Annotated in this window: 56 protein-coding genes (2 of these 56 only partly in view); 28 read left to right on the top strand and 28 right to left on the bottom strand. The window is 71.4% G+C overall.

What is annotated here, in order from left to right; translation table 11 throughout:
- Both ACH4OW_RS06725 and ACH4OW_RS06720 read right to left on the bottom strand, forming a co-directional pair.
- Nucleotides 1-13: the 5' portion of a pyridoxamine 5'-phosphate oxidase family protein gene (locus ACH4OW_RS06725; protein WP_360125497.1), read on the bottom strand. The gene continues 404 nt to the left of window position 1, outside the view; only the first 13 of its 417 coding nucleotides appear in the window; the start codon lies at nt 11-13; its stop codon lies off the left edge, out of view.
- A gap of 207 nt (nt 14-220) precedes the next feature.
- Nucleotides 221-880, bottom strand: coding sequence for a response regulator transcription factor (locus ACH4OW_RS06720; protein WP_360125499.1), 660 nt, complete (start codon nt 878-880; stop codon nt 221-223).
- Nucleotides 881-1232: 352 nt separating this feature from the next.
- Between ACH4OW_RS06720 and pdhA the strand changes: the two genes are divergently transcribed.
- Genes pdhA through ACH4OW_RS06705 form a run of 3 tightly spaced genes read left to right on the top strand, consistent with a single transcriptional unit; the run spans nt 1233 to nt 4855 of the window.
- Complete coding sequence (pdhA, locus tag ACH4OW_RS06715) at nt 1233-2426, top strand: pyruvate dehydrogenase (acetyl-transferring) E1 component subunit alpha (RefSeq protein WP_360125501.1); 1194 nt, start codon at nt 1233-1235, stop codon at nt 2424-2426.
- Nucleotides 2427-2428: 2 nt separating this feature from the next.
- Nucleotides 2429-3412, top strand: a complete 984-nt coding sequence (locus tag ACH4OW_RS06710) for an alpha-ketoacid dehydrogenase subunit beta (RefSeq protein ID WP_360125503.1) — start codon at nt 2429-2431, stop codon at nt 3410-3412.
- 21 nt (nt 3413-3433) lie between these two features.
- Nucleotides 3434-4855, top strand: a complete 1422-nt coding sequence (locus tag ACH4OW_RS06705) for a dihydrolipoamide acetyltransferase family protein (protein ID WP_398025512.1) — start codon at nt 3434-3436, stop codon at nt 4853-4855.
- 60 nt (nt 4856-4915) lie between these two features.
- On the opposite strand, the gene ACH4OW_RS06700 is transcribed toward ACH4OW_RS06705, so the two are convergent.
- Complete coding sequence (locus tag ACH4OW_RS06700; protein ID WP_360125507.1) at nt 4916-5092, bottom strand: hypothetical protein; 177 nt, start codon at nt 5090-5092, stop codon at nt 4916-4918.
- A 231-nt stretch (nt 5093-5323) separates the two neighbouring features.
- Between ACH4OW_RS06700 and ACH4OW_RS06695 the strand changes: the two genes are divergently transcribed.
- On the top strand, nt 5324-5764 hold the full coding sequence (locus tag ACH4OW_RS06695; RefSeq protein ID WP_398025510.1) for an NUDIX domain-containing protein: 441 nt from the start codon (nt 5324-5326) through the stop codon (nt 5762-5764).
- Here the strand turns inward: ACH4OW_RS06695 and ACH4OW_RS06690 are convergent.
- A complete protein-coding gene (locus ACH4OW_RS06690) occupies nt 5727-6170 on the bottom strand; it encodes an ATP-binding protein (RefSeq protein WP_398025508.1) in 444 nt (147 codons plus the stop codon). The two genes, ACH4OW_RS06695 and ACH4OW_RS06690, sit on opposite strands and share 38 nt — an antisense overlap.
- A gap of 161 nt (nt 6171-6331) precedes the next feature.
- Between ACH4OW_RS06690 and ACH4OW_RS06685 the strand changes: the two genes are divergently transcribed.
- Nucleotides 6332-7207, top strand: a complete 876-nt coding sequence (locus ACH4OW_RS06685; RefSeq protein ID WP_398025506.1) for a helix-turn-helix domain-containing protein — start codon at nt 6332-6334, stop codon at nt 7205-7207.
- A gap of 4 nt (nt 7208-7211) precedes the next feature.
- Complete coding sequence (locus tag ACH4OW_RS06680; protein WP_398025504.1) at nt 7212-7424, top strand: DUF397 domain-containing protein; 213 nt, start codon at nt 7212-7214, stop codon at nt 7422-7424.
- Between the two features lie 23 nt (nt 7425-7447).
- On the opposite strand, the gene ACH4OW_RS06675 is transcribed toward ACH4OW_RS06680, so the two are convergent.
- Together ACH4OW_RS06675 and ACH4OW_RS06670 are read right to left on the bottom strand one after the other, a co-directional pair.
- Nucleotides 7448-7711: a hypothetical protein gene (locus tag ACH4OW_RS06675; protein ID WP_398025502.1), complete on the bottom strand. Its 264-nt coding sequence runs from the start codon at nt 7709-7711 to the stop codon at nt 7448-7450.
- Complete coding sequence (locus tag ACH4OW_RS06670; RefSeq protein WP_398025500.1) at nt 7704-8063, bottom strand: hypothetical protein; 360 nt, start codon at nt 8061-8063, stop codon at nt 7704-7706. Before ACH4OW_RS06670 ends, ACH4OW_RS06675 begins: the two co-directional genes overlap by 8 nt.
- A gap of 188 nt (nt 8064-8251) precedes the next feature.
- Between ACH4OW_RS06670 and ACH4OW_RS06665 the strand changes: the two genes are divergently transcribed.
- Nucleotides 8252-8548, top strand: coding sequence for a hypothetical protein (locus ACH4OW_RS06665; RefSeq protein ID WP_360136875.1), 297 nt, complete (start codon nt 8252-8254; stop codon nt 8546-8548).
- A gap of 64 nt (nt 8549-8612) precedes the next feature.
- On the opposite strand, the gene ACH4OW_RS06660 is transcribed toward ACH4OW_RS06665, so the two are convergent.
- Nucleotides 8613-9344: a TetR/AcrR family transcriptional regulator gene (locus ACH4OW_RS06660; protein WP_398025497.1), complete on the bottom strand. Its 732-nt coding sequence runs from the start codon at nt 9342-9344 to the stop codon at nt 8613-8615.
- Nucleotides 9345-9498: 154 nt separating this feature from the next.
- Between ACH4OW_RS06660 and ACH4OW_RS06655 the strand changes: the two genes are divergently transcribed.
- A complete protein-coding gene (locus ACH4OW_RS06655) occupies nt 9499-10473 on the top strand; it encodes an NAD-dependent epimerase/dehydratase family protein (RefSeq protein ID WP_398025495.1) in 975 nt (324 codons plus the stop codon).
- A 3-nt stretch (nt 10474-10476) separates the two neighbouring features.
- Here ACH4OW_RS06655 and ACH4OW_RS06650 read toward each other — a convergent pair whose 3' ends face one another.
- Both ACH4OW_RS06650 and ACH4OW_RS06645 read right to left on the bottom strand, forming a co-directional pair.
- Nucleotides 10477-11862 carry an MFS transporter gene (locus tag ACH4OW_RS06650; protein ID WP_398025493.1) on the bottom strand — a complete coding sequence of 462 codons (1386 nt, stop codon included), beginning with the start codon at nt 11860-11862 and terminating at the stop codon, nt 10477-10479.
- Entirely contained in the window at nt 11859-12458 is a 600-nt protein-coding gene (locus ACH4OW_RS06645; protein WP_398025490.1) for a TetR/AcrR family transcriptional regulator, read from the bottom strand. The genes ACH4OW_RS06650 and ACH4OW_RS06645 overlap by 4 nt, the downstream gene beginning before the upstream one ends.
- A gap of 209 nt (nt 12459-12667) precedes the next feature.
- On the opposite strand from ACH4OW_RS06645, the gene ACH4OW_RS06640 reads away from it, so the two are divergent.
- The 4 genes from ACH4OW_RS06640 (at nt 12668) to ACH4OW_RS06625 (ending at nt 18168) form a co-directional block, all read left to right on the top strand.
- A complete protein-coding gene (locus tag ACH4OW_RS06640; protein ID WP_398025488.1) occupies nt 12668-14053 on the top strand; it encodes a UDP-glucose dehydrogenase family protein in 1386 nt (461 codons plus the stop codon).
- A 166-nt stretch (nt 14054-14219) separates the two neighbouring features.
- Nucleotides 14220-15896, top strand: coding sequence for an MFS transporter (locus ACH4OW_RS06635; protein ID WP_398025486.1), 1677 nt, complete (start codon nt 14220-14222; stop codon nt 15894-15896).
- 176 nt (nt 15897-16072) lie between these two features.
- Nucleotides 16073-16798, top strand: a complete 726-nt coding sequence (locus ACH4OW_RS06630) for a GntR family transcriptional regulator (protein ID WP_398025484.1) — start codon at nt 16073-16075, stop codon at nt 16796-16798.
- 116 nt (nt 16799-16914) lie between these two features.
- Entirely contained in the window at nt 16915-18168 is a 1254-nt protein-coding gene (locus ACH4OW_RS06625; RefSeq protein WP_360136999.1) for an MFS transporter, read from the top strand.
- A 44-nt stretch (nt 18169-18212) separates the two neighbouring features.
- On the opposite strand, the gene ACH4OW_RS06620 is transcribed toward ACH4OW_RS06625, so the two are convergent.
- Complete coding sequence (locus tag ACH4OW_RS06620; protein ID WP_360136883.1) at nt 18213-19037, bottom strand: maleylpyruvate isomerase family mycothiol-dependent enzyme; 825 nt, start codon at nt 19035-19037, stop codon at nt 18213-18215.
- A 144-nt stretch (nt 19038-19181) separates the two neighbouring features.
- On the opposite strand from ACH4OW_RS06620, the gene ACH4OW_RS06615 reads away from it, so the two are divergent.
- Nucleotides 19182-19970 (top strand): carbon-nitrogen family hydrolase, encoded by a 789-nt coding sequence (locus ACH4OW_RS06615; RefSeq protein ID WP_398025482.1) that lies wholly within the window; start codon nt 19182-19184, stop codon nt 19968-19970.
- Nucleotides 19971-19990: 20 nt separating this feature from the next.
- Here the strand turns inward: ACH4OW_RS06615 and ACH4OW_RS06610 are convergent, their stop codons facing one another.
- Complete coding sequence (locus tag ACH4OW_RS06610) at nt 19991-20485, bottom strand: LURP-one-related family protein (protein WP_360136885.1); 495 nt, start codon at nt 20483-20485, stop codon at nt 19991-19993.
- Between the two features lie 134 nt (nt 20486-20619).
- On the opposite strand from ACH4OW_RS06610, the gene ACH4OW_RS06605 reads away from it, so the two are divergent.
- Together ACH4OW_RS06605 and ACH4OW_RS06600 are read left to right on the top strand one after the other, a co-directional pair.
- Complete coding sequence (locus ACH4OW_RS06605) at nt 20620-20808, top strand: hypothetical protein (protein ID WP_360136886.1); 189 nt, start codon at nt 20620-20622, stop codon at nt 20806-20808.
- 107 nt (nt 20809-20915) lie between these two features.
- Nucleotides 20916-22763 carry an NHL domain-containing thioredoxin family protein gene (locus tag ACH4OW_RS06600; protein ID WP_398025479.1) on the top strand — a complete coding sequence of 616 codons (1848 nt, stop codon included), beginning with the start codon at nt 20916-20918 and terminating at the stop codon, nt 22761-22763.
- 59 nt (nt 22764-22822) lie between these two features.
- On the opposite strand, the gene ACH4OW_RS06595 is transcribed toward ACH4OW_RS06600, so the two are convergent.
- The 8 genes from ACH4OW_RS06595 to ACH4OW_RS06560 form a co-directional block, all read right to left on the bottom strand.
- Nucleotides 22823-23485: a DUF4232 domain-containing protein gene (locus ACH4OW_RS06595; protein WP_360136888.1), complete on the bottom strand. Its 663-nt coding sequence runs from the start codon at nt 23483-23485 to the stop codon at nt 22823-22825.
- 154 nt (nt 23486-23639) lie between these two features.
- Nucleotides 23640-24149, bottom strand: a complete 510-nt coding sequence (locus ACH4OW_RS06590; protein WP_398025477.1) for a Scr1 family TA system antitoxin-like transcriptional regulator — start codon at nt 24147-24149, stop codon at nt 23640-23642.
- An 84-nt stretch (nt 24150-24233) separates the two neighbouring features.
- The gene (locus ACH4OW_RS06585) at nt 24234-24983 is read right to left on the bottom strand and encodes a class I SAM-dependent DNA methyltransferase (protein ID WP_398025475.1); all 750 of its coding nucleotides are present in this window, start codon (nt 24981-24983) and stop codon (nt 24234-24236) included.
- A gap of 76 nt (nt 24984-25059) precedes the next feature.
- Entirely contained in the window at nt 25060-25290 is a 231-nt protein-coding gene (locus ACH4OW_RS06580; protein WP_360136891.1) for a DUF6458 family protein, read from the bottom strand.
- Between the two features lie 117 nt (nt 25291-25407).
- The gene (locus tag ACH4OW_RS06575; protein WP_398025472.1) at nt 25408-26115 is read right to left on the bottom strand and encodes a DUF4232 domain-containing protein; all 708 of its coding nucleotides are present in this window, start codon (nt 26113-26115) and stop codon (nt 25408-25410) included.
- A gap of 83 nt (nt 26116-26198) precedes the next feature.
- Nucleotides 26199-27125 (bottom strand): hypothetical protein, encoded by a 927-nt coding sequence (locus ACH4OW_RS06570; RefSeq protein ID WP_398025470.1) that lies wholly within the window; start codon nt 27123-27125, stop codon nt 26199-26201.
- 182 nt (nt 27126-27307) lie between these two features.
- Nucleotides 27308-29248, bottom strand: coding sequence for a BTAD domain-containing putative transcriptional regulator (locus ACH4OW_RS06565; RefSeq protein WP_398025468.1), 1941 nt, complete (start codon nt 29246-29248; stop codon nt 27308-27310).
- A gap of 1 nt (nt 29249) precedes the next feature.
- The gene (locus ACH4OW_RS06560) at nt 29250-30545 is read right to left on the bottom strand and encodes a M18 family aminopeptidase (RefSeq protein WP_360136895.1); all 1296 of its coding nucleotides are present in this window, start codon (nt 30543-30545) and stop codon (nt 29250-29252) included.
- A 161-nt stretch (nt 30546-30706) separates the two neighbouring features.
- Here ACH4OW_RS06560 and ACH4OW_RS06555 point away from each other — a divergent pair, with 161 nt between their 5' ends.
- Complete coding sequence (locus ACH4OW_RS06555; protein WP_360136896.1) at nt 30707-31027, top strand: helix-turn-helix domain-containing protein; 321 nt, start codon at nt 30707-30709, stop codon at nt 31025-31027.
- Nucleotides 31028-31222: 195 nt separating this feature from the next.
- Here the strand turns inward: ACH4OW_RS06555 and ACH4OW_RS06550 are convergent, their stop codons facing one another.
- A complete protein-coding gene (locus ACH4OW_RS06550) occupies nt 31223-33049 on the bottom strand; it encodes an acyl-CoA dehydrogenase (protein ID WP_360136897.1) in 1827 nt (608 codons plus the stop codon).
- 175 nt (nt 33050-33224) lie between these two features.
- The gene (locus tag ACH4OW_RS06545; RefSeq protein WP_398025465.1) at nt 33225-33683 is read right to left on the bottom strand and encodes a hypothetical protein; all 459 of its coding nucleotides are present in this window, start codon (nt 33681-33683) and stop codon (nt 33225-33227) included.
- Nucleotides 33684-33769: 86 nt separating this feature from the next.
- On the opposite strand from ACH4OW_RS06545, the gene ACH4OW_RS06540 reads away from it, so the two are divergent.
- The 3 genes from ACH4OW_RS06540 (at nt 33770) to ACH4OW_RS06530 (ending at nt 36633) form a co-directional block, all read left to right on the top strand.
- Nucleotides 33770-34240: an SseB family protein gene (locus tag ACH4OW_RS06540; RefSeq protein WP_003980379.1), complete on the top strand. Its 471-nt coding sequence runs from the start codon at nt 33770-33772 to the stop codon at nt 34238-34240.
- A gap of 192 nt (nt 34241-34432) precedes the next feature.
- On the top strand, nt 34433-35389 hold the full coding sequence (locus tag ACH4OW_RS06535) for a pirin family protein (RefSeq protein ID WP_360136900.1): 957 nt from the start codon (nt 34433-34435) through the stop codon (nt 35387-35389).
- A 107-nt stretch (nt 35390-35496) separates the two neighbouring features.
- A complete protein-coding gene (locus tag ACH4OW_RS06530; protein WP_360136901.1) occupies nt 35497-36633 on the top strand; it encodes an AI-2E family transporter in 1137 nt (378 codons plus the stop codon).
- Here ACH4OW_RS06530 and ACH4OW_RS06525 read toward each other — a convergent pair.
- Nucleotides 36546-38846 (bottom strand): SpoIIE family protein phosphatase, encoded by a 2301-nt coding sequence (locus tag ACH4OW_RS06525; RefSeq protein ID WP_398025462.1) that lies wholly within the window; start codon nt 38844-38846, stop codon nt 36546-36548. The two genes, ACH4OW_RS06530 and ACH4OW_RS06525, sit on opposite strands and share 88 nt — an antisense overlap.
- Nucleotides 38847-39013: 167 nt before the next feature.
- Between ACH4OW_RS06525 and aspS the strand changes: the two genes are divergently transcribed.
- The 4 genes from aspS (at nt 39014) to ACH4OW_RS06505 (ending at nt 42243) form a co-directional block, all read left to right on the top strand.
- Nucleotides 39014-40777: an aspartate--tRNA ligase gene (gene aspS / locus ACH4OW_RS06520; protein WP_398025460.1), complete on the top strand. Its 1764-nt coding sequence runs from the start codon at nt 39014-39016 to the stop codon at nt 40775-40777.
- 152 nt (nt 40778-40929) lie between these two features.
- Entirely contained in the window at nt 40930-41517 is a 588-nt protein-coding gene (locus ACH4OW_RS06515; protein WP_398025458.1) for a Uma2 family endonuclease, read from the top strand.
- Nucleotides 41518-41520: 3 nt separating this feature from the next.
- Nucleotides 41521-41730: a type II toxin-antitoxin system VapB family antitoxin gene (locus ACH4OW_RS06510; RefSeq protein WP_398025455.1), complete on the top strand. Its 210-nt coding sequence runs from the start codon at nt 41521-41523 to the stop codon at nt 41728-41730.
- 54 nt (nt 41731-41784) lie between these two features.
- Nucleotides 41785-42243: a Uma2 family endonuclease gene (locus ACH4OW_RS06505; protein WP_398025453.1), complete on the top strand. Its 459-nt coding sequence runs from the start codon at nt 41785-41787 to the stop codon at nt 42241-42243.
- A gap of 73 nt (nt 42244-42316) precedes the next feature.
- Here ACH4OW_RS06505 and metG read toward each other — a convergent pair whose 3' ends face one another.
- The 5 genes from metG to ACH4OW_RS06480 all read right to left on the bottom strand — a co-directional run bounded on the left by metG (nt 42317) and on the right by ACH4OW_RS06480 (nt 49094).
- Nucleotides 42317-44026 (bottom strand): methionine--tRNA ligase, encoded by a 1710-nt coding sequence (metG, locus tag ACH4OW_RS06500; protein WP_398025451.1) that lies wholly within the window; start codon nt 44024-44026, stop codon nt 42317-42319.
- A 52-nt stretch (nt 44027-44078) separates the two neighbouring features.
- Complete coding sequence (locus tag ACH4OW_RS06495) at nt 44079-44960, bottom strand: class I SAM-dependent methyltransferase (protein ID WP_398025449.1); 882 nt, start codon at nt 44958-44960, stop codon at nt 44079-44081.
- 75 nt (nt 44961-45035) lie between these two features.
- Nucleotides 45036-46634, bottom strand: coding sequence for an MFS transporter (locus tag ACH4OW_RS06490; RefSeq protein WP_398025447.1), 1599 nt, complete (start codon nt 46632-46634; stop codon nt 45036-45038).
- Between the two features lie 71 nt (nt 46635-46705).
- Nucleotides 46706-47605, bottom strand: coding sequence for a hypothetical protein (locus tag ACH4OW_RS06485; RefSeq protein WP_398025446.1), 900 nt, complete (start codon nt 47603-47605; stop codon nt 46706-46708).
- Between the two features lie 193 nt (nt 47606-47798).
- Nucleotides 47799-49094 (bottom strand): VWA domain-containing protein, encoded by a 1296-nt coding sequence (locus ACH4OW_RS06480; protein WP_398025444.1) that lies wholly within the window; start codon nt 49092-49094, stop codon nt 47799-47801.
- Between the two features lie 531 nt (nt 49095-49625).
- On the opposite strand from ACH4OW_RS06480, the gene ACH4OW_RS06475 reads away from it, so the two are divergent.
- From ACH4OW_RS06475 to ACH4OW_RS06455, 5 genes are all read left to right on the top strand, one after another.
- On the top strand, nt 49626-50912 hold the full coding sequence (locus ACH4OW_RS06475) for an alpha/beta hydrolase (protein ID WP_398025442.1): 1287 nt from the start codon (nt 49626-49628) through the stop codon (nt 50910-50912).
- A 120-nt stretch (nt 50913-51032) separates the two neighbouring features.
- Nucleotides 51033-51704, top strand: coding sequence for an ABC transporter permease (locus ACH4OW_RS06470; protein ID WP_398025440.1), 672 nt, complete (start codon nt 51033-51035; stop codon nt 51702-51704).
- Nucleotides 51701-52375: an ABC transporter permease subunit gene (locus ACH4OW_RS06465; RefSeq protein WP_360136931.1), complete on the top strand. Its 675-nt coding sequence runs from the start codon at nt 51701-51703 to the stop codon at nt 52373-52375. Before ACH4OW_RS06470 ends, ACH4OW_RS06465 begins: the two co-directional genes overlap by 4 nt.
- On the top strand, nt 52372-53370 hold the full coding sequence (locus ACH4OW_RS06460) for an ABC transporter substrate-binding protein (RefSeq protein ID WP_398025438.1): 999 nt from the start codon (nt 52372-52374) through the stop codon (nt 53368-53370). The genes ACH4OW_RS06465 and ACH4OW_RS06460 overlap by 4 nt, the downstream gene beginning before the upstream one ends.
- Nucleotides 53371-53572: 202 nt before the next feature.
- The gene (locus tag ACH4OW_RS06455) at nt 53573-54211 is read left to right on the top strand and encodes a hypothetical protein (RefSeq protein WP_398025436.1); all 639 of its coding nucleotides are present in this window, start codon (nt 53573-53575) and stop codon (nt 54209-54211) included.
- A gap of 72 nt (nt 54212-54283) precedes the next feature.
- Here the strand turns inward: ACH4OW_RS06455 and ACH4OW_RS06450 are convergent, their stop codons facing one another.
- Nucleotides 54284-55117 carry the 3' portion of a betaine/proline/choline family ABC transporter ATP-binding protein gene (locus ACH4OW_RS06450; RefSeq protein ID WP_360136937.1) on the bottom strand. The gene runs 324 nt beyond the window's last position, so 834 of the gene's 1158 nt are visible here — the last part of the coding sequence; the start codon falls outside the window, past its right edge; it ends in the stop codon at nt 54284-54286.

The raw sequence follows: 55117 nt of genomic DNA, 5'->3' as shown, positions 1-55117 counted from the left end.
CGTCGGTGGGCATGCGTACACCCTGCCGTGCCTGCGGGCGGGAAAGTAGGGGCCCCCGCCCTACCGGAAACGGGACGTTGGTCCTGAAAAGGGCAGGGTTTTTCCTGGTAAGAGGCTTTTTGTGAGGTCAGGGCCGGATTCGGGCGCCGGAATTTTTTACATTCCTTGAACTTTCGCCCAATCGGGAGTTCCGCGCACGGCCGGGCCCGTGCGCGCCGTGCTAGTGCCGCTCGGCCTGCATGCGTGCCACGTAGGCGGCCGCCTGGGAGCGGCGTTCCATGCCCAGCTTCGACAGCAGGCTGGAGACGTAATTCTTGATCGTCTTTTCCGCGAGGTGCAGCCGCTCGCCGATCGCCCGGTTGGTCAGGCCCTCGCCGATCAGGTCCAGGATCTTGCGCTCCTGGTCGGTCAGGCCGGCCAGCCGGTCGTCGCCGCGCGGGTTTTTGCCGTCCCGCAGCCGCTCCAGTACGCGGGCGGTGGCCACCGGGTCCAGCAGGGACTTGCCGGCCGCCACGTCCCGTACGGCGCTCAGCAGCTCGTTGCCGCGGATCGCCTTGAGGACGTAGCCCGACGCGCCCGCCATGATGGCGTCGAAAAGGGCCTCGTCGTCGGCGAAGGAGGTGAGCATCAGGCATGCGATGCTGTCGTCCTGGGAACGGATCTCGCGGCAGACCTCCACCCCGCTGCCGTCGGGGAGGCGGACGTCCAGGACGGCCACGTCCGGGCGCGTCGCAAGGATCCTGACCAGGGCATCTGCGGCAGTGCCGGCCTCGCCGACCACCTCGATGTCCGGTTCCACGGAGAGCATTTCGTGGACGCCGCGGCGCACCACCTCGTGGTCGTCGAGCAGGAATACCGTGATTTTTCCTTCTTCGCGCACCTGCTCAGTCTCACACACCAACTCTTCCCGTGCTCCTGGTCACCGATATAACGTGCCGTTGTCCCGGCGGACTGCAACGCTGTGAACAGGGGATTGCCGACTGATCGGCGCGATGCTCGGAAATCCAAGCAAAATACTTGGAACCCCAAGCAAAGTCGCAGGTCAGGGCCCCTTTCGCCTAGGCTCCGAAAGGAGGGCACAACGCCCCCTTCCGGCAGGCCGTGGCCGGGGCACCTTGTTCCACCCGGGCCGCGCCGTGCCGCACACACCCCGTGCGCCGTAACGGATACCGGGTGAGCCGCAATACGGCCACCGGCGGACCCCGGGGGCCGGACAGACGGAGGAGCAGCACGTGACCGTGGAGAGCACTGCCGCGCGGAAGAACACCCGCGGTGGCGGCAAGCGCACCACCGCCAAAAAGGCGACGCCCGCCAAGGCGAAGGCCCCGGCCCCCGGCCAGGCACCGGCCGAGGAGCAGGACCAGCTCGTACAGCTGCTGACCCCCGAGGGCAAGCGCGTCGAGCACCCCGAGTACGCGATCGACCTGACGCCCGAGGAACTGCGCGGGCTGTACCGGGACATGGTCCTCACGCGGCGCTTCGACGCCGAGGCGACCACCCTCCAGCGCCAGGGCGAGCTGGGCCTGTGGGCCTCGCTGCTGGGCCAGGAGGCGGCGCAGATCGGCTCGGGACGGGCGCTGCGCGACGACGACTACGTCTTCCCGACCTACCGGGAGCACGGCGTCGCCTGGTGCCGCGGTGTGGACCCGACGAACCTGCTGGGCATGTTCCGCGGCGTCAACCACGGCGGCTGGGACCCCAACAGCAACAACTTCCACCTGTACACCATCGTCATCGGCTCGCAGACGCTGCACGCGACCGGCTACGCGATGGGTGTCCAGAAGGACGGCGCCGACTCGGCGGTGATCGCCTACTTCGGTGACGGCGCCTCCAGCCAGGGCGACGTCGCCGAGTCCTTCACCTTCTCCGCGGTCTACAACGCCCCCGTGGTGTTCTTCTGCCAGAACAACCAGTGGGCCATTTCCGAGCCCACCGAGCGCCAGACCCGCGTGCCGCTCTACCAGCGCGCCCGCGGCTACGGCTTCCCCGGCGTACGCGTGGACGGCAACGACGTCCTGGCCTGCCTGGCCGTGACCAAGGCGGCCCTGGAGCGGGCCAGGTCCGGCGAGGGCCCGATGCTCGTCGAGGCGTTCACGTACCGGATGGGTGCCCACACCACCTCCGACGACCCGACGAAGTACCGCCGGGAGGAGGAGCGCGAGGCGTGGGAGGCCAAGGACCCGATCCTGCGGCTGCGCACCTACCTGGAGACCGAGGGCTTCGTCGACCGGGAGTACCTGGACGCCATCGAGGAGGAGAGCGAGGCGCTCGGCAAGCGGGTGCGCGAGGTGGTGCGCGCCATGCCGGACCCCGACACGATGGCGATCTTCGAGAACGTCTACGCCGACGGGCACGCGCTCGTCGACGAGGAGCGCGCACAATTCGCCGCGTACCAGGCATCGTTCGCGGACGCGGAGGAGAACTGACCATGACCGTCTTCGAGAAGATCACGCTGTCCAAGGCGATCAACGAATCGCTGCGCGCCTCCATGGAGGCCGACTCCAAGGTCCTGGTCATGGGCGAGGACGTCGGCAAGCTCGGCGGCGTATTCCGCGTCACCGACGGCCTCCAGAAGGACTTCGGCGAGGACCGGGTCATCGACACCCCGCTGGCCGAGTCCGGCATCGTCGGCACCGCCATCGGCATGGCGCTGCGCGGCTACCGCCCCGTCGTGGAGATCCAGTTCGACGGCTTCGTCTTCCCCGCGTACGACCAGATCGTCACCCAACTTGCCAAAATGCACGCCCGTGCCCTCGGCAAGATCAAGACGCCGGTCGTCATCCGCATCCCGTACGGCGGCGGCATCGGCGCGGTCGAGCACCACTCCGAGTCGCCCGAGACCCTCTTCGCGCACGTCGCGGGCCTCAAGGTGGTCTCCCCCTCGAACGCCTCGGACGCGTACTGGATGATGCGCCAGGCCATCGAGGGCGACGACCCGGTGATCTACTTCGAGCCCAAGCGCCGCTACCACGACAAGGGCCGCCTGGACACCGAGGCGATCCCCGACCCGCTGCACAAGGCCCGGGTGGCGCAGGCCGGCACGGACCTGACGCTCGCCGCGTACGGCCCGATGGTCAAGGTCTGCCTGGACGCCGCCAAGGTCGCCGCCGAGGAGGGCAAGTCGGTCGAGGTCCTGGACCTGCGCTCGCTGTCCCCGATCGACTTCGACGCGGTCCAGGACTCGGTGGAGAAGACCGGCCGGCTGGTCGTCGTCCACGAGGCGCCGGTCTTCCTCGGTACGGGCGCGGAGATCGCCGCCCGCATCACGGAGCGGTGTTTCTACCACCTGGAGGCGCCGGTGCTGCGGGTGGGCGGCTACCACTCGCCGTACCCGCCGTCCCGGCTGGAGGACGAATACCTGCCGGGTCTGGACCGGGTCCTCGACGCGGTCGACCGCGCGCTGGCGTACTGAAGGGCTTGAGGAGTAGTGACCATGACTGCAACCGAGCAGCGCTTCCGCGAGTTCAAGATGCCCGACGTGGGCGAGGGGCTCACCGAGGCCGAGATCCTCAAGTGGTACGTCCGGCCCGGTGACACCGTCACCGACGGGCAGGTCATCTGCGAGGTGGAGACCGCCAAGGCCGCCGTGGAGCTGCCCAGCCCGTACGAGGGCGTGGTGCACGCGGTGCACTTCGAGGAGGGCACCACCGTCGACGTGGGCACCTCGATCATCGCGGTGGACACCGACCCGGGCGCGGGCCCGGCCGAGGCCCCGGCAGCGGCCGAGACCGCTCCGGCCGCCGCCGAGGAGGACGCCGAGCCGCAGGGCCGGCAGGCCGTACTCGTCGGCTACGGCGCGGCCCCCTCGTCCACCAAGCGCAGGGCGCGCAAGCCGCAGCCGGGCGTACCGGCGCAGGAGCCGGCCGCCGCGGCGGTACAGGCGGAGCTGAACGGCCACGCGGCGGCCCCGGCCCCCGCGGCGCCCGCCGCCCCGGCTGCCGTCCCCGCCCCCGGCCGCCCCCTGGCCAAGCCGCCCGTCCGCAAGCTCGCCAAGGACCTCGGCATCGACCTGGCCACGGTCACGCCGACCGGCCCGGACGGCGTGATCACCCGCGAGGACGTACACGCCGCGGCGGCCCCCGCGCCCGCCGCAGAGGCCCCGGCCCCCCAGCCGGCCGCCACCGAGGCCCCCGCCGCCTCCGGCGCCCCCCGCCCCCGGGAAACCCGCATCCCCATCAAGGGCGTACGCAAGGCCACCGCCCAGGCGATGGTCAACAGCGCCTTCACCGCGCCGCACGTCACGGAGTTCGTCACCGTCGACGTCACCCGCACGATGAAGCTCGTCCAGGAGCTCAAGCAGGACACCGACATGGCGGGCCTGCGCGTCAACCCGCTCCTGCTCGTCGCCAAGGCGCTGCTGGTCGCCATCAAGCGCAACCCCGACGTCAACGCGGCCTGGGACGAGACGAACCAGGAGATCGTCCGCAAGGACTACGTGAACCTGGGCATCGCGGCGGCCACCCCCCGCGGCCTGATCGTCCCGAACATCAAGGACGCCGACGCCAAGACCCTGCCGCAGCTCGCCGAGGCGCTCGGCGAGCTGGTGTCCACCGCGCGCGAGGGCAAGACCTCCCCCGCCGACATGTCCGGCGGCACGGTCACCATCACCAACGTCGGCGTCTTCGGCGTCGACACCGGCACCCCCATCCTCAACCCCGGGGAGTCGGCGATCCTCGCCTTCGGCGCGGTCAAGCTCCAGCCCTGGGTCCACAAGGGCAAGGTCAAGCCCCGCCAGGTCACCACCCTGGCGCTCTCCTTCGACCACCGCCTGGTCGACGGCGAACTGGGCTCCAAGGTCCTCGCGGACACCGCGGCGATCCTGGAACACCCCAAGCGCCTGATCACCTGGGCGTAACCCGCACAAGGGCGGCCCGTGCCAACCGGCACGGGCCGCCCTCGCGCATTCACACGTCCGTCAGCCCCGGATGATCTCCACAGCGCGGCTGAGGTGCCCCACAGGCCCGCCCGGCGCCGTGTGGTCGGCCTGGGCGGCGCCCTTCGTCAGCGCGATCCCGCCCCACAGCGCGGCCACGAGCAGTGCGACCATGACGCTGGTACGGGCACGTCGGCCGGCGTTCGTCCTGGGCTGCATGGTGGTCTCCCCTTGCGTACGGTTCGGAGCCTGGGTGCCGGCCCCTCCCTTCCATTACTCCACGGAAAATCGCCGATTCCGTACGCGCCAGGTACAGACTCACGTCCGCCTTAAGTCGGACACCCGGTACATCCTTCGGCAGATCGCCGAGCCCGCGAGGGGCCCGTCCGGCGGGGGCGGGCGCTCCAAATGGAGTTGCCTCCTCCCCTCCCCCTCCCTACCGTCGACCCGGTGACCAGCCAAACAATCACCAGCCCCGTCCGCCCGGCGCCCCTGCACTCAGTCGGCTGGCTGCACCTACAGAACGGCCGCCTGCTCAGCGTCCGTACGCGCGGCAACGACACGTTCTACCTCCCCGGCGGCAAGTACGAACCGGGCGAAACCGCCCCCGAGGCGCTCTCCCGCGAGCTGTCGGAAGAACTCGGCCTGACCGTCCCCGCGGACGACCTCCGCGAAGCCTTCGTCATCCACGCCACGGCCCACGGCGTAAACGCCGGACGCCCTCTCCACATGACCTGCTTCACCGGCGGCCCGCAGGCCATCGCTCCGGTGCCCGGCCGCGAGATCGCGGAGTACGCCTGGTTCGACCGCCACGAAGCGCGCGAACGCTGCGCCCCGGCGCACATGCAGGTGGTCAACCGCCTGATCGAGCAGGGCCGCATGCCCGCGTAACGGCGCGCACCTCTAGCTGCACCTCGGCCCACACGGTCTTCCCGACGGTCCGGTGCTCCGTCCCCCACCGGTCGGCGAGCCCATCGATGAGTACGAGCCCGTGCCCCGACGTCGAGACCACCCCACGCCTCTTCCGCGGCAAGCGCTCCCCGCGTGGATCACTCACCTCGACCCGCAACAGGGATGGCTCCATCTCCAGCCGCACCCTGAACAGCCGCCCCCTAAGCGACCCATGCAGCAGTGCGTTGGTAGCCAACTCCGAAACGATCAGCGCCGCATCCCCGGCAACCTCCGCCTGCCCCCACTCCGCCACCAGCCGAGCCGCCCGCCGCCGAGCAAGCGAGACGCTGCGCGCGGTGGGCGTGTAGTCGAGCGTGTCCACGTACGTGAGTTGGGGAACGGGCATGGCTGATCGCCTCCGTTGGATGGCCAACTGTGCGCTGTAGCAGCGCGAGTGGGGACGACTGTAGGGGAACTTGGGCTCTGAGACTGACGTCGCGGGGAACATATTCCCCGCAAGGGTGAAGGTCATCGACGAATGCGTGCAGCACAGGCAAGACTGTTCCGGTGAACCGTTCAGAGCAGGGAAACCGAGCTTCGACCGTGTTGGGTCGGCGGCTCGGAGGGCAGCTCCTGCTGCTCCGTGACGCGGCGGGCAAGACGCAACAAGAGGCCGCCCAAGTCCTCAGCGCAACAGCTACAAAGATCGTGAAGATGGAGCGCGGATGGGTCCCGGTGAGGGATCCGGACATTCGTGCGTTGTGTGCGTTCTACGGGCAGGATGGCCACGAAGTAGTGAACACCCTCCTGAGCCTGGCGCGGCTGGACCGAGAGCGCCGCAAAGCGAAGGGTTGGTGGAACCAGTATCCGGTCTTGCGTTCGCAGGCCGAATACTTCGCGCTGGAGGACATCGCGACATCGATGAGGACCTGGCAGCTGACGACAGTTCCGGGCCTGCTCCAGACACCGGACTATGCACGGGCATTGGTTGTGGGAAATGGCGCTTGGCGCAACCTGGCGGAGATCGAGGCGTTCGTAGAAGCGAGGATGGCACGCCAGGCTCGACTGGGAGGGGACGCGCCTCTGCACGTGTGGGCTGTCGTTCAGGAAAATGTGCTGAGGCAACTGGTCGGCGGACGCGTTGTTATGCGCGGCCAGCTGGAGCACCTGCTGGACATGGCCCGGCTGCCTCACGTGGAGATCCAAGTCCTGCCGTATTCGGCAGGTGCTCACCCTGGCATGACCAGTGCCTTCAGCGTGGTCTCGTTCGCCGAAGCGGGAGCGCTCGACGTGGTGCGTGCAGATACCGTCTCGACGTCACTGTGGTTGGAGAGCGAGACTGATGCTGCACAGCACCTTGCCATTTTCGATCGCATCACGCACATGGGGCTGGCACAAAGTAACTCCACGCGGTTGATCGAGAGCATCCTCAAGGAGACGTAGGGCCGTGGGCCAGTTTCTGTACGTGAAGTCCAGCCACAGCGGTGGGGAGCCGCATGCGGAATGCGTCGAGGTGGCGGTCAACGTACCCGCAGCCGTGGCGGTGCGGGATTCCAAGCAGCCGTCGGGGCCTGTCTTGCTCTTCGGCGACCGCGAGTGGTTGGCCTTCCGGGCCGCCGTGGTCGACGGACAGATACGCGCGGGGTCGCTCACCGCGTGACGCGTTCTCCCGGCGGGGTGACGTCAGTAGGGTGACACGGTGACCTGGAGGATGTAGACGCACTGGTGACGCGGTACGACCTGGTGGGTGAACATGCCGCCGGCGATGATCTCCTCGCCGAGCTTCGGGGACGCGCCTTGATAGAGCGTGCCGTCGAGGTACTGGGCGGCGGCTGCCCGGACCAGTTCGTCGGCTGTCTCTTCGATTCGGGCGATGAGCCCCAGATCGTCGATGCCGCCGATGACGTGGTTCGCGGTGGGGTCGTACTCCCAGCGCCACTCAGCCACCGGTCACCGCGCGACGGGCTTCGTTGTGCACGTCGCGGATCTCGTCCATGGCGGCCCGCCACTCCGGGGCGGTGCGGTCGAGGGTGTGCACGAGGTGTTGCGCGGCTTCCATGCGTTGGTCGAGGTCGCGGCGCCGCTTCATTTCGATGACGGTCGCCCACTTGAGCTGGAAGCCCTTGATCGGTTCGAACGACCCCGTCTCCGTGGCCCGGGTGAACTGGACATCGCGGTCGGCCAGCATCTCGGGCACCCGTGTGGGAGCGACCCGGGCGAGCGCGGCACGCAGGCTGGGAAAGGACAGGTCCGGGCGGGGGACCAGTTCCTCAGGCGGTTCTTCGGGTTGGGCACTCATGCCGCTGCCCTCTCCTTCGTGCCGGGGTGCTGGCCGGGGTGGTGCCGTGCCTTTGCATCCTATGGCGGCTCGCGAGGTGCGCGCTGCTGAAGCGTGCCGACGGGTTCGTGTACACCGTGGGGCACGCATGCCGCTTGCGATCTCGGGCAGGCGGGCCCGGCACGGATGGGCTTTGAGAGGAGTGTGTGATGCGTAGTAAGTGGGCTCAGCGGGCGGCTTTGGCGGCTAGTGGTGTGGTTGTGGCGGGGGCGTTGCCGCTTGTGGTGGCGGGTCCGGCGCAGGCGATGTCGTGGGACTGTCAGCAGTATCTGCGGCATGCGGGCTACAACGTGCCCATCGGCGGCAAGGCCGCCAACGCGTGTTCGACCGCTGAGGACGGTGCGGGTTCGGCGTACTCGCTCGACCTGTGCAGGCAGCAGTTGGAGGCGTTGCACGTCAAGGACAAGCATGTGAAGCCTGCTTGTAAGAAGGGCGCTTGGCGGTAGGGAAGCGGCTGCCGCACAGACAGGTGGAGGGCCCGGCGCGCGTCGCCGGGCCCTTTCGTGTGGGTCAGGTGCTGGAAGGGAGGCCCACCGCGTCGGCGAGGGCGCCGATGTCGAGGGTGAGGAGGGTGGCGGGGTCGTGGCCCATGCCCTTGTAGCTGCCCTGGACTTCGAGGCTGACGATGCCGTGGGTGCGGGTCCAGGCGAGCACGGTGGCGGCGAGGGCGGGGACCGGGTCGGCCACGGGGGCGTAGGCGGCGGCCCAGGTGGCGACCTCGGGGGTGGACGCGATCCAGGCGCGTACTTCGTCGTACAGGGGCTCGGCGGCCGGCCATGGGCTGCCCGCGCTGAGGACGGCGATGAAGGGGCCGAGGACGGCGCGGGCGCTTTCGGCGGTGTGGTCGGGGGCCTCGTACGTCGCGGAGGGGGTGCCCGCGAGGAGCAGGTAGCGGTGGGGCTGGGCGACGGCCCAGTCGCGGAACGCGTGGGCGAGGGCGAGGAGGCGGTCGCGGGGTGAGCGGTCGGCGGTGCGGTGCGCGGCCGTGCGGATGGCTTCGGCGGCGTCTTCGTATCCGTCGCTGATAAGGGCCGTGAGCAGGTCGTCGCGGTTGCGGAAGTACTTGTAGAGGGCGGGGCCCGACATGCCCAGGGTTTTGGCGATGGCGTTGATGCTGAGCGCGTCGATGCCGCCGTCGGCGATCTGTGCCAGGGCGGCCTGCTTGACCTCTTGCTGGACTTGGGCCCGGTACCGCTCGCGCGGTGTGGAGGGGGTGGGTGCCGAGGGTGTGGTTGGCGGCATGAGGGCGGCTCCGTCGGAGGGCTGGTGGGGTCTCTTCTGAGAGAGCCAGGGTATCGGCTGTAGATTTGGTTAGAGGGTGTAGCTATAGTGAGGGGTGTTAGGAGGCGCCGCCGCGCGGCGGTGTTCCGCGTTACTTCGAATGCTGGGGGTTCGCATGTCTGCTGGTACGTCGTCCCGTCCGCTGCACGTCGTCCTGGGTACCGGCCCGGCCGGGACCACGCTCGCCGAGGAACTGCTGCGGCAGGGCCACCGGGTGCGGACCGTCGACCGCGCGGGCCGGAGCCGGCTGCCCGGTGCGGAGGCCGTGGCCGCCGACCTCGGGTCGCCGGACGCCGCGCGGCGGGCGGTGGCCGGGGCCGAGGTGGTCTACCACTGCGTGAACGTCGCCTACGAGCTCCAGGTCGAGGTGATGCCAGCGCTCCAGAAGGTGATCGTGGACGCCGTGGCGGCGGTGGGCGCCCGGCTGGTGGTGATGGACACCCTGTACCCGTACGGCCCGTCCGGCGGCGTGCCGCTGACCGAGGACACCCCGTGGCGGGCCACTTCCCGCAAGGGCCGGATGCGGGCGCAGCTGGACGCGGCGTACCTGGCGGCTCACGAGGCGGGCCGGCTGCCGGTCGTGCTGGCCCGTGCGGCCGACTTCTACGGGCCGCGGGTGCTCAACTCGACGCTGGGCGCGGCGGTCTTCCCGGCGGCGCTGACCGGCGGCACGGTCCTGGCCCTCGGCGGCCTGGACGTGCCGCACAGCTTCACGCACATCGGGGACGTCGCCCGCGGCCTGGCCAGGCTCGGCCAGGAGCCGGACGCGTTCGGGCTGGCCTGGCACCTGCCGACGGCTGCCGCGCCGACCGTGCGGGAGGTGCTGGACCTCGTACGGGAGCACGCCGGGGTGGCGTTCGGTACGGAGGTGCTGGCGGAGCCGCGGGCCTGGGGGCCGTTCGACGACGCCTTCATGGCGGAGTACGCCGAGCTGTTCTACCAGCACACCGAGGCGCAGGAGATGGTCTCGGACGCGTTCGAGCGGCGCTTCGACATGGCGCCCACTCCGCTGCCCGACGGGATCGGCGAGACCGTCGGCTGGTACCGCGGCTGGCTCGCTGAGCAGGGCGTGGTGGGCAGCGCGGCCTGATGGTCAGGGCGCGGGGTGGCGGCTCGGCAGGCGGAGGGCCAGGAGGACGCCGACGGCCGCCGCGGCCGCGAGAGCCGTCAGGGTGGGGCCCATGGCGGAGACGAAGGACGGCCCGGTCGCCTGTGGCCCGCCCCCGGTGCACGCCGTCATCAGCATGGTCGCCGCGGCGACGCCCAGCGTCGGGCCGATGTTCAGCGCGGTCTGCTGGAGGCCGCCGGCGACCCCGGCGGTGTGTACGGACGCCTGGTGCACGATCGCGGCCGTCGCGGTGACCATCACGGTGCCGAACCCGGCGCCGAGGAGGAGGAAGCAGCCGCCGACGGCCACGGCGCCGGATGTCTCGTCGAGGCGGGACATCAGGAGGACGCCGAGGGCGACCAGGGCCGCGCCGGTCGCGGTCGTACGGCGGGTGCCGAGGCGGCGCGTCAGGGCGGCCGAGGCCGGGGCGCAGAGGATCATCATCGCGGCCAGCGGCAGGGTTTCCAGGCCGCTGCGGAACGGGTCGAGCGCCAGCACGCCCTGGAGGTAGTACGTGCCGAGGAACAGCGCGCCGAACAGGGCCGCCGACACGGTGACCAGGATGCCGAGGGCCGGGGCGACGACCGGGGAGCGGAGCACGTCCGGTGGGATCAGCGGGCTCGCGGTGCGTCGCTCGTGGCGTACGAAGGCGGCGCCGGCCGCCACGGCGGCGGCCAGGCCGAGCACGGTGACCGGCGTCCAGCCGCCCTCCGGCACCCCGACGAGGGTGTTGACCAGGCCGCTCAGGGCCACCGCGAACAGGCAGGCGCCGGGCAGGTCGAGCCGTACGGCGGGCGGCGGGTCGTGCGGCGCCGGTATCCGTACGGCGAGTGCCAGTGCGCACGCGGCCAGCGCGGGGGCGACGTTGAGGAAGAAGACCGCGCGCCAGCCCAGGTGGGCGGCGAGTGCGCCGCCGAGCACCGGGCCGGCCGCGACCGCCAGTCCGATGGCGCTGGTGCGCAGCGCGATGGGCGTTCCGAGCCGGTCGCGCGGGTAGACGGCGCGCAGCATGCCGAGGGTGGCCGGTTGCAGGAGGGCGCCGAACGCCCCCTGTGCTACGCGGAGTCCGATGACCCAGCGGATGTCGGGCGCCAGGCCGATGCCCGCCGACGTGGCGGCGAAGCCGAGCACGCCCAGGGCGAAGGTCCGCCGGTGGCCGTAGCGGTCGCCGAGGCGGCCCGCGAAGACGAGGAGGCTGGCCACGGCGATCAGGTAGCCCGTGCCCGCCCACTGGACCTGTACGAACGTGGCGTCCAGGTCCTCTTGGACGGTGGGTTGCGCGACGGTCAGCACGGTGCCGTCCAGGGCGACGATCACCGCTCCGGTGATGCTGCTGACGAGTGTGCGGCGCTGGAGCCGGCGCGTACTCACCGGGGCTCCGGGCCCAGGTGCGCGTCGAGCGCGGCGCGCAGCAGCGGTTCGGCGTCGTCGACTCCCGTAGCGAGCTGGAGGCTGCCCCAGGCCCTCAGTTGGGCGATGCCGTGCAGATTCGCCCACAGTGCTCCCGCGACGACCGCGGGCTCGGCGGCGGGGCGGGGCCTCACCTGGGCGATCAGGTCCACGAGGGTGCCGAAGAGCGGCAGGCTCGTCTCCCTCAGGCCGAGGTGGCCGCTCTCCAGCAGGTCGTGGCGGAACATCAGCTCGAACATGCCGGGGTGGGTGCGGGCGAAGCCGAGGTAGGTGCGGGACAGGGCCTGTAGGGCGGCGCGTGCGTCAGAGGCGTCGGCGACCGCTTCGGCGGCCCGGTCCGAAAGGTCGGCGAATCCCTGCCGGGCGATGGCGGACAGCAGGGAGAGGTGGGTCGGGAAGTAGCGGCGCGGGGCGCCGTGCGACACGCCTGCGCGGCGGGCGATCTCACGGAGGGTCAGCGCCTGTACGCCTTCGCTCGCGACGAGTTCGGCTCCGGCGGTCACCAGTCGGTGGCGGAGGCTCTCTTCTGCTTGCTGCGGCTCGTCCTGTCGATGCATAGACACTGTCTACCAGGAGACGTAGACAGTGTCTACCAGTGGCGTAGACACTGTCTATCGGCAGGTCGGGCAGCGTCGGCGAGCTAGGGGAGGGTGTCTCCGGCTGCGCCCGCGGACCGTGCCGCGCAGACTTGGTTCAATTGCCTCGTAACGGGGCGAACCCCGTAACGGGCTCATCACATCAGCAGGACCGAAGGGGCTGATTGGTGATGCGAGTCGCGGTCATAGGACAGGGATACGTGGGCTTGACCGGAGCGGTCGCCCTTACCCACCAGGGTCATCAGGTCACCGGAATAGAACAGGATCCGGACCGGTTGCGCGCGCTGCGTGAGGGCCGGGCGCCGGTGTTCGAGCCGGGGCTGCCGGAGCAGCTGACGGCCGCCGGAGCCACCGGCAGGCTCCGCTTCACCGACTCCGTCACGGAAAGCCACCGGCGGACGCCGTTCGACATCGTGCTCGTCACCGTCGGCACGCCGCCGTCGGCCGACGGGTCGGCCGATCTGACGCAGGTGGACGCCGTGTTGGAGGAGGTCCTGCGGTTGCTGCCCGCGCCGTGCGTGGTGCTGAAATCCACCGTGCCGCCGGGCACCAGCGCCATGCTCGCCGAGACGCACCCCGGGCTGCGCGAACGCTTCGCGTACAACCCGGAGTTCCTCAACCAGGGCAGCGCGCTGGAGGACTGGGCCGTGCCCGCCAGGATCGTGGCCGGCACGTGGAGCGAGAGCGGGCTGGAGGCGCTGCGGGAGCTGTACGCGGGCGTGTCGGCGCCCTGGGTGGCGACCACGCCCTCCGGCGCCGAGATGATCAAGTACGCGAGCAACGCCTTCCTCGCCACGAAGATCAGCTTCGCGAACGAGGTGGCCGGGATGTGCTGCGGCCCCGACATCGACATCGACCACGTGATGCAGGGCGTCGGCTTCGACCCCCGTATCGGCCACGCCTTCCTCCAGCCGGGCCTGGGGTACGGCGACTCCTGCCTGCCCAAGGACACCAACGCGCTGGCCCACTGGGCGGGCACCGAGGGCCTGGCGACGCCGTTGCTGCGCGCCACCATCGCCGTCAACGACGCGCAGGCCGGGCTGGCCATCCAGATCCTGCGCACCGAACTGGGCGCCGGGCTCGGGGACGGGCCGGGCGACGACCTGGCCGACGGCCTGGCCGACGCGGAGATCGCCGTGCTCGGCGTGCGGTACGAACCCTGGAGCGACGACCTGCGCGCCGCCCCCAGTCGTACGGTGGTCCCCGCGCTGCTCGGCCAGGGGGCCCGGGTCCGGGTGTGGGACCCCGGCACCGACACCGGCACCACCGCGGGACTCTTCCCCGGCGCCCGCGCGGCCGCGAGCCTGCCCGACGCGGTCGAGGGGGCGCACGCCGCCGTCGTGCTGACCGAATGGCCGCAGGCGATCGAGGCGGACTGGCGGGGGCTGGCCGCCCTGCTCGACGAACCGCGCCTGGTCATCGACGGCAAGAACTGCCTCAGCCCCGAGCAGATGCACGACCTGCCGGTCCGGTACCGCAGCGTCGGCACCCGGCTGCCTCCCTCGGCCGTCCACAGCGGCGCGAGCCGCCGGGCCGATCCCCGTATGGAGGCATGACAGGCCCGGCAGCGGGCCCGGTAGTGGGCGGTACGCCCCCGCTCCTGACCCCGGCCCTCTCCCCCCACCCCTCTCCCAGACCGGTGAATCTCGGGACATATGTGGCCGTTGTGGGTACGGACACAGGGACACAGCGGTCGGTTGCCACGGCGAGGAGAGCGTTCCGGTGAATCAGCCACCCACGCTGGACGAGCCGCCTGCGGACGAAACTCCCCCGGAGGCGGCTCTTCCGGAACCGTCGGCGTGGGCCCCGATGCGCCGCCGGATGTTCCGTGCCCTGTGGACCGCCCAGCTCGCGGCCAACATGGGCACCTGGATGCAGACGGTCGGCGCCCAGTGGCTGATGGGCGACCTCGGCGGCGGAGCGCTGGAGGTGGCCCTCGTCCAGACGGCCACCACCCTGCCGGTCTTCGCGCTGGTGGTGCCCGCCGGCGCGCTGGGCGACATCCTCGACCAGCGGCGCCTGCTCCTCGGCGGCCAGCTGCTGATGTTCCTCGGCGCGGCCGGCCTCGCCCTGGTCACGGGCGCCGACGCGGTGACCCCGGCCCTGCTGCTCGGCCTGACCGCGCTGATGGGTGTCGGCGAGGCATTCTGCATCTCCTCCTTCCAGGCCATCCAGCCCGAGCTGGTCAGCAAGGACGAGATCCACCAGGCGGCGCTGCTCAACAGTGCCAACGGCAACGTCGCGCGGGCCGCGGGCCCGGCCATCGGCGGCCTGCTCATCTCCGCCGCCGGCCCCGCCGCCACCTTCGGGATCAACGCGCTGTCCTTCCTGGGCGTCATGATCGTGCTCTACGCGTGGCGGCGGCCCGCCACGCACCGGCCGCTGGGCTCGGAGCACGTGCGCGGCGCGATCCGCGCGGGCGCCCGTTACGTACGCAGGGCGCCCCAGTTCGGGGCGGTCCTCGGCCGCTCGGGGCTGTTCATGCTCTTCGCGGGCGGGCTGTGGGCGCTGCTCCCGGCGATCGCCCGCGGTCCGCTGGGGATGAGCGCCGGGGGTTACGGACTGCTGCTGGGCTGTGTCGGCGTGGGCGCCGTGGCGGGAGCCCTCGCGCTGCCGGCGATCCGGTCCCGTACGACGACGAACGGCCTGGTGAGCGTCGCCATGGTGCTGTACGCGGCCACCATGGCCGTGATCGGCCTGGTGTCGTCGCCGGTCGTCGCGGCGGCCGCGCTGATCGTCTCGGGCCTGGCCTGGGTGGCGGTGCTGTCGACCCTGTCGGCCTCGGCGCAGATCCTGCTGCCCGTCTGGGCACGCACCCGCGCGCTCGCCTACTACCAGCTGGTCTTCATGGGCGGCCAGGCGCTGGGCGGGGTGGGCTGGGGCCTGGTGGCCGACTGGTTCGGCGTACAGGCCGCGTTCGTGATCGCGGGTATCGGGCTGGTCCTGGCGACGGCCGTGGGCACGCGGCTGATGCCGATGCCGGCGGGCCGGATCGACATGGAGCACGTGCAGCACTGGCCCGAGGCGGAGAGCATGCAGACGCCGGGCCGCAACATCGGCCCGGTGCTGGTCATCGTCGAGTGGCGGGTGGACCGGGCCGATGCGGAGGCGTTCATCCGGGCCATGCGGCCGGTCGGCCAGGCCAGGCGGCGGACCGGGGCGACCCTGTGGGGCCTGTTCGAGGACATGGACGATCCGACGGTCTTCCTGGAGACGTTCACCGTCGTCTCCGAGCGGGAGCACCTGCGCCAGCACCTGGAGCGCGGGACCAAGGAGGACCAAGAGCTCGAAGCGCGGGCCCGCAGCCTGATCAAGCCGGGCAGCGCGCCGCGCGTACGGCACCTGATCTGGGCGTACGCGCTGGACCGCACCGAGGAGCTGTCGGCCCACCAGCACTGAGCGGCCGGGGGCACCGGGCCCGGAAGACACCGGATCCGGGGGCGCCGGGCCGGGGGCGACAGCAGCCCGCGCCCCACCCCGCGCCCCCACCTCGCGCCCCATGCGCCCCACCCCGCTCCCGTCCGCATCCCGGACCGCCCTGACTGACGCATACGTGTTGTATCTATGCTGTGCACATGCCATCAGCAGCCGCTCCGGTCACCTCTGCCCCGGACTCACCACGCACCACAGCCGCCACCGGCGCCGCCACCACGACGACGCCCGCCAAGACCCCGCCCGCCGCCGAGCGCGTCTACGCCTACGTCAAGCAAGCCGTACTGGAGCGGCGCTACGAAGGCGGCATGCTGCTCACCGAAGGCGAGCTGGCCGAGGCCGTCGGCGTGTCGCGCACGCCCGTGCGGGAGGCCCTGCTGCGCCTTGAGGTCGAGGGGCTGATGAAGCTCTACCCGAAGAAGGGCGCCATGGTCCTGCCGGTCTCCGCCCAGGAGATCGCGGACGTCGTGGAGACCCGGCTGCTGGTCGAGGAGCACGCGGCGCGCAAGGCCGTGCCGGCCGGCCCGGCGCTCCTCGCCGAGTTGGAGGAGCAGCTCGCGAAGATGAAGGAGCTGGCCGCGGCCGGCGACCTCGCCGCCGTGTCCGTCGCCGACCGCTGCTTCCACGCGGCGATCGTGCGCAGCGCGGGCAACCAGATCCTGGACCGGCTGTACGAGCAGCTGCGGGACCGGCAGCTGCGGATGGGCGTCGCCGTGATGCACGCCAACCCGGACCGGATCGCGAAGAACATCGCGGAACACGGCGAGATCCTGGAAGCGCTGCGCGCCGGGGACGCGGCGGCGGCCACCGACGCCGTGCACCGGCACGTCAGCTGGGTGCGGAACCTGGCACAGGGAGACGTCCGATGAGCGGCGGGTCCGGAGGGCGGGACGTGAACGGCGGGACCGGAGGGCGGGACCTGGGCGGCGGGTCAGCGGGCCGGGGCGCCCTGCTGCCCGGCGACCCGCCCGGCGGCCGCAGAGCCATGGCCGTCTGGGGCATCGGCGTCGCCGTCTACTTCGTGGCGATCACCTACCGTACGAGCCTGGGCGTGGCGGGCCTGGACGCGGCGGAACGTTTCCACATCAACGCCTCCGCGCTCTCCACCTTCTCCATCCTCCAGCTGCTCGTTTACGCGGGCATGCAGATACCCGTCGGCCTGATGGTCGACCGGCTCGGCACCAAGAAGGTGCTGATCCTGGGCGTCGTGCTGTACACCGTCGGCCAGTTCGGCTTCGCGCTGTCGCAGTCGTACGCCATGGCGCTGGGCTCGCGGGCCCTGCTCGGCTGCGGTGACGCGCTGACGTTCATCAGCGTGCTGCGGCTGGGCGCGCGCTGGTTCCCGGCCCGCCGGGGCCCGCTGATAGCCCAGATCGCCGCCCTCATCGGCATGGCGGGCAACCTCGTCTCGACTCTCGTCCTGGCCCGCCTCCTGCACACCTTCGGCTGGACGCCGACCTTCGCGGCCAGCGCGCTCGGCGGCATCGCCGTCCTCGCCCTGGTGCTGGCCTTCCTCAAGGACCACCCGGAGGGTTACGAGCCCGCCCCGGCGCCCGCCACACACACCGGTGCCGCCTTCGTCCGCCGTCAAATAGCCGACGCCTGGCGCGAGCCGGGCACCCGGCTGGGCATGTGGGTGCACTTCACCACCCAGTTCCCGGCGATGGTCTTCCTGCTGCTGTGGGGCCTGCCGTTCCTCGTCGAAGCCCAGGGCCTGACGCGCGGTGAGGCGGGCGAACTGCTCACCCTCGTCGTCCTGTCGAACATGGCCGTCGGCCTCGTGTACGGGCAGGTCATCGCCCGCCACCACGCCGCCCGCGCGCCGCTGGCGCTCGGCACCGTCGCCGCCACCGCACTGCTGTGGGCGGTCACGCTGGCCTGGCCGGCCGACCACGCGCCCGTATGGCTGCTGATCGTCCTGTGCGCCGTGCTCGGCGCCTGCGGCCCCGCCTCGATGATCGGCTTCGACTTCGCCCGCCCGGCCAACCCGCCGGAGCGCCAGGGCACCGCCTCCGGCATCGTCAACATGGGCGGCTTCACCGCTTCGATGACGACGCTGCTGGCGATCGGCGTCCTGCTGGACGCCACCGGCGACAACTACCGGATCGCGTTCGTCTCCGTCTTCGTCCTGGAGGCGCTGGGCGTGGCACAGATCCTGCGGCTGCGCGGGCAGGCGCACCGCAGGGAGCGGGAGCGGCTGGTGACCAGCCGGGTCGAGGCGGTGCACGTACCGGTGTGAGGGACCGGGCGGGGGCGGGTCCCGGCGGACGTGCGGCGCGGGCCCTACGGCGTGATCGCGAAGTGTGCGAGGACCGCCTCGGCCAGCGCCCGGTCGCCGTCGATCTTCACCTGCTCGGCGACGGCGGCCGGCCGCACCCGGCCGCAGGCCAGCCGCCAGAACGTCTCCCAGTCCATCGAGAACGTCACGGCCGGGCCGAGCGAGACGCTCGCGTCCACCGTGCCGTTGCCGTGGGCGTCCACCCGCACCGTCCGCATGAACTCCAGCGGGCCGCTGACGTCGAAGACGACGGCCGAATCGGCGGGCGCGCCCGCGTCCTTGGCGACCACCTTCGGCAGCGCGAGCAGCAGCAGGTCGCGGGTGAGCTGCGCGCCGGGGGAGTCGAGGTTGCCGGGGGCGTTCAGCGCGTGCCGCAGGTCCTGTTCGTGGACCCAGACGTCGAACGCCCGCTGCCGCAGGGCGTACGCGAGCGTGCGCTCCTCGCCGAGCGGGGTACGCAGCACCGTCTCGGGGTCACGGGTCTCGTTGCGCAGCGACCGCGCCCGGCGGATGACCATGTACTCCAGCTCGGCGGTCATCTCGGGCCCTGTGTGGTGCCGCCGTACGTCCACCTGGAGTTCCATGCGGCGGGCGAATTCGGTGCGCACATGGTAGAGGTCGCGCGGCAGCGAATGGATGGGCCTGGGGTCGCCGAGCATCTCGCTCTCCAGGCCGATGATGTGCGACACGATGTCGCGGACGGACCACCCCGGGAGGTCCGTCGGCCTGTTCCACTCCCCTTCGACGAGTGGTGTGACCAGCTCGGATATCGCTTCGATGGAGTGCGTCCAGGCGTCGATGTAGGGCTGCAGGCTGGGATGGACGGTCACGGGACCCCTCGGACGGTTCGTACGCGGGCTGCTGTCTGTGCAGTTAAGTTACGCTGCGCACGGGCACCCCGGCAGTGCTTTCGGGTGACCATCGTAGGTCGATTTTTGACGGCGTACCGGCTCGAATGCTTAGGCGGTGGTACTGTGCGCGCTTCACTGATCCAGATGGATGTGGACACGGAAGAACCAGTCAATTCGCGGCGGCAGCGCGCTGCTTCGCTGGTGCGCGAGCGGGCGGACAGCGATCTGGTGGTGCTGCCCGAGCTGTGGCCCGTGGGCGCCTTCGCGTTCGAGTCGTTCGCCGACGAGGCGGAGCCGTTCGAAGGGCCCACGCACCAGGCGATGTCGCAGGCCGCCCGGAACGCCGGGGTCTGGCTGCACGCCGGCTCCTTCGTCGAACGCGCCGCCGACGGCACGCTCTACAACACCTCGCTGGTCTTCGCCCCGGACGGGCAGCTCGCCGGCTCCTACCGGAAGATCCACCGCTTCGGCTTCGACAAGGGCGAGGCGGTCCTGCTGGGAGCGGGCGAGAAGCTGGCCACCGTGCCGCTGCCCGAGACCACGCTGGGCCTGGCGACCTGCTACGACCTGCGCTTCCCCGAGCTGTTCCGGCAGTTGGTGGACGCGGGCGCGCAGACGCTCGTCATCCCGGCGGGCTGGCCGGCCCGCCGCCGCGCGCACTGGTCCCTGCTGGCCCGCGCCCGCGCGGTGGAGAACCAGAGCTACGTCCTGGCCTGCGGCACCGCGGGCACGAACGGCGGCGTCGAGCAGGCGGGCCACAGCGTCGTCGTCGACCCGTGGGGCGAGGTCCTGGCGGAGGCGGGGCCGTACGAGGAGGTGCTGACCGTGGAGCTGGATCCGGCCAAGGTGAGCAAGACCCGCGCGGACTTCCCGGCCCTGCGCGACCGGGTGCTGGGCCTGGACGTTCCGTAACGGCGTGCGGGACGCCGCGCTCAGTCCTCCCCCCTTTCCCGCTCCGCGAGCCGGATCACGCTCACCGCCACGGCGATGAGCAGCGACGGGTCGGCGTCCTCCCGCACCACGTGCACCGCGTAGGTGTCCCGCACGGACAGCCACCGGCGCGAGATGTCCGCCAGCAGTTCGCCGTCGTACTCGACGGCGAACTCGCGGTCCAGGATTTTGCCGCTGACGTCCAGCTCGGTGCCGTCCACCAGCTCCACGCGGTAGTGGTTGCGCAGCAGCGACAGCCGCTTGCGCCGGATGGTGGCCAGCGGTCGGTCGTCGCGCTCGATGGTCATCGTGTCGCGCAGGGCGAGCCACTTCTTGCGGATGGTGACCAGTACGCGCCGCTCGGTGTCCTTGAGCTCGAAGGTCTCGCGCAGCCGCAGGGCCTTGCCGTCGACGAGATACACGTGCCGGCCGTGCTCGTCGTCGATCCAGTAGTCGTCTCCGATGCCGAAGATCCGGTCGTGCACGAGGAATTTCATGGCTCCCATGTTCCCGGCTGCCGCACGGCGAAGCGCCGTTTCCGGCCCCGGGACACGCCGCAGCCAGGTGACCTTGCGCCGCTCCTGCGCGGGTCCTTCGCCACCCCGGGCCGCGGCGCGCGGACGATGACCCCATGGCAGACGCGGTGACGAAACGGCGGTTCACGCCGGAGGCGGGATGCGGACGGTGCGCCCGGTTGGACGCGGCGCGCCGCCGGGCTGTGCGCGACCACGACCGCAGCGCCGAAACGGACGCCCGGGTGCTGATCAAGCTCCACATAAGCGCGGATCACGGCACGGACCTGGCCGTCGGCTGGTCGTGACGGCGTACGCGTGACGGCGTACGCGGCCGGAGCCGGCACCCGGGAGCCCGTGTCACCCGCCGTACTCCCGTGATCGCACGTTCATGCCCAAGTGGCACTCTTGAACCATGACTGACGCCGCCGCCGCACCGAACACCCCGCGCCGCACCCGTGTCCGCGCCCCCGAGCTGATCGGCAAGGGCGGTTGGCTGAACACGGGCGGCCAGGACTACACCCTCGCCGACCTGCGAGGACGCATCGTCATCCTGGATTTCTGGACGTTCTGCTGCGTGAACTGCCTGCACGTCCTGGACGAGCTGCGGGAGCTGGAGGAGCGGCACCGGGACACCGTGGTGATCATCGGGGTGCACTCGCCGAAGTTCGTCCACGAGGCCGAGCACCAGGCCGTCGTCGACGCCGTCGAGCGCTACGAGGTCGAGCACCCGGTACTGGACGACCCGGAGCTGGCCACCTGGAAGCAGTACGCGGTCCGCGCCTGGCCGACACTCGTCGTCATCGACCCCGAGGGCTATGTCGTCGCCCAGCACGCCGGCGAGGGGCACGCGCACGCCATCGAGACGCTGGTGGCGGAGCTGGAGGCCGAACACGAGGCGAAGGGCACGCTGCGGCGCGGCGACGGCCCGTACGTGCCGCCGGAGCCGGTCGCCACCGACCTGCGCTTCCCCGGCAAGGCGCTGCGCCTGCCCGAGGGCACCTTCCTGGTCTCCGACACCACCCGGCACCAGCTCGTGGAGCTGGCCGCGGACGGCGAGACCGTACTGCGCCGGATCGGCAGCGGCGAGCGCGGCCTCGGCCCTGACTCCTTCAACGAGCCGCAGGGCCTGGCGCTGCTCCCGGACGGCAAGGTCGCCGTCGCCGACACCGTCAACCACGCCATCCGCACGTTCGACCCGCAGACCGGCGAGATCGCGACCGTGGCCGGGACCGGCAAGCAGTGGTGGCAGGGCTCGGCGACCTCGGGCCCCGCCCTCGACGTCGACCTGTCCTCGCCGTGGGACGTGGCCTGGTGGCAGGACCGGCTGTGGATCGCGATGGCGGGCGTGCACCAGCTGTGGACGTACGACCCGGCCACGGAGACGGTCGAGGCGGCCGCCGGCACGACGAACGAGGGACTGGTGGACGGCCCGGCGGCGGAGGCGTGGTTCGCGCAGCCGTCCGGCCTGGCGGCGGCCGGCGACCGGCTGTGGATCGCGGACTCCGAGACCAGCGCCGTCCGCTGGCTGGACACCGGCCTCGTCGTCCACACCGCGGTCGGCACCGGCCTCTTCGACTTCGGCCACCGCGACGGCGACGCGGAGCAGGCACTGCTCCAGCACCCGCTGGGCGTCACCGCGCTGCCCGACGGCTCGGTCGCCGTCTCCGACACGTACAACCACGCGCTGCGCCGCTACGACCCGGAGACCGGCCAGGTCACCACGCTCGCCACCGACCTGCGCGAGCCCTCGGACGCGGTGCTCGTCGGCGGCGAGGGGTCCGGCGACCCGGACATCGTCGTGATCGAGTCGGCGCGCCACCGGCTGACCCGGCTGCGGCTGCCCGAGGAGGCCGTACGGGTCGAGTCCGTCGCGCACCGCACGCAGCGCGCGGCGACCGAGGTCGGCCCCGGCAAGCTCCGCCTGGACGTCATCTTCCAGGCCCCCGCCGGCCAGAAGCTGGACCTCCGGTACGGCCCGTCCACACGCCTCCTGGTCAGCTCGACCCCGCCCGAACTGCTGGCCTCCGGCGACGGCGCGGACACCGACCTCAACCGCGATCTCGTCCTCGCGGACGGCGTGACGGAGGGCGTACTGCACGTCTCCGCCATGGCGGCTTCCTGCGACGACGACCCGGCGATCGAGTACCCGGCCTGCCATGTGCACCAGCAGGACTGGGGCGTGCCGGTGCGGGTCGTGGACGGCGGCACGGACCGGCTGGCGCTGGTGCTGGCGGGCATGGACGAGGCGGGCGGCGAGTAACGGGGGCCGGGGCTCGGGGCGCCCCGCCGAGGGACGCCCCTGATCTCGGCCCGCTTCCCTTACCCCTTCGGCTTCGTGAAGCTCTCCGCCCGGTTGAGCGTCTTGTGCCAGTAGGTGACCTGCGTGGCGCCGACGGCGAGCGGCGCGGTCGGGAAGGCGACGCGCTGCGGTGGGCCCTTCGGGGCGCCGTTCAGGTCGCTGCCGCTGAACTCGATCGTCGCGTACGTTTTCTTGGGACCGCTGCCCTTCTGGGCGGCGTTGCCGGTCGGAATGCTCGCCCAGATCGTGCCCTTGGGAGCCACGGTCTCCACGTCGCCACCGACCGCGTTGCTGCCCTTCAGCAGCGGCAGCGGGTCCTTCGCGCTGCCGAAACGGACCAGCGGGTGGTTGTAGACCAGGCAGGAGCGGGTGCTGCTGGTGTTGACGGCCTTGATCACGACATGGTCGTTCGGCGTGTGCGAATAGATGTCGAAGCGGAACATCCCCGGGCCGCACGCCCGCGCACCACGCGAACCGGCCACCGCACCGGCGCCCGCACCCGCTGCCGCGCCACCGCCGATGATCTTCTTTTTCTTGCTCTTGGACGACGACTCCGACGACGACTTCTTCGAAGTTTTGCTGCTCTTCGAATTCCCGGAGCATCCGGTCAGAGCGAGCGATCCGGCCATCGCGACGGCCAGCGCCGCATATGCGGTGGAGTGGCGGGAGCGGCGTGCGGTCATGGGGTCCCCCAGTGATGTCACTGCGATCGGTACGACGAGTGCGGCGGTGGTGCGTGTGGCGGTGTCATGGCAGAGCCACCATAGCGAGTGGAGCGCGGGACGCCAGTGCCGTCCCATTCGGCACCAGATCTCCACACGCCGCCTGTACGTGTCCTCAGTGACGCGTATCGCCGACCAAGTTGGCTTTTATGCGCACGAGAAGGTCGCGGAACGCATGGGGCCCGGGCGTGATGGTGCGAGTGATGTCGTCGCATTCACGGAGTGCCACGGCTGTGTCCATGATGGTGATCTCTATGCAGGCGTTGCCGGAAGATTCGGAGAACGAGGACTTGAGCCACTGGACCTGGGCCAAGGCGATACCTCTCAAATCTGCTTGATGATATCGAGGATGAGGTCCCGCGACTTCTTCGAATTCAACGCCACCTGTTCGACCACGTCCAGACGGCGCCGAAAGTTGCCAAGGTGGGTCGGTGGGTCGAAAAAAGATGAAGAGGTCGAACAGCGCCCGGGCGTGGTCCTCGGTCTGGAACAGGCCGGGGATGTGCACCGTTTGCAGCGTCCGCAAGCTCGTCGCATGGTGCTCGAACTCCGCGACGTCCAGGAAGTCCGGTGGGATCTTGCCCCGGTACTCGTCCCACCAGCCCTTCGAACGGCCGCCGGTCACCGCAGCGTCACTTCGTTCGGTGTCGATCCGTACGGCACGTACGTCCCGTACCCCTTCGCGCCCCGCATGGAGGTGCCCCATGCACTACGCGCCGACGGGCAGCCGGTACACGGATACGTGCGAGCCGGACTCGGCGGTGAACTCGCTGCCCCGCCAGTCGGCGTGTCTGGTTTCCAGTTCGAAGCCGGCCAGTTGGGCCATGAGGTCGAGTTCGGCGGGCCAGATGTAGCGGTGTGGGCTGCGGGCCAGGCGGGCCTGGCCGTCTTCGGTGTAGCGGAAGTGGTGGGAGACGAGGTGTTGGATGAGGGGGTCGTAGGTGTCCAGGCCGATGTAGTCGGTGTCGGTCTTCCAGACCGTGGCCTGTTGGCCGGGCGGGAGCTTTCTCAGCGCGGGAACCCCCAGCTCGATGACGAACCGGCCGCCCGGAGCCAGGTGGCGGGCGGCGTTGCGGAAGCAGGTGACCTGTTCGGCCTGGGTGAGCAGGTTGGAGATGGTGTTGAAGACGAGGTAGACGAGTTGGAAAGAGCCGGGCAGGCCGGCGGTTGCGGTTGCCATGTCGCCGACGGTGACGGGGATCGTCGTCTCGTCCGCCTTCGTACGCAGTTGGTCGAGCATCGGCTGTGACAGCTCGATGCCGGTGACCGGAACCCCGCGTTCCGCGAGCGGTACGGCCACGCGGCCGGTGCCGATGGCGAATTCGAGCGCGCGGCCTCCGCCCGCGAGTTCCGCGAGGCGGTCCACGGCCGGGTCCAGCACCTCCGGTGCGAACATGCCCGTACCGGGCGTGTCGTAGCTCAAGGCGGTGGCCACGTCCCAGAGTTCGTCCTGTCGCATGCCCATCACGATGCACAAGCGGCCAGGGGGTTGTCGACGGGTTATTTGCGAGGTGCCAGGCGCCAGCCGCCGGGCGTCAGTCGTCGTAGTGCATGCGGTGGGTCTCCTCGACCACCGGGGCCGCGGGGCTCGGCGGCTGCATGCGGCGGCGCTTGAAGATGCTGACGTAGGCCGCGATGCCGATGACGCCCACGGCCATGAGGATCAGGCCGACCAGGTGGACGTTGACTCCGGCCATGTGCCAGTCCACCGCGAAGGTCAGGATGCCCCCCACCGCGAGTAGACCGATGCACCATCCGATGCCCATGGTTCTGCCTCCGTACGCAATTGGATGTTCCGGGCCGGTCGTTGACCGGGTACCCGGGGGCGGAGGCGCCAATCGCGTGTCATCGGCGGCGGGGCGCGGTGGGGCGGCAGCGGGTGGTCAGGGGCGGAGCGCGCGGCCCGGGTCGTGCTGCCAGTAGGTGGTGCGGGCGCCGTCGCCGAGGTGGTAGCCGCCGGGCAGCCGTACGTGCGCGCGGGGGCCGGGGACGCCGTGGCCTTCGCGGTCGGTGAAGCCGACGGACAGGGAGCGCGCCTCGCGGCCGGTGCCGGTGGTGGACAGGCTGAGGGTCGCGTACGCGGTGGCGCCGGGGGCGAGGGTGAGCGGCGCGCGGGGTGCCTGCTGCTTGGCGTACGGGGTGACGGCCGAGTCCGAGTCGCCCGTCCGCAGCCGGGGGAAGCCGTGCAGGTCGCACACGGCGGGGGAGGTGTTGGTGACCTGGAGCAGGAGGCGGCCGGGCGGCTGGGGGAGCGGTTTGGCGGCGAGCGTCACCTTGCCGGGGTCGCAGGACGGGTGGCTGCCGCTGGCCGCCCGGTCGGTACGGGCGCCGCTGGGCATGCCCGTGCCCAGTGGCTCGTCCGAACCGCCGGAGTCCTTGCCGAAGGGATGGAAGGGCCTGGAGTCGTTGGTTTTGAGCGCTTGCTGGCCGCCGCAGGCGGTGAGGAGGCCGAACGCGGCCACCGCCGTGAGCCCGGCGGCTGCGGCTCGCAGCACGCGGGACCGGTCGTGGCGCGTGCCGCGGGGACCGCCGCCGTCACGGCTGTGGTCGCGGCGGGCGGTGGCGGCCTCCGTAACGGTGTGGTGCGGCATGGGGTCTCCCGGGGTCGCTGCGGTGTCTCTGCAGGGTGCATTGACACCCTGACGTGCCCGGCTGCCGCTCGGCTAACGCTTCCCTAACGGAATCGGCACAGTGTGCCGGAGACGGTGCGGATCGCGCCGCCGGCGTTCTCGTCGTCGGTGCCGAGTACGCCCTCGCGGGAGTGCGGGAGGCAGGCGAGCGCTTCGATCTTGTGGCCGGTGTAGCGGGCTACGGGCGCGGGGGACCGGCGCACGGACAGCCGTACCGCGCCGTTGCGGTCGACCGTCACCTTGCCCGCATCGTAGACGGCGGAGTCGAAGGGGCCGTCGTCGCCGGTGTCCGAGGCCGAGGAGACGGTGAGCGCGCCGGACGGTGCCGCCTTGACGTCGCTGATGTGCCGGACGTTCGTGGCGGGGTACGGCGCGTGGAACGGGGCGGTGACCGGCGCGGAGAAGGTGTGGCGGCCGAGGTCCAGCGTGGCGGCGTGCAGGGTGCCGGGGCGGTCGTTCTCGCCCCGGTCGGCCCAGACGGCGACGAGGCGGTGCGCGCGGGAGGTGAGCGCGAAGCCCTCGTAGTTGTCGTTCTTGGTGGCGCCGGGGACGGTGAAGGTGCCGAGGACCCGGGCTGTGTCCGAGCCTGTCGTGCGCAGGTGGTAGCCCTTGCCGGAGCTGGTCAGGGCGACGTACTCGCCGGGGCGTCCGGGTATGGAGTCGAGTGCCTCCAGGTCGGCGGGGGGTTCGCCGCCCTGCCAGGCCAGCGGTCGTACCTCGGGCTTTGCGTCGGTACGCAGCCGTATCGTCGCGAGGCGGTTCTCCCCGTCGCGCTTGTTGTCGCGGACGACCAGGACGTCGGTGGCGCCTGCCCGGGAGCCCGGTGCCACGGCGATGCCGCTGATGCCGGAGGTGATGCCGTCGCCGACCTGCTGCCAGGCGGCGGGGCGCGCGGTGGCGGTCTGTGCGGCGGCGAGGGACGCCGTACAGGCGAGGGCGGCGGCCACGGCGGTGCACCTGCTTTTGATCATGCGCAGACGGTAGGGGGTATCGGGCGGGAAGGGAACAGTCCGGGAGGAGAAAGGGAACCGGGGCTTCCGGAGTGGTGTCTCCGGCCGCCCCGGCCCTCAGCGCTCGTACGGTCCGGTCGCCACCGGCTGTGTTCGTCCCTCAGCGCTCGTACGGCCTGGTCGCCACCGGCTGTGCCCGGTCCTCAGCGCTCGCCACGGCCGTCGGCCGGGCCCTCGTCGCGTGCGAACAGCTGGGTCAGGGTGCTGATCGTGTAGACGTCGGTGGACTCCTCGTCGACCAGGTGCATTTCGGTGAGCCGGTCCAGACCGTCCTGGATGCGCTGCGGGTCGGACCCGGCCAGCGCCGCCGCGACGGACGCGTTCAAGTGCCCGTCGGCGCTGGCGGCGAGCGCGCTCAGCAGGCGCGCGTCGTCGGCGGACAGGCGGGCCACGGACATCCTGAGGGCCGCCGCGACCCCGGTGTCCTCGGCGGACAGCAGGGCCAGCCGCCGCCGTTCGTCGCGCAGTGCGGCGGCGAGGCGGGCCAGCCGCCAGCGCGGGCGGGCCGTCAGCTGCGCGGCGGCGGCGCGCAGGGCCAGCGGCAGGCCGTCGCAGAGCGCGACCAGTTCCCGCGCGGCGTCCGGGTCGTCCGCGACCCGCTCGGCGCCGAGCATCGCGCCGAGCAGTGCCACGCCCTCGTCGGCGCCGAGCGCCTGGAGGGCCACGGGCCGGGCGCAGTCGGTGGCGACCAGGCCGTCGAGCCGGCTGCGGCTGGTGACGACCGTCGCGCAGTGCGGGCCGCCGGGCAGCAGCGGGCGCACCTGCGCGGAACTCTCCGCGTTGTCGAGGACGACCAGCAGCCGGCGCCCGGCCACCAGCGACCGGAACAGCGCGGAGGCCGACTGCGCCGACGTCGGTACGCGCTCCGGTGGCGTGCCGAGCGCCAGCAGGAAGTCGCGCAGGATCTCGACGGGTTCGGCCGCGGCGCCCTCGTTGAAGCCGCGCAGGTCGGCGAAGAGCTGGCCGTCGGGGAACGCCCCGGCGTACGTGTGGGCCCACTGCACCGCGCAGGCGGTCTTGCCGACGCCGGCCGGGCCGGTGACGACGGCGAGCGGGCTCTCGCCGGGCAGCGCGGACTGCGGCACGGTGGTCAGCGTGGCGAGCTGCTGCTCGCGTCCGAGGAAGCGGGCGGGCGGCCTGGGCAGGAGATGGGGCACGGGAGGCGGTCCGTTGGTACGGGCGGGAGTGCCCGAATGGCCACCGGTCGCGCTGCCCGCCTGTGCGGGTACGCGGGGATCCACGGGGCGGTCCGGCACCTCGGCGCCGGAGCGCGCGGCGCGCGGAGCGGCGCCCGCCGGCCCGTCGGCCGCCGGGGTGGCGGCGGCCGCCACGGCGTTCCCCGCCTCCTCGGCCCGCAGGATCTCCTCGTACGCCTGTTTAAGCCGCGCTCCGGGCCCTACGCCCAGGTCCTCGTCGAGCAGCCGCCGTGTCCGGTGGAACCACTCCATCGCGTCCGACTGCCGCCCGGTGCGGAACAGCGCCCGCATCAGGTCGGCGACCATGCCCTCGCGCAGCGGGTTGTTGACCGCGGCCGTGTAGAGGATCGCCGCGGCCTGTTCGTGCTCGCCGAGCGCGCCGTGCGCCCGTGCGAGCGCCTCGGTCGCCGTCAGCCGCTGCTCCTCCAGGGCGTGCGCGGCGGCGGCGAACGGCGGGCTGGTGACCGTGCCGGTGAGGGCGGGGCCGCGCCACAGGCCGAGCGCCTCGCGCAGCAGCGGCACCGCGTCGCGGGGCGCCGCCTCCGGCCGGGCCAGCGCGACCAGTTCACCGAACCGGTGGGCGTCGATCAGCTCCTCGGGCAGCCGCAGCAGGTAAGCGGAGCCGTGGGTGGCCAGCTCGATGCCGTACGCCTCGGCGCCGCCCCCGGCGAGCGTGGCGCGCAGCCGGGAGACATGGCCCTGGACGACCGTACGGGCGTGCTCGGGTGGTTCGTCCTCCCACAGGGAGTCGATCAACTGCTCCAGCGGAACAGTGGTGTTGGGCTGCAACAGCAGCAGCGCCAGTACGCTGCGCCGTTTGGCGGGCCCGAGCGCCAGCTCACCGGAGCCGGTGGCGACGGATATCGGGCCCAGCAGGGAGAAGTCCAACTCAGCTCTCCAGGAATGCCGTCAGGGCGCTCGCGAGCAGGTGCGGGTCCTCGCTGCCGCACAGCTCGCGCGCCGAGTGCATCGACAGGATGGCGACTCCGATGTCCACGGTGGCGATGCCGTGCCGGGCGGCGGTGATGGGCCCGATGGTGGTGCCGCAGGGCATCGCGTTGTTGGAGACGAAGGACTGCCACGGCACGCCGGCCCGCTCGCAGGCGTCGGCGAAGACGGCCCGGCCCGTGCCGTCGGTGGCGTACCGCTGGTTGACGTTGACCTTGAGGATGGGGCCGCCGTTGGGCAGGGGGTGGTGGCCGGGGTCGTGGCGTTCGGTGTAGTTGGGGTGCAGGGCGTGGCCGGTGTCGGAGGAGAGGCAGACCGTGCCGGCGAAGGCGCGGGCGCGGTCCTCGTACGAGCCGCCGCGGGCGAAGACCGAACGTTCCAGCACCGTGCCGAGCAGCGGGCCGTCCGCGCCGGTGTCGGACTGGCTGCCGTTCTCCTCGTGGTCGAAGGCGGCGAGCACCGGGATGTACGGCGGCTCCTCGCCCGAGGTGGCGACCGCGGCGAGCGCGGCCGTACCGGCGTGCACGGACAGGAGGTTGTCCATCCGGGGGCCCGCGACCAGCTCGCGGTCGCGGCCCAGGTAGGCGGGCGCCTCGACGCTGTGCAGCATCAGGTCCCAGCCCCGTATGTCGCCGGCGGCCACTCCGAGTTCGTCCTCGACGAAGGCGATCAGGTCGCCCTCGCGCACCTCGCCGAGGCCCCAGATCGGCGTCATGTGGCGCTGCTTGTCCAGCTTGAGGCCGTCGGCGTTGACGGAGCGGTCCAGGTGGACGGCGAGCTGCGGCACCCGCATCAGGGCGCGGTCGACGTTGACGAGCCGGGTGCTGCCGTCACGCAGGGTGACGCGGCCGCTGAGGCCGAGGTCGCGGTCGAGCCAGGTGTTGAGCAGGGTGCCGCCGTAGACCTCCACGGCGACCTGCCGCCAGCCGCGGTGGCCGGTGTCCGGAATCGGTTTGACCCGCAAATTGGGAGAGTCGGTGTGCGCGCCGACAATCCGGTACGGAGTGGCCGCTGTGGCGCCCTCCGGCACGTACCAGGCGATGATCGCCCCGCCGCGGAGCACGTACTTGCCGCCGCTCTCGCCGTCCCAGGCATCGGTCTCGGCCACCTGGTGGAAGCCCGCCTTCTCCAGCCGCTCGGCCGCGTTGGCCACCGCGTGGTACGGCGACGGGGACGTGGCGAGGAAGGACATCAGGTCGTCGGTGTGGCCGCGGTCGAAGCGAGGGGAATGGCTCATGGATTCAGCATAAGGACTAGCGGGTGCCCTTCCCCGGTATGGCAATCCGCATGCATCACGGTATGGGCACCTTCGGTGCCTGTTGGGGCAATGCGGGGCCGGCCGACAGGTACGGTGGAATGCGAACCCGTGCAGGAACGGAACGACGCGGAGCCGCCGAGATGCCCGACGCCGAGGGGCACCCCGCCCCCGCCGAGATGACGCTGCGTACCGTACTGGCCGCCTTGGCCGACCCGCTGCGGTACGAGGTCGTGCGGACCCTGGCCGGGGACGCCGACGGGGCCGCGCGCACGTGTGCGTCCTTCGGCTTCCCGGTCTCGAAGTCGACACTCAGCCACCACTTCCGGGTGCTCCGCGAGGCCGGGCTGATCCGGCAGGTGGACCGGGGCAACAGCCGGGCGGCGATGCTGCGCCGGGACGAGCTCGACGCGCGCTTCCCGGGACTGGTGCGACTGGTGGGGGACAACCCGGCCGGGCCCTGAGCCTTCCGGGACCCCGGAAGACGGTGCCCCCGTACGACGATGCCCGCCTCCCCGGGGGATGGGAGGCGGGCAACGCCAGCTTGGCGCGCTTGTCTGAGAAGGATGTGAGAGCCCGCCGCGCACCGCGCCTTTCAGGACGCGTCTTAGGCGCTCCTTAGAACGCCCTTAGAGCGCGGCAGGTCCCTCGGGACCCCTCTAGAAGGCGGCCTCGTCCAGCTCCATCAGCGACTGGTCGACGGTCTCGGCCAGGCCACGCTGCACGGACACGCCCGGCAGCACGTTCTGCGCGAAGAACTTCGCCGCCGCGATCTTGCCCTCGTAGAACGGCTTGTCCTTGCTGGAGGCGCCCGCCAGCTTCTCGCTCGCGACCGCGGCGCCCTTGAGGAGCAGGTAGCCGATCACGACGTCGCCGGAAGCCATCAGCAGACGGGTGGTGTTCAGGCCGACCTTGTAGATGGACTTGACGTCCTTCTCGGTCGCCGCCAGGTCGGTCAGCATCGCGCCGACGATCGCCTCCAGGTCGGCGGCGGCCTTGGCCAGCTCGCCGCGGGCCGCCTCCAGCGCCTCGCCGCCGACGGCCTCCGCGAGGAACTTCTTGATCTCCTCGGAGAGGGCGGTCAGCGCCTGGCCCTGGTCGCGGACGATCTTCCGGAAGAAGAAGTCCTGGCCCTGGATGGCGGTGGTGCCCTCGTACAGGGTGTCGATCTTGGCGTCGCGGATGTACTGCTCGATCGGGTACTCCTGGAGGTACCCGGACCCGCCGAAGGTCTGGAGCGACTGGGCCAGCTGCTCGTAGGACTTCTCCGAGCCGTAGCCCTTGACGATCGGCAGCAGCAGGTCGTTCAGGCGGGTCGCGGCGGAGGCGTCCTCGCCGGCGGCCTCCTTGGCGAGGATCTCGTCCTGCACGGTCGCCGTGTAGAGCACCAGGGCGCGCATGCCCTCCGCGTACGCCTTCTGCGTCATCAGCGAGCGGCGCACGTCGGGGTGGTGGGTGATGGTGACGCGCGGCGCGGTCTTGTCGGTGAAGGCCGCCAGGTCCGGGCCCTGCACGCGCTCCTTGGCGTACTCCAGCGCGTTGAGGTAGCCGGTGGAGAGGGTGGCGATGGCCTTCGTGCCGACCATCATCCGCGCGAACTCGATGATCTTGAACATCTGGCGGATGCCGTCGTGCTTCTCGCCCAGCAGCCAGCCCTTGGCCGGGTGGTTGGCGCCGAAGGTCATCTCGCAGGTGTTGGACGCCTTCAGGCCCATCTTGTGCTCGACGTTGGTGGCGTAGACGCCGTTGCGCTCGCCCAGCTCGCCGGTCTCCCAGTCGAAGTCGTACTTCGGCACGATGAACAGCGACAGGCCCTTGGTGCCGGGACCCGCGCCCTCGGGGCGGGCCAGCACGAAGTGCACGATGTTCTCGGACATGTCGTGCTCACCGGAGGTGATGAAGCGCTTCACGCCCTCGATGTGCCAGGAGCCGTCCGCCTGCTGCGTGGCCTTGGTACGGCCCGCGCCGACGTCCGAACCCGCGTCGGGCTCGGTCAGCACCATGGTGGAGCCCCACTGCTTGTCCACCATCAGCTGGGCGATCTTGTGCTGCTCCTCGGTGCCCTCCTCGTGGAGCACGCCCGCGAAGGCCGGGCCCGAGGCGTACATCCAGATCGCCGGGTTGGCGCCCAGGATGGTCTCGGCGAAGGCCCACAGCAGGGAGCGCGGCGCGGTGGTGCCGCCGATCTCCTCCGGGATGCCCAGGCGCCACCACTCGGCGTCCATGTACGCCTGGTAGCTCTTCTTGAAGGTGTCGGGGACCGGAGCGGTGTTGGTGTCCGGGTCGAAGACCGGCGGGTTGCGGTCGGTGTCGGCGAAGGAGTCGGCCAGCTCGTTCTCGGAGAGCCGGGCGATCTCGCTCAGCACGCTCTTGGCCGTGTCGACGTCCATCTCCGCGAACGGTCCGGTGCCGTACACGCTGTCGCGCCCGAGCACCTCGAAGAGGTTGAACTCGATGTCGCGGAGATTCGACTTGTAGTGGCCCATGGGTACGGCTCCGTAAGGTTCGGGAGGAGACCCAGCGCTTGGAAGCGAGGGACCTCAAAACGCAATACCAGCAAGTAGCTCCGATGATGCTACCCGTCGGTAATAAGAAGCAACCCCTAACCGCCCATCTGTGACGAGCGTCCCTGAGCGCCCCGGCGGACCCCTACGGCGCGGCTCACGGCCGCTCCGGCCACTCCCCCTGCGTATCGCTGGTGGTCACCCGGCACACGGCGGGCTTGCCCGGCCCCGGCGACCGCCCCGAGGCGACCTCCCGCTCGCCGTCCAGCAGAATCCGGCAGGAAGCCGTGCCGTTCCCCGCGGGCCTCACCTCCACCCACGCCTCCTCGCCGCCGTCCACGACGGTCGTCTCGTGCCAGGGCAGCCGCGTACCGCCCACCTTCTCCACCTGCCGCTCGCTCCCCGGGTTCATGCCGACATCGTGGGCATAGCGCACCTCGGCAGTGCCCGGCGCGCCGCTGGTGGAGGCGGCCTCGTACGTGAGGGACCAGGCGGTACCCGAATCCTTGAACAGGGCGGCGGCGTAGAGCGACAGCGCGCCGGCGAGCACGGCGGCGAGGGTGAGCAGCACGCCGCCACGGGTGACGCGCGGCTTCGTGCGGGTACGGTCGGACATGTAAGGGCGGCCTCGGTCGGTGGTACGGGCTGGGCTCTTACAACGTAGCCGCGTGCGCCCCACGCCGACTCAGTACGCTGTGCCGCATGTACGGCTACGACCAGAACGCGGGCGCCGGGCAGCAGCAGTACGGTGCGCCCCCGCCGCAGCACCCGGCCCCCGGCGGCTACGGCGAGCAGCCGCTCTACCCCGAGCCGTCCCCGCCCTCCCTCGCCGACGCGGTGCGGGCCTTCACCACCGGCTCGATGTCGGCGGAGGACTTCCAGGGCATCTTCTCCACCTCCAAGGTCTACTGCCCGCGCGGCGACAACCCCGGGTTCCTGGCACTGCACAACACCCAGCAGCCGGTCATCCCGATGTTCACCTCGCTCAAGGAGCTGCGCCGGTACGCGGGCAAGGAGTCCAAGTACTTCGTGATCACCGGCGCCGAGGTCCTCGACCTGCTCCCCACCGGCTACGGCTTCGTCCTGGACATGGAGGGCGACCACCGCATGGTCTTCGACGCCAAGTCGGTGGAACAGATGGTCGACTTCGCGATGCGCCGGATGTACGGCTGACGTCTGCCCGGCCGGGCGTCACGGCGGCACCCGACCGGGTGCCGCCGTTTTCTTTTCCCGCGCGGACGTGCCGGTTTCCCCGGCCGCTCCGGCGTGCTTCGCGGCCCTCGGGTACCCGGGGGGAATGGTTGGCGCCTTGCAGGTTGTTCAGGGTTCAACTAAGTTGAACGGTGAACGTCCGAGGAGGCCGTCATGCCCGCAGTGACCGTAGAGAACCCGCTGACCTTGCCGCGCGTGGCGGCGCCCGCCGACGCGCGTCCGCGGGCCGTGCTCGCCGTTGCCACGGCGCCCAGCGGCTTCGAGGGGGAGGGGTTCCCGGTACGCCGTGCCTTCGCCGGCATCGACTACAAGTACCTGGACCCGTTCATCATGATGGACCAGATGGGCGAGGTGGAGTACGCGCCCGGCGAGCCCAAGGGCACGCCCTGGCACCCGCACCGCGGCTTCGAGACCGTCACGTACCTGATCGACGGCAGCTTCGTGCACCGCGACTCGCACGGCGGCGGTGGCGTGATCAACGACGGCGACACCCAGTGGATGACGGCCGGCTCCGGCCTGCTGCACATCGAGGCGCCGCCGGAGGACCTGGTCATGACCGGCGGGCTCTTCCACGGCCTCCAGCTGTGGGTGAACCTGCCGAAGAAGGACAAGATGATGGCGCCGCGCTACCAGGACATCGGCGGCGGCCAGGTCAAGCTGCTGACGTCGGCGGACGGCGGCGCGCTGCTGCGGCTGATCGCGGGCGACGTCGACGGTCACGAGGGGCCGGGGATCACGCACACGCCGATCACGATGATGCACGTCTCGGTCAACCCGGGTGCCGAGGTGACCATCCCGTGGCGCCAGGACTTCAACGCGCTGGCGTACGGACTGGCCGGACGCGGTACCGCGGGCCCGCTCGGGCGCCCGTTCCGTACCGGGCAGTCCGTCGTGTTCGGGCCCGGCGGCGACTCGCTCACCATCCGGGCGGACGCCACGCAGGAGTCCCGCAGCCCCAACCTGGAGGTCGTCCTCCTCGGCGGGCAGCCGATCCGCGAGCCGATGATGCACTACGGCCCGTTCGTCATGAACACCCACGCCGAACTGGCCCAGGCCTTCGAGGACTTCCAGGCCGGACGGCTGGGCAAGGTACCGGCCGAAGGCCACTGAGCCGGGAGGGCGGGTACGGCCCGTACCCGCCCCCGCCCACGGCAGACCTGCATCCGCTCGCGGCGGAATGCCGCCACCGCCGGGCGGCCCCGTGATCCACTGGCGGGGTGCGAAACGATCTGAAATCCCCGGACCGTCAGCCACTGCTCCCGGTCGCCGCCCGCCGCGCCGCGGCCTGGTGCGGCGTGAGCCTGCTCGTCGCCGCCGTGACGGCCGTCGGCGTGTGGCTGTGCGTGACGCTGAGCACCGCCGTCACGCCCGTACTGCTCGCCCTGCTCGGCAGCGCGCTGCTCGGGCCGGTCTACCGGCGGCTGGTGGCCATGAAGCTCAACCGGTCGCTGGCCGCCGGGCTGACCTGCGCGCTGCTGGTCGTGGTGGTCGGCGGCGCCGGGTACATCGTGGTCAGCGCGCTGATCGACACCGGTGACCAGATCCTCGCCTCGCTCAAGGACGCCGCCAAGGAGGTGTCCCGGCACTTCGGCGCGGCGGGCACGTCACTGGACGACATCGTCTCCAATGCCAAGCCCTTCATAGGGAAGTTCGGCGGGACCGCGGCCAGCGGGCTCCTGGAAGGCGTCGGCGTCGTCGCCGCCACCATCGGAGCTTCCGTGCTCGCCCTGTTCCTGACCTTCTTCTTCCTGCGCGACTCGGACAAGGCCGTCCGCGCGCTGCACGACTGGGCGCCCGGCGACTCGGCGCCGCAGCTGGAGCAGATGGCCCGGCGCGGTTTCCAGGCCATCGAGGGCTTCATGCGCGGTACGACGCTGATCGCGCTGATCGACGCCGTCGGCATCACCATCGGCCTGCTGATCCTCCAGGTGCCCGGCGCGATCGGGCTGGGCGCGCTGGTCTTCGTCGGCGCCTACATCCCGTACCTGGGCTCGTTCCTGTCCGGCTCGGTGGCCGTGCTGGTCGCGTTCGCCGACGACCGCGGTCCGGCGATCGCCGTCTGGACGCTCGGGATCGTCCTGGTCGTGTTCTTCCTGGAGGGCCACATCCTCCAGCCGATGGTGCAGAGCCGTACGGTCCAGATGCACCCGGCGATCGTGATGCTGGCGATCACCGCGGGCGCCAGCGTCGCCGGGGTCATGGGGATGCTGCTGTCCGTGCCGCTGACCGCGGCGGCCTTCGGCGTGCTCTCGGAGCTGCGCCGGCACTACGCCGCGGGCTCGGGCAGCGAGTCGTCGGAGAAGGCGTCCAGGTCCGGCAGCGACGGCTCCGCGCCGTCCGCCGCGTCCTCGTAGAGTTCGAACCACGTCGACTTGCCGTCGCCGCGCGGGTCCACGCCCCAGGCGCCGGCCAGCAGCTCCATGAGCACCAGGCCGCGCCCCGAGGACGCCAGCTCGCCCGGGGTGCGGCGGTGCGGCAGCTCGTCGCTGCCGTCGGCGACGTCGACCCGGATGCGGCGGCTGCCCGTCTCGCCGGTGATCTCCGCGACCAGCAGCGCGTCGCCGTCGGTGTGCATCAGGACGTTGGTGACCATCTCGGAGACCATCAGGACGGCGGAGTCCACCTGGTCCTCGTCGGCCCAGTCGTGCAGCACGTCGCGGACCTGGTTGCGCGCCTCCGCTATCCGCTCGGGCTCGGACTGCTTGACGGTGAGGACCGTACGCCGGACGGGTTGGTGGGCCGCCGACCCGCCGGTGCCGACCCCGCAGCTGCCGCCCGCGCGGCACAGCAGCAGCATGGCTATGTCGTCCTCGCGGCGGTCCACGAAGGGCCCTGTGGTGTGGTGCGAGGAGGGGCCGTGCACGGCCTGGACGAGGGCGTCGGCGAGTTTCTCCAGGCCGGCGGCGTCCTCCAGTGTCGGTACCGGCGTACGGCCGTCCGAGGTGGCCGCGCCGCCCGTGCCGACCACGGTGCCGACGCCGTCCGTGGCGGCTTCCTCGGCTTCCTCGGCGGCCGCCGCGAGGTCCTCCGCCCCGTACGTCTCGATGATGTGCCGCAGGCGCGCCCAGCCCGACTCCAGGTCGTGGCCGCCGGTCTCGATCAGCCCGTCCGTGCAGACGAGCATCGTCTCGCCGGGCTCCAGGACGAGCCGGGTGGTGGGGTAGTCGGTGTCCGGCACGATGCCCAGCGGCAGGCCGCCAGCGGTCGGCCGGACGAGTACGGTGCCGTCGGCCATCCGGATGGTGGGGTCGGGATGCCCGGCCCGTGCGATGTCCAGCAGACCGGTCGCCGGGTCCACCTCGATGTAGAGGCAGGTGGCGAAGCGCGGGTCCTCGCCGCCGAGCTCGGTGTCGTTGATGCCGGCCAGGAAGCGGGAGGCGCGGGAGAGCACCGCGTCGGGGTGGTGGCCTTCGGAGGCGTAGGCGCGCAGGGCGATCCGCAGCTGGCCCATCAGGCCCGCCGCCCGGACGTCGTGGCCCTGTACGTCGCCGATGACCAGCGCGATCCGGCCGGACGGCAGCGTGATCATGTCGTACCAGTCGCCGCCCACCTCCAGGCCGCCGCCGGTCGGCACGTACCGCGCCGCCACCGTCATCCCGGGGATGTCCGGCTGCACGGTCGGCATCATGCTGCGCTGGAGGCCGTCGGTCAGCTCGCGCCGCGACTCCTGGTCGCCGGCGCGGGCCAGCGCCTGGGCGAGCATCCGGGCGACGGTGGTGAGCACCGCGCGTTCGTCGGGCGTGAAGGCGACCGGCGTGCCGAAGCCCGCCATCCAGGCGCCGATCGTGCGGCCCGCACTGACCAGGGGCAGGAAGGCCCACGACTCCCGGTGGAAGGCGGCGGCCAGTGGCCAGGTGGCGGGGTAGCGGCGGCGGTAGTCGTCGGGGCTGGGCAGGTAGATGGCGCGGCCGGTCCTTACCACCTCGGCGGCCGGGTAGTCGGTGTCCAGCGGCATGTCGACGAACGGCGCGATGTCGCCCTGCTTGTGCCCGTGGTGGCCGATGACGGAGATCCGGTCGCCCTCGATGCCGAACACCGCCAGGCCGTCGGGGCTGAAACCGGGCATGGACAGGCCGGCGGCGACGCGCAGCACCTCGGCGGTGGAGTGCGCCTCGGCGAGCGCGCGGCCGGCGTCCAGCAGGAACGCCTCGCGGGAGCGGCGCCAGTCGCCGGAGGCGGGGGTGTGCGGGGAGGCGGTGCCGGGCTGCGCCTCGGGGATCTCCTGGAGGGTGCCGACCAGCTCGTAGTCCGTGTGGTCGGTCTCGCTGCGCAGGAAGGCGCGGGAGCGGCTGCGTACGGTGCGCAGCACCCGGCCCTCGCTGTCCATGACGCGCAGCCGGGCCTCGGCGATGGTGCTCTCGGTGACGGCGAGGTTGACGATGCCGGTGATCTCGGCGAAGTCGGCGGGGTGGAGGCGGGAGCGCACCGCCGCCTCGGACAGCTCGGCGGGCTCCGCGGGCAGCCCCAGCAGCCGGGCGGTCTCGGTGTCGAGGTTCACCTGTCCCGAGACGTTGTCCCAGCGCCACAGGCCGGTCGCGGTGGCGGCCAGGAGGTCCTTGGTGCGCATTGCATCACTTTATGTGGGTTTGGCGGGGCCCGACCAGCCCGGCGGGCATCCCTATCCTCGCATGGTCTACTTGGCGTGCATATGTCAAACGAGAGCCTTGGGGTGACCGGTAACCTGGAGCGGTTACAGGAAACTCACCCTCCAACTTGCGACGACTTGGATGAGCGATGCATCGGTACCGGTCCCATAACTGTGGCGAGCTCCGAGCCGCGGACGTCGACACCGACGTCCGCCTCAGCGGCTGGCTGCACAATCGACGTGACCTGGGCGGCATCCTCTTCATCGACCTGCGCGACCACTACGGCCTGGTCCAGCTCGTCGCCCGCCCCGGCACCCCCGCCAACGAGGCGCTCGGCTCCCTGACCAAGGAATCCGTCGTACGGATCGACGGCAAGGTCAGCGCGCGCGGTGCCGACAACGTCAACCCCGACCTGCCGACCGGCGAGATCGAGATCGAGGTCACGGCCGTCGAGGTGCTCGGCGCCGCCGAGCAGATCCCCTTCACGATCAACGCCGAGGACGGGGTCAACGAGGAGAAGCGCCTCGAATACCGCTTCCTCGACCTGCGCCGCGAGCGCATGCACCGCAACCTGATGCTGCGTACCGCCGTCATCTCCGCCATCCGGCACAAGATGACCGCGCTCGGCTTCAACGAGATGGCGACGCCGATCCTGTCCGCGACCTCCCCCGAGGGCGCCCGCGACTTCCTCGTCCCGTCCCGTCTGCACCCCGGCAAGTTCTACGCGCTGCCGCAGGCCCCGCAGCAGTTCAAGCAGCTGCTGATGATCGCGGGCTTCGACCGCTACTTCCAGATCGCGCCCTGCTTCCGCGACGAGGACGCCCGCGCCGACCGCTCGCCGGGCGAGTTCTACCAGCTCGACGTCGAGATGAGCTTCGTCGAGCAGGAGGACGTCTTCGGCCCGATCGAGAAGCTGATGACCGAGCTCTTCACCGAGTTCGGCGGCGGCCGCACGGTCACCTCGCCCTTCCCGCGCATCCCCTTCCGCGAGTCGATGCTCAAGTACGGCTCCGACAAGCCGGACCTCCGCGCCGAGCTGGAGCTCGTCGACGTCTCGTCCGTCTTCGCCGGCTCCGGCTTCAAGGCGTTCGCCGACAAGCACGTGCGCGCCCTGGCCGTACCGGACACCGCCGACCAGCCGCGCAAGTTCTTCGACCAGATGGGTGACTTCGCCGTCCAGCAGGGCGCGAAGGGCCTGGCCTGGGTCCGCGTCGGCGACGAGAACGCGCTGACCGGCCCGATCGCCAAGTTCCTCACCGAGGACGACGTCAAGGCGCTGCTGACCGCCCTGGACGCCAAGCCCGGCCACGCGATCTTCTTCGGCGCCGGCGAGTTCGACGAGGTCTCCAAGATCATGGGCGCGGTCCGCGTCGAGGCGGCCAAGCGCACCGGCCACTTCGTCGAGGACGAGTTCCGCTTCTGCTGGATCGTCGACTTCCCGATGTTCGAGAAGGACGAGGACACCGGCAAGATCGAGTTCTCCCACAACCCGTTCTCCATGCCGCAGGGCGGCCTGGAGGCGCTGGAGACCAAGGACCCGCTGGACATCCTCGCCTGGCAGTACGACATCGTCTGCAACGGCGTCGAGCTGTCCTCCGGCGCCATCCGCAACCACGAGCCGGACGTCATGTACAAGGCGTTCGCCATCGCCGGCTACGACAAGGAAACCGTCGAGGCCGAGTTCGGCGGCATGCTCCGCGCCTTCAAGTTCGGCGCCCCGCCGCACGGCGGCATCGCCCCCGGCGTCGACCGCATCGTCATGCTCCTCGCCGACGAGCCCAACATCCGCGAGACCATCGCCTTCCCCCTCAACGGCAACGCCCAGGACCTGCTGATGGGCGCCCCGACGGAGGTCGAGGAGGCGCGGTTGAAGGAGCTGCACCTGTCGATCCGTAAGCCGCAGGTGAAGTAGTTCATACGTACGAGTGATGGGCCCGCGATCTTATGATCGCGGGCCTTTTCGCGTGCCACGCTCCGGGTATGACGCAGCTCGCGGAGACTCCGGTCGTGGTGTACAGGGAAGACGTACGGTGGAAAGCACCACCGATCCCGGAGGAGACCGACGTGGGCGTCGTTGAGAAGCACGCGAGTGTCCTGAGCCAGGAGCAGTTCGAGGAGCTGGCTCGCCTCGCTGTGCGCGTGGAAGAGGCGCTGCGTCTGGAATTCATCAACGGGAAGATCGGGGAAAAGTCGTTGCCGGACGGCGATCACGGGCGGATCATCCAGTGGCTGACACGCTTGTGTATGCAGGCCAACGCCGACTGGTGGCTGCATGGAGACCAGGGCCTGCGGGTTGAGACGTACCGTAACGGCAATGCCCGCCCCGACGTCTGCCTCGCGCCGAGCGACAACTTCGTCGGCCAGGGCGAGTGGGCGGATGCCGACGGAGTGCTCATGGCCGTCGAGGTCACGTCCCGCGACCACGACACCAATCGCCGGGACCGCGTGGAGAAGCCGAAGGCATACGCCGAGACCGGCATCCCGGTGTACCTGCTGATCGACCGGGACACCAGCGAGGTCAAGGTGCACTCGCAGCCCGATGGCGGCCGCTACGAGATGCTTCTGACGGTGCCATTCGGGAAGACGGTCACCCTGCCGGACCCGGTGGGCATCGACCTGGACACCGAGCCGCTGAAGGACTGGGTGCACTGAGGCATGGCGAAGCTTCGGCTGGAGGTCGACGACGAGGCGCTGGCGGAAGCCGCGAAGCTCCTCGGCACGAAGACCAAGGAGGACACCGTCAACATGGCTTTGGCGGAGGTGGTCAAGCGGCGTGGTCGAGCTATAGCGCCCGCACAGCTCAGGGAGCGGGGTGCGCGCGGCGACTTCGATCTTCTCCTCGACAAGAGGAACTACCGCGGGTGAAGAGCTCGTACCTGATCGGCACCTCCGCAGGACGGTGTCTTGAAAGGACCTCCGGTGGACAGCAACGCACTCATCAAGAGGTGGCGCGAACTGGACGTGCCGGGCGGTCTGCGTGCCGAACTGCTCGACGGCGAAATTGTCGTGCAGGCGAACCCTGGTCACTTCCACGATCTCCCCGGACGCACCTTCGTACGCCACACCCCGGCGCCTTGGCCCGCGCAGATCGTCCTCGCCGTCGTCGAGACGGTCTCCACCACCCGTACGGCCATCAAGCGGGACTGGGAGGACAAGCGCGAGCGCTACGCCGAGGCCGGAATCCCCGTCTACTTGATCGTTGACCCCAACGACGCCACCTGGCACATCCTCCAGCTCGACGGCCGCCATTACGTCGAGACCGCGAAGGGCATCTTCGGCCAGGAGATTCCCCTGCCGGAGCCGATGGGTTTCACCGTACGGACGGCGGGCTGGCACCCGTACGGCGGGACTGGCGGCACCGGCGGTACGTCCGCGTAGGCGCCGCCCGCGGATGCCGAGGGCCCGGAACCGGTGACCGGTTCCGGGCCCTCGTCCTATGTCGTCGGCCTGCCTACTCCGCCGCCCCGAACCGCTCCCGGTACGTCTCCAGGTCGTCTTCCGTGATCTTGGCGAAGAGCACCGGCGGTACGGTGAACGCGGTGCCCGCCGGGACCGAGGACAGGGCGCGGGCCTCGTCCGCCGTGACCCAGGCCGCCGTGTCGCCGTCCAGGGCGAACGCGCCGCGCATCGCCTTCGCGGCCGCCGGGATGAACGGATCCGAGACGATCGCGTACAGGTGGATCAGGTTCATCGCGGTCCGCAGCGTCAGCGCCGCCGCTTCCTGGTCGGTCTTGATCTCCAGCCAGGGGGCCTTCTCCTCCAGGTAGGAGTTGCCCGCGCTCCACAGCGCGCGCAGGGCCGCCGCGGCCTTGCGGAACTGGAGGGCCTCCATGTGGCCCTCGTACTCCGCCAGCAGCTCGGCGATCTGCTCGCCCAGCTTGTGTTCGGCCTCTCCGGCCGCCGAGCCCGCCGGCACCTCGTCGCCGAAGCGCTTGCGGGAGAAGGACAGCACCCGGTTGACGAAGTTGCCGAGGGTGTCGGCCAGGTCCTTGTTGACCGAGGAGGAGAACAGTTCCCAGGTGAAGGACGTGTCGTCGGACTCCGGCGCGTTGGCGATCAGGAAGTAGCGCCAGTAGTCGGCGGGCAGCAGCTCCAGCGCCGCGTCGGTGAAGATGCCGCGCCGCTGCGAGGTGGAGAACTTGCCGCCGTAGTACGTCAGCCAGTTGAACGCCTTGAGGAAGTCGACCTTCTTCCAGGGCTCGCGGGTGCCGAGCTGGGTGGCCGGGAACATCACCGAGTGGAACGGGACGTTGTCCTTGGCCATGAACTCCGTGTAGCGCACGTCGTCGGCCTCGTACCACCAGGACTTCCAGTCGCGGTTGGCCGGGTCGGCGTCCGCCCACTCCTTCGTCGAGCCGATGTACTCGATCGGCGCGTCGAACCAGACGTAGAAGACCTTGCCCTCGGCGGCCAGCTCCGGCCACACGTCGGCCGGGACCGGGACGCCCCACTCCAGGTCACGGGTGATCGCCCGGTCCTGGAGGCCCTCGGTCAGCCACTTGCGGGCGATGGACGACGCCAGCGTCGGCCAGTCCTCGCTGCTGTCGTCGATCCACTGCTCGACCTCGCCCTGGAGCTTGGACTGGAGCAGGAAGAGGTGCTTGGTCTCGCGCACCTCCAGGTCGCTGCTGCCGCTGATCGCCGAACGGGCGTCGATCAGGTCGGTCGGGTCCAGGACGCGGGTGCAGTTCTCGCACTGGTCGCCGCGGGCCTTGTCGTAACCGCAGTGCGGGCACGTGCCGACGATGTAGCGGTCCGGCAGGAAGCGGTCGTCGGCGACCGAGAAGACCTGGCGGATGGCCCGCTCCTCGATGAAGCCGTTCTCGTGGAGCTTGCGCGCGAAGTGCTGGGTCAGCTCCACGTTCTGCTGCGAAGAGCTGCGCCCGAAGTGGTCGAATCGCAGGTGGAAGCCGTCGTAGATGGCCTTCTGCGCTTCGTGCTGCTCGGCGCAGAACGCGGCGACCGACTGGCCGGCGTCCTTCGCGGCCAGCTCGGCAGGCGTGCCGTGCTCGTCCGTCGCGCAGATGTAGAGCACCTCGTGGCCGCGCTGGCGCATATACCGCCCGTACACGTCGGCCGGGAGCATGGACCCCACCATGTTGCCCAGGTGCTTGATCCCGTTGATGTACGGAAGGGCGCTGGTGATGAGGTGTCGAGCCATTGCCGGCTGCTCCCAAGTCGCTACGGTGAGTGAGGTTTTGTTCTACGGAACGTCAATATCGTACTGGACGTCCCTGAGGCCGCCGCGACCCGTTTTGCGGTGCGAGATCGTCACGGCGGGCGGTTTCCTTGCGTGCCACCAGCAGTCGCCAGCCGGGGCTGCCGTCGGGGCGGCGGGCGGCCCCCGGCACCGGGTGGAGGCCGACGGCGAAGCCCGCGGCGAGCAGGTCGGCGCGTACGTCGCGCAGCGGGCAGGTCCGGTAGTACATGACGAACGGCGGACGCCACAGCAGGTTGCGTACGCGCATCGCCGCGTCGAAGCCGGCCAGCGTCCAGTACAGCGCGGAGCGCGGGTGCGGGGGCGCGGCGACCGGGAAGGCGAACATGCCGCCCGGGCGCAGCGCCCGGTGGACGCCGGCGAAGACCGCGGCGCGTTCGCCGGGCAGGAAGTGGCCGAGCGCGCCGAAGGTGACCGCGAGGTCGAAGCCGTCGGTGAAGGGGAGGGCGCGGGCGTCGGCCCGGACGTAGCGGGTGGCGGGGGGCGCGGTGCCGGAGGCCACGGTGCCGGGAGGAGCTGCCGCGGCCTTGCCGGTGTCGTCGGCCCTGTCCGTCTCGTCGGCCCTGCCGGTGTCGTCGGCCCTGCCGGTCTGCTGGGCCGCGGCCAGCATGCCGGCGCTGAAGTCCACCCCGGTGACCTGCTCCCGGCACAGCGACCGCAGTACGCCCAGGCCCGCGCCGGTGCCGCAGCAGACGTCGAGACCCGAGGCGAACGGTCCGAGGCCGCGCAGCGCCTCGGCGGTCGCGTCGAGGATCCGGTCCGGCGTGCGGAAGGGCGTGTGATCGAACTTCGGGGCCAGCAGGTCGTAGCCGCGCTCCACGGAGGAGAGCGCCTGTACGGTCAGCTCGCGGAGCGTCGGGCCCTGGGAGGAGAACACGGGGCCAGAGTACTCAGGCGGGGGTGCGGGGGCGGCGGGCGTACGGGAGGGCGCGGCAGCGCGCTGCGGCGCCGGCTACCGGGTGGGCGCTTCCGCGTCCTCCGGGGCCGCCCCGGGTGCCTCGGCGCCCGGCGCGCGCCCGGACGCCTTCCCGTTCACCATGACGCCCGCGACCACCGCCGCCAGCAGCATGATCCCCGCGCCCCACCCGATCGCTACCGTGAACCCGTGCACGACCCCGTCCTTCACGACGCCCTCCCGCATCCCCGGCGTGAGGCGCCCGCCCGCCTCCTTCGCCGCGTTCGCCAGATGGCTGCCGATGTACGTCGCGCTCGTCGACGTGGCGATCGTGTTGAGCAGCGCCGTACCGATCGAACCGCCCACCTGCTGCGCCGTGTTGACGGTCGCGGACGTCACCCCGGAGTCCTGCGGCGCAACCCCGGACGTGGCCGTGGCCATCACCGGCATGAAGATCAGGCCCATGCCGAGGCCGACCAGCAGTTCGGCCGGCAGTACGTGGGACACGTACGCGGGCTCGGCGGTCAGGAACGTCAGGTAGAACAGCCCCGCGGCGGCGAGCACCGTCCCCGGGACCATCAGGACACGCGGCGGGAGGCGGTGCAGCAGCCGGGCGGATATCTGCGTCGACCCGAAGATGATCGCCACGGTCATCGGCAGGAACGCCAGGCCGGTCTTCACCGGCGAATACCCCAGGATCACCTGGAGGTAATACGTCATGAAGAGGAACATCCCGAACATGGCGATGACCGCCAGGCCCATGGTCAGGAACGCCCCGGCACGGTTCCGGTCCCGTACGACGTGCAGCGGCAGCAGCGGGTACCGCGCCCGCCCCTGCCACCAGGTGAAGAGCGCCAGCAGCGCCGCTCCGCCCACCAGCAGGCCGATGACCAGCCCGTCCCCCCACCCCCGCGGCTGCGCCTCACTGCACCCGTAGACGATCGCGACCAGCCCGCCGCACCCCAGCAGCACGCCCGGCACGTCCAGCCGGGCACCGCCGTGCCCGCGGTGGTCGTGCAGGAAGACCCACGCCCCGACGAGCGCTATGAGCGCTATCGGCACATTCACGTACAGGCACCAGCGCCAGTCCAGGTATTCGGTCAGCAGGCCGCCCGCGATGAGCCCGATGGCCGAGCCGCCGCCGGCGATGGCGCCGTAGATGCCGAACGCCTTGCCCCGCTCTTTCCCGTCCGTGAACGTCGTCGTCAGCAGCGACAGCGCGGACGGCGCGAGCAGCGCCGCGAACACGCCTTGCAGCGCACGCGCACCGAACAGCAAGCCCTGCCCGGTGGCCGCGCCACCCAGCGCCGACGCCACCGCGAACCCGACGAGCCCCACCGTGAAGGCCCGCTTGCGCCCCACCAGGTCGGCGATCCGCCCGCCCAGCAGGAGCAGGCCGCCGAACGCGAGTGTGTACGCCGTGATGACCCACTGCCGGTTGGCGTCCGACATATGCAGCTCGCGTTGCGCGGAGGGCAACGCGATGTTGACGATCGTCGCGTCCAGCACCACCATCAGCTGCGCCAACGCGATGACGACCAGGCCCCACCACCGCCGGGGATCCGGCGCCCCGGCCGTACCGGTCTGCTCCTGCGTCGTCCGGTGCCGGCTCTGGTGCTGGCTCTGGTTGCGGCTCCGGTTCCGGCTCTGGCTCATAACGACCCGCCTCCGCGACTCGACGGCCGGCGGCCACCCCGCGATGCGGGCGGCCGCAGCACCCGTCCAGCCTAGGCGCCGGGCCGCGCCGCTGCCTGTCGGCCGCCCGCCGCCTTCGCCTCCCCGTCGAGCGGGACCCGCACCTCGCCGCGGATCTTCAACGTCTTCTGCGCGAGCGCGTTCAGGTCGACCGAGTAGGGGTCGGTGTCGATGTGCTCCCCGTCCGTCTCCAGAACGTTGCCCGTCGTGCTCGAATCCGCCCATATACAGAACGGCACGGTGATCTTCTGGCCCATCTGGCGCTTCACCATGACGCCGCAGTCCACCGAATCCTTGGAGCCGCCCGGGTTGTACTTGGAGTTGGGCACGGCGACCTCGGCCCCGTCACCCTTCTTCATCCCGGAGATGGTGGAGTTGACCGTCTGGCGCGGGTCGCTGATGTCCCCGTACATCGTCATCAGCACCAGGGCCTTCGCCCCGGACGAGTACTGACCGCCCGCCACCTTCATGTTGCGCGCGTACGCCCCGTCGTTCGGCACCTTCGCGCCCACCGAGTCGCTCAGGTCCTTCGCCAGGGTGTACTCCCCGCCCAGCAGCGCCTTCGGCACGACCGTCTTGTACTTGGGACCCGCGTCGGCACCGCCACCACCGCCGTTCGTGGCGACCACCGCCACGATCGTGCCGACCACGGCGAGCGCCACCACGCCGCCGATGATGCCCAGCACCTTCCCGGTGTTGCTCTTCGGCGGAGGCGGCGGGCCCATGGGAGGCCCCATCGGCGGCGGGCCGCCCCAACCCCCGTACCCCGGCGCCGGCGGCTGCTGCCCGTAAGGCGCCGGGCCCCCGGCCGGCTGCTGCGCGCCGTACGGCGCCTGCGGCTGCCCGTAAGGAGCCTGCGGCTGTCCGTACGGGCCTTGCGGCGCGCCCCCGTACCCGTGACCGGGCTGTGGCGGCTGTGGCGGCATGCTCATGCGTTTTCCACTTCTTCTTACGCGGACCCCCGCTGGTCTCCACCCCGTGTGGTGATTGCCGTAACACCTTTGCACACGGCGCTGACAGTGCCGCCCCGGGCCTTGGACACAGCACCGGCCGCGGCGGGGCCGACCGGCCCGGCCGCGGCCGGTGAAAGGGGAGTTCGGGTGGTCAGGAGGGGGGTTCGAGTGGTCAGGAAGGGAGGATGCCCGCGGTACGGGCCTCGATGAGCCACTCGGGGAACTCGACCATGAGCTGCTGGTAGAGATCGGCGTCGGCGAGGGACCTGGGGTCGCGGCCGGCGTGGAAGAAGCCCGCGTTGTCCACCACGCGCTTCTCGGGCACGGCCAGGTCGTCCAGCTTGCGGAGGAAGTCGAAGCCCTTGGCGTCCGGGTCGCCGAAGCCGACGAACTGCCAGAAGATGGGCAGCTTCGCGGCCTCGCAGAGGGCCCTCTCGGCGGCCGGCTTGGAGGTGGGGGCGCCGTCGGTCTGGAAGATGACGAAGGCGGGGTCGGTCGCGCCGGACTTCTCGTAGTGCTCGATCACGGCGTTGATGGCCCAGTGGTAGTTCGTACGGCCCATGTGGCCGAGGCCCGCGTGCAACTCCTCGACACGGCCCTCGTAGTTGGCCAGGTCGATTTCGGCGGTGCCGTCCACGTCGGTGGAGAAGAAGACGACGGGTACGGTGCCGTCGTCGTCCAGGTTGGCGGAGAGGCCGAGGGCCTGCTCGGCCAGGTGCTGGACGGTGCCGTCCTTGTAGTAGTTGCGCATCGAGCCGGAGCGGTCGAGGACCAGGTAGACGGCCGCGCGCTGGGTGCCGAGCCCCTGCTTTTCGAGGGAGACCCGCGCCGCCTTGTAGAGGCTGACCAGGCCGGGGGCCTGCGACTCGACCTTGGCGAGGGAGACGCTGGGGGCGGGCTCGGGGGCGGGCTCGGGGGCGGAGGCGGATTCCGTGGTGGGCTCGGTGACCGCGACGGGCTCGGTGACCGCGACGGGCTCCGGCTCGGGCTTGGTCTCCGGCTCGGGCTCCGGCTCGGCAACCGCGGCCTCCGGCTCCGGCTTCGCCGCGGCCTCCGCCTCCGGCTCCGGCTTGGCGGCCGCGCTCTCCGGCTTGGCGGTCCCGGCCTCCTCCGTACGCTCCGGCTTCGGGGTGTCGAAGGCCTGGGTGACGAGGTCGGAGACCGGCTCCTGGGAGGGGGCCGGGACGGTGGCGGGGCGGGGGGCCTCGGCGGAGGGGGTGTCGTCCGGGGTGCGGTCGGCCGGGGTGCCCTGGGCGGGCAGGGACGCGGTCGGCGCGTCGGCGGGGGCGGTGCGTGCGGTGGGGACGGCGGGGTCGCGGGGGGCGGCGGGTGCCGGGGCGGCCTCCTCGCGGGCCTCCGGGATCGTCGCCGCTTCCGGCGTCCGATCGCCGCTCTCCGCCGCGTTCGATTCTTCGCGGGCCGCCTTGGAGCGACCGAAAGCGTTGCGCAGCAGACTCCGAATGCCCATCGGCGTACCTCTCTAGCGTGTGTGGGGTGCGGCGAATGTCCTAGAAGCGCGGACATGTCCCTGACCAGGCCGGACACGTAAGGGTAGCCGCCTGGCCCGGTCCCATCGTGGGACCCCGCGTGTCTCACCGCATGCCCCGTTTGGGTGTTTTGTTGCCGGGGGTGGCGTAAAGGCGGGGAAGGCGGGCGGGTCCGCGACGGCGGGCCGGAGGGGCGCGCGGCGGGGTGGGGGCGGCAGCCTGAACTGTCGGACGTGCGTGCGGAGACAGTGCGGTGACGCGGCGTCGGCGGTGCGTGGCGTGATCGTTCCGTACCGGCTCGGATGGCCGTTCGCCCACGTCACGCGGAGGGCGGGCGGGCCGCGGGCCGCGCGGGACGTGGGCCGGGCCCGGTAGGAGGCGGGCCGCCCGCGCTCCCGGAGACGGAACGTCCGCGGCGCGCGCGGTGACCATAGGCCGGGCCGCCCGTTGACCCTGGCGGCGGCCCGGCTGAACCGGGCAACCCTCGTACGGGTGACGGGAGATGTGAGCGCATGGGGCTGACCAGTCAGTCGCTCGAAGCCGCGGTGGTTACGCTGGCCGTGGTCTGTGTGACCCTCACGGTGTGGCTCTGGCCGCGGCTGTCCCGGCGCGGCGTGCTGCCCGTACTGGGCAGGCTCGGGTCCATCGTCGTCACCCAGGTGGCCATCGTCTGTACGCTCGCCCTCGCGGTGAACGCCAGCTTCGAGTTCTACAGCAGCTGGGACGAGCTGCTGGGCAGGACCGAGCAGGCGCCGGTGGCGGTGAACGAGGGCGGCGGCGCGCGGTACGCCGACGCGGGCAGTCTCCGCGGCGGCCTGGTGCAGCCCGCGGGCCCGCAGGGGCTGGACCGGGTGTCCGGCCTGCCGGAGGGGGCTCCCGAAGAGGTCGGCAAGGTGGAGTCCGTACGGATCGTCGGGCGCCGTACGCGCGTGATCAACCCGGCCTTCGTCTACCTGCCGCCGCAGTACTACCAGCACCAGTTCCGCCGCCAGCGCTTCCCCGTCTCGGTCGTCATCAGCGGCTACCCGGGCGGCATCATGAACCTCGCCCAGCACCTCCGGATCCCGCAGACCGCGGGCCGGCTGATCGCGGCGGGCCGGATGCAGCCGACCGTGCTCGTCATGGTGCGGCCGACGATCGCGCCGCCGCGCGACACCGAGTGCGTGGACGTGCCGGGCGGGCCGCAGGCCGAGACCTTCTTCACCAAGGACCTGCCGGAGTCCCTCAAGGCGGCCTACCGGGTCGGCCACGATCCGAGTGCCTGGGGCGCCTTCGGCTACTCGTCCGGCGGTACGTGTTCGCTGCAACTGGCCATGCGCAGTCCCGGCGTCTACACCTCTGCCGTCTCGCTGTCCGGCGAGTACGCCATCCAGGACGACCTGACGACCGGCAAGCTGTTCGGCAGCGGTGCCGAGGGCGACCGGCGGCAGCGCGGGCACGACCTGCTGTGGCGGCTGCGGAACCTGCCCGCGCCGCAGGTCTCCGCGCTGGTGTCCAGCAGCCGCCTGGGCGAACCGAACTACGCCGGCACCCTGCGGTTCATCCGCGCGGTGAAGCCCCCGATGACCGTCGACTCGATCATCCTGCCGCGCGGCAGCCACCAGTTCTCGACCTGGCGGCGCGAGGTGGCGCCGGCGCTGGAGTGGCAGAGCCGCCGGCTGACGTTCCCGCAGGACGTGGAGGCCGCGCACGCGCCGCCGAAGCGGCCGGGAGCGGCCTCGGTGCCGTCCGCCGCTCCCTCGGCGCGGCCGTCGCCCGGCCCGTCCCGCAAGCGGTACGGCCCCACCCCGCACCTGTAAGGCCGCAGACCCCCAAAGAAGACACTCGCGAGGGCGTACGAGGGCATCCAGGGGCGGCCCCCTCACCCGTCCGGCCCGCCCGGCAGGACACCCCGCCCCGCGCCGGGGTGGACTCGTACCGTGACCGCGCCTCCGGACGACTGCCTGGCCCGCAACGACTGGATCTGCGGCGACTACCTGGCCACCCGCCGCCACATCCTCCTCGAAGCGGTCCTCCAGCACCTGCACCTCACCGTGGTCTCCGTGCTGCTCGGCCTGGTGATCGCGCTGCCGCTGGCGCTGGCCGCGCGCCGGTGGCGCTGGGCGGCGGGTCCGGTCCTCGGCCTCACCACCGTGCTCTACACGGTGCCGTCGCTGGCGATGTTCTCGCTGCTGCTGCCGCTGTACGGGCTGTCCGCGACCCTCGTCGTCGTGGGCCTGGCGCTGTACTCCCTCACGCTCCTTGTGCGGAACATCCTGGCGGGGCTGGAGGGCGTACCGGAGGAGGCGAGGGAGGCGGCCCGCGGCATGGGATACGGGCCGCTGCGGCAGCTGCTGGCAGTCGAACTGCCGCTGGCGCTGCCCGCCGCGATGGCCGGGCTGCGTATCGCGACCGTCTCCGCCGTCGCGCTTACGACGGTCGGCGCGATCGTCGGCCACGGCGGTCTGGGCAACCTGATCTACGCCGGGATGAACTCGTTCTTCAAGGCGCAGGTGCTGACCGCTTCCGTGCTGTGTGTCGTCATCGCTGTCGTCTTCGACGTGCTGCTGCTGGGGCTGGAGCGGCTGCTCACTCCTTGGCGGCACGCATGAAGACCCTCGCGAACGTCTGGACCTGGCTCGCCACGGGCGCGAACTGGGCGGGTGAGAACGGCGTCTGGCACCGCCTGGCCGAACACCTGCTGCTGACCCTCGGCTGCCTGCTCGCCAGCTGCCTGATCGCGCTGCCCGTCGCCGTCACCCTCGGGCACCTCGGCCGCGGCGGGGCCCTGGCGGTCAACCTGGCCAACGTCGGCCGCGCCGTGCCCACCTTCGCGGTGCTGGTGCTGCTCCTGCTCACGCCGCTGGGGCGGCACGGCGACTGGCCGACGTTCATCGCGCTGGTGCTGTTCGCGATCCCGCCGCTGCTGACCAACGCCTACGTGGGGATGCGCGCGGTGGACCGGGACGTGGTGCAGGCCGCCCGCGGGATGGGGATGTCCGGCGGGCAGCTGGTGTGGCGGGTGGAGGTGCCGTTGGCGTTCCCGCTGGTGCTGACGGGCGTACGGATCGCCGCGGTGCAGCTGGTCGCGACTGCGACGCTGGCCGCGCTGGTCGGCGGTGGCGGGCTCGGCCGGATCATCACCGCGGGGTTCAACCTGGCCAGCACGCCGCAGGTGGTCGCGGGCGCGGTGATCGTGGCGGCGTTCGCGCTGCTGATGGAGGCGGTCTTCGAGGGAGTGCGGCGGCTGGGCCCGTCCTGGGTGCGGGGGCGGGCGCGATGAGGGGACGGCGGGGCGTACGGATGTGCGCGGGGGCGGGTGCGATGGGGCCGTGGTGGGGCGTACGGGTGTGCGCGGCGGCGCTGCTGGTGTCGTCGTCCGCCGCCGGCTGTGCCACCGGCCCCTCCCTGGAGAACCGCGGCCAGGTCACCGCGCCGCCCGGCGACAGCCGCCACCTGTCGATCGGCTCGGCGGGCTTCACCGAGAGCGAGCTGCTGGCCCGGATGTACGCGGCGCTGCTCGGCAAGGCCGGCTACGGGACCGACATCCTCACCGTCGGCAACCGGGAGCTGTACGAACCGTCCCTGGAGAGCGGCCAGATCGACGTCGTCCCCGAGTACGCCGCGACCTTCGCCGACTGGCTGAACGCCAAGACCAAGGGCGCCGACGCCGACCCCGTCGCCTCCCCTGACCTCGGCACGACGATGAAGGTGCTGCGCAACCTCGCCGGGCCCCGGGGCCTGACCGTGCTGCCGCCGGGCCGGGCCGTCGACCAGAACGCCTTCGCCGTCACCGCTGCCTACGCGAAGCAGCACCGCTTGAAGACGCTCAGCGACCTGGGGCGGTCCAAACTGCCGGTGCGGCTGGCGGCGGGCGACGAATGCGTGCAGCGGCCGTTCTGCGCGCCGGGCCTGAGACGGACGTACGGCATCGACGTCACGGCCGTCGACCCGAAGGGGGTGGGCACCACGCCCGCCAAGCAGGCCGTGCAGAACGGGCAGGACCAGATGGTGCTGACGACCAGCACCGATGCGACGGTGGAGCAGTTCGGGCTGGTCTTCCTCGCCGACGACAAGAAGCTCCAGAACGCGGATTACGTCGTCCCGGTGGTCAACCGGGCCCGCGCGGGCAGCGCGCGCGTCGCCGCCGCGCTGGGCAAGCTCAACTCCGTGCTGACCACGGAGGACCTGGCGCGGCTGAACCAGCGGGTGGACAGCTGGCGGCGGCTGCCCGAGGACGTGGCGTCGGACTACTTGAGGTCGAAGGGCCTGCTGTAGTCCCCACAAAGGCCGCCGCATCCAGCGGGCACGGGCACACCCGGCAGGCTGCTACGCGGTACGGCCTGCGGACGCGGGACGACCTGCGGACGCGGTACGGCCTGCGGACGCGGGACGACCTGCGGACGTCCGGGTCCGAAACGGCCCAAGTTCTTTGCTCTCATGGCATTGTGGGAAATACAGGGGATGTGAGGGGGCGCTGGTGAGCAAGCGAAGTGTGCGGAAGATGCTGGGGCGGATGGCGAGCGGGGAGCCCGTTCACGTCACCAGCGCCATGGCGTCGATGCGCAAGCTCGCCCGACTCGGCGCGCTGGCTCAGCAGTTCGGGTACGACTACGCCCACGTGGGGCAGGGTGCCGGGCCGCGCGGTGACGGGTACGTGATGACGCTCGTGCCCGACCCCCGCCCGGAGGCCCGCGAGCGGGCCGCCCGTAACCGGGCTCGGTATCCCGGGGCCGCTGACGGCGGCGCGTTGCCGCCCGTCGCGCCCGAGGAGGTCCGGCTCTTCAAGGCGCGCATCGCCTACGACCTGTCCTCCAGGCTGACCGAGAAGCAGATGTTGTGGTTTGCGGGCGTCGCGTTCACGTTGCTGGCCGGGGCCTTCGCCTTCCGGTTCCGTGCGCACCCCACCGCTCTCGTCGGGGCCGCCGTCGGCTGGGCCGTGTTGATGGCCCTCCTGCCCGTCGGGATCGTCGTCAACCGGCGCTACAAGGAAAGGAACGCCGCCATGCTCCGGGCGGCCGGATTCACGGCGGTGACCGACGACCAGGGAACGCTCCGGTACGTGCCGCCGGGAGGGCAGCTGCCCTGGCGGGCGAGGGTCCTCCCCCGGCAGCACTAGCCACTGTTCCGGGGTGCCGTCAGGCCCGTATCCGGCCAGGCCGTCCGCGTACGGGCCTTCCGGACCGGGGTCTCAATCCGTGGGCACCGAGTCGACCTCCGCCTCCTCGCGCGGCACGCCCTGTTCGTCCGACCCGATCGCGCGCCGCAGTGCCTCGTGCAGCGTGACCGGGGTCAGCACGCCGAGGAAGCGGGGGCCGTCCACGACCGCGACCCAGCCCGCGTCGTACTTGAGCATCTCGCTGAACGCGTCCTTGAGGGAGCCGCCGACCGGGACCCACGCCTCCATCCGGCGCGCGTGCGCCGAAACGTTTCCCGGCGCGCCTGCGGACTCCTCCGTGCCCACCCAGCCGTGCAGCCCGCCCTCGTCGTCCAGGACGACGGCCCAGCGGGCGCCTTCCGCGTGCAGCCGGGCCGCGGCCTCGGCGGCGGGCTCGCCGAGGCGGGCGAAGGGCGGGTGCTCCAGGTCGCCCGGTTCGATGCCGGTGACCGACAGCTGTTTCAGGGCCCGGTCGGTGCCGACGAACTCGGCGACGTACGGGGAGGCGGGCGCGCCCAGCACGCCGGCCGGGGTGTCGTACTGCTCGATCCGGCCCTGCCCGTAGACCGCGATGCGGTCGCCGAGCCGGACCGCTTCCTCGATGTCGTGGGTGACCAGCAGCACCGTCTTGTGCAGGGACGCCTGGAGCCGCAGGAACTCCTTCTGGAGCCGGTCGCGGACGACGGGGTCCACGGCGCCGAACGGCTCGTCCATCAGCAGGACGGGCGGATCGGCGGCCAGCGCGCGGGCCACGCCGACGCGCTGCCGCTCGCCGCCGGAGAGCTGGTCCGGGTAGCGCGGCCCGTGGACGGCGGGGTCCAGGCCCACCAGCTCCAGGAGTTCCGCGGCCCGCGCGCGGGCCTTCGG

Origin of the sequence: Streptomyces sp. NPDC017056, assembly GCF_044332485.1 — a bacterium.
In the GTDB taxonomy this organism is placed as follows: Bacteria; Actinomycetota; Actinomycetes; order Streptomycetales; family Streptomycetaceae; genus Streptomyces.
Note: the sequence above shows the minus strand (reverse complement) of the source record. Positions and strands in the feature narration are given on the sequence as shown.

What these genes read in the sequence shown, in the direction of transcription:
- ACH4OW_RS06575 (WP_398025472.1), bottom strand. Translation starts at nt 26,115, where the DNA reads ATGCCGCACCACACCGTTACGGAGGCCGCCACCGCCCGCCGCGACCAC.
- ACH4OW_RS06480 (WP_398025444.1), bottom strand. Translation starts at nt 49,094, where the DNA reads ATGGGCATTCGGAGTCTGCTGCGCAACGCTTTCGGTCGCTCCAAGGCG.
- ACH4OW_RS06700 (WP_360125507.1), bottom strand. Translation starts at nt 5,092, where the DNA reads ATGCAGCCCAGGACGAACGCCGGCCGACGTGCCCGTACCAGCGTCATG.
- metG (WP_398025451.1), bottom strand. Translation starts at nt 44,026, where the DNA reads ATGGCTCGACACCTCATCACCAGCGCCCTTCCGTACATCAACGGGATC.
- ACH4OW_RS06545 (WP_398025465.1), bottom strand. Translation starts at nt 33,683, where the DNA reads ATGTCCGACCGTACCCGCACGAAGCCGCGCGTCACCCGTGGCGGCGTG.
- ACH4OW_RS06490 (WP_398025447.1), bottom strand. Translation starts at nt 46,634, where the DNA reads ATGAGCCAGAGCCGGAACCGGAGCCGCAACCAGAGCCAGCACCAGAGC.
- ACH4OW_RS06665 (WP_360136875.1), top strand. Translation starts at nt 8,252, where the DNA reads ATGCGTAGTAAGTGGGCTCAGCGGGCGGCTTTGGCGGCTAGTGGTGTG.
- ACH4OW_RS06580 (WP_360136891.1), bottom strand. Translation starts at nt 25,290, where the DNA reads ATGGGCATCGGATGGTGCATCGGTCTACTCGCGGTGGGGGGCATCCTG.
- ACH4OW_RS06710 (WP_360125503.1), top strand. Translation starts at nt 2,429, where the DNA reads ATGACCGTCTTCGAGAAGATCACGCTGTCCAAGGCGATCAACGAATCG.
- ACH4OW_RS06660 (WP_398025497.1), bottom strand. Translation starts at nt 9,344, where the DNA reads ATGCCGCCAACCACACCCTCGGCACCCACCCCCTCCACACCGCGCGAG.
- ACH4OW_RS06670 (WP_398025500.1), bottom strand. Translation starts at nt 8,063, where the DNA reads ATGAGTGCCCAACCCGAAGAACCGCCTGAGGAACTGGTCCCCCGCCCG.
- ACH4OW_RS06655 (WP_398025495.1), top strand. Translation starts at nt 9,499, where the DNA reads ATGTCTGCTGGTACGTCGTCCCGTCCGCTGCACGTCGTCCTGGGTACC.
- ACH4OW_RS06640 (WP_398025488.1), top strand. Translation starts at nt 12,668, where the DNA reads ATGCGAGTCGCGGTCATAGGACAGGGATACGTGGGCTTGACCGGAGCG.
- ACH4OW_RS06525 (WP_398025462.1), bottom strand. Translation starts at nt 38,846, where the DNA reads ATGCGCACCAAGGACCTCCTGGCCGCCACCGCGACCGGCCTGTGGCGC.
- ACH4OW_RS06465 (WP_360136931.1), top strand. Translation starts at nt 51,701, where the DNA reads ATGAAGACCCTCGCGAACGTCTGGACCTGGCTCGCCACGGGCGCGAAC.
- ACH4OW_RS06630 (WP_398025484.1), top strand. Translation starts at nt 16,073, where the DNA reads ATGCCATCAGCAGCCGCTCCGGTCACCTCTGCCCCGGACTCACCACGC.
- ACH4OW_RS06610 (WP_360136885.1), bottom strand. Translation starts at nt 20,485, where the DNA reads ATGAAATTCCTCGTGCACGACCGGATCTTCGGCATCGGAGACGACTAC.
- ACH4OW_RS06485 (WP_398025446.1), bottom strand. Translation starts at nt 47,605, where the DNA reads ATGAGCATGCCGCCACAGCCGCCACAGCCCGGTCACGGGTACGGGGGC.
- ACH4OW_RS06690 (WP_398025508.1), bottom strand. Translation starts at nt 6,170, where the DNA reads ATGCCCGTTCCCCAACTCACGTACGTGGACACGCTCGACTACACGCCC.
- ACH4OW_RS06550 (WP_360136897.1), bottom strand. Translation starts at nt 33,049, where the DNA reads ATGGGCCACTACAAGTCGAATCTCCGCGACATCGAGTTCAACCTCTTC.
- ACH4OW_RS06475 (WP_398025442.1), top strand. Translation starts at nt 49,626, where the DNA reads ATGGGGCTGACCAGTCAGTCGCTCGAAGCCGCGGTGGTTACGCTGGCC.
- ACH4OW_RS06705 (WP_398025512.1), top strand. Translation starts at nt 3,434, where the DNA reads ATGACTGCAACCGAGCAGCGCTTCCGCGAGTTCAAGATGCCCGACGTG.
- ACH4OW_RS06460 (WP_398025438.1), top strand. Translation starts at nt 52,372, where the DNA reads ATGAGGGGACGGCGGGGCGTACGGATGTGCGCGGGGGCGGGTGCGATG.
- ACH4OW_RS06600 (WP_398025479.1), top strand. Translation starts at nt 20,916, where the DNA reads ATGACTGACGCCGCCGCCGCACCGAACACCCCGCGCCGCACCCGTGTC.
- ACH4OW_RS06560 (WP_360136895.1), bottom strand. Translation starts at nt 30,545, where the DNA reads ATGAGCCATTCCCCTCGCTTCGACCGCGGCCACACCGACGACCTGATG.
- ACH4OW_RS06570 (WP_398025470.1), bottom strand. Translation starts at nt 27,125, where the DNA reads ATGATCAAAAGCAGGTGCACCGCCGTGGCCGCCGCCCTCGCCTGTACG.
- ACH4OW_RS06555 (WP_360136896.1), top strand. Translation starts at nt 30,707, where the DNA reads ATGCCCGACGCCGAGGGGCACCCCGCCCCCGCCGAGATGACGCTGCGT.
- ACH4OW_RS06645 (WP_398025490.1), bottom strand. Translation starts at nt 12,458, where the DNA reads ATGCATCGACAGGACGAGCCGCAGCAAGCAGAAGAGAGCCTCCGCCAC.
- ACH4OW_RS06535 (WP_360136900.1), top strand. Translation starts at nt 34,433, where the DNA reads ATGCCCGCAGTGACCGTAGAGAACCCGCTGACCTTGCCGCGCGTGGCG.
- ACH4OW_RS06625 (WP_360136999.1), top strand. Translation starts at nt 16,915, where the DNA reads ATGGCCGTCTGGGGCATCGGCGTCGCCGTCTACTTCGTGGCGATCACC.
- ACH4OW_RS06540 (WP_003980379.1), top strand. Translation starts at nt 33,770, where the DNA reads ATGTACGGCTACGACCAGAACGCGGGCGCCGGGCAGCAGCAGTACGGT.
- ACH4OW_RS06585 (WP_398025475.1), bottom strand. Translation starts at nt 24,983, where the DNA reads ATGCGACAGGACGAACTCTGGGACGTGGCCACCGCCTTGAGCTACGAC.
- ACH4OW_RS06605 (WP_360136886.1), top strand. Translation starts at nt 20,620, where the DNA reads ATGGCAGACGCGGTGACGAAACGGCGGTTCACGCCGGAGGCGGGATGC.
- ACH4OW_RS06595 (WP_360136888.1), bottom strand. Translation starts at nt 23,485, where the DNA reads ATGACCGCACGCCGCTCCCGCCACTCCACCGCATATGCGGCGCTGGCC.
- ACH4OW_RS06510 (WP_398025455.1), top strand. Translation starts at nt 41,521, where the DNA reads ATGGCGAAGCTTCGGCTGGAGGTCGACGACGAGGCGCTGGCGGAAGCC.
- aspS (WP_398025460.1), top strand. Translation starts at nt 39,014, where the DNA reads ATGCATCGGTACCGGTCCCATAACTGTGGCGAGCTCCGAGCCGCGGAC.